57 protein-coding genes (2 of these 57 only partly in view) are annotated in these 57,671 nt (G+C 40.2%); 27 read left to right on the forward strand and 30 right to left on the reverse strand.

Annotation, left to right across the window (positions count from 1 at the left end):
* Positions 1-267, reverse strand: partial view of an ATP-binding cassette domain-containing protein gene (locus KNQ97_RS05925; protein ID WP_000323470.1) — the 5' portion only. Its footprint begins 1,644 nt before the window's first position; the window shows 267 of its 1,911 coding nt (coding positions 1-267); it begins with the start codon at positions 265-267; its stop codon lies beyond the left edge, outside the window.
* Positions 268-299: 32 nt separating this feature from the next.
* Between KNQ97_RS05925 and KNQ97_RS05930 the strand changes: the two genes are divergently transcribed.
* A complete protein-coding gene (locus tag KNQ97_RS05930) occupies positions 300-545 on the forward strand; it encodes a SlyX family protein (RefSeq protein WP_000165735.1) in 246 nt (81 codons plus the stop codon).
* A gap of 47 nt (positions 546-592) precedes the next feature.
* Here the strand turns inward: KNQ97_RS05930 and KNQ97_RS05935 are convergent, their stop codons facing one another.
* On the reverse strand, positions 593-1,603 hold the full coding sequence (locus KNQ97_RS05935) for a zinc-binding alcohol dehydrogenase family protein (protein ID WP_253611974.1): 1,011 nt from the start codon (positions 1,601-1,603) through the stop codon (positions 593-595).
* Between the two features lie 99 nt (positions 1,604-1,702).
* Here KNQ97_RS05935 and KNQ97_RS05940 point away from each other — a divergent pair, with 99 nt between their 5' ends.
* The 10 genes from KNQ97_RS05940 (at position 1,703) to KNQ97_RS05985 (ending at position 10,657) form a co-directional block, all read left to right on the forward strand.
* On the forward strand, positions 1,703-2,080 hold the full coding sequence (locus KNQ97_RS05940) for a helix-turn-helix domain-containing protein (protein ID WP_253611975.1): 378 nt from the start codon (positions 1,703-1,705) through the stop codon (positions 2,078-2,080).
* A 147-nt stretch (positions 2,081-2,227) separates the two neighbouring features.
* Complete coding sequence (locus tag KNQ97_RS05945; RefSeq protein ID WP_000368721.1) at positions 2,228-2,677, forward strand: hypothetical protein; 450 nt, start codon at positions 2,228-2,230, stop codon at positions 2,675-2,677.
* A 35-nt stretch (positions 2,678-2,712) separates the two neighbouring features.
* Positions 2,713-5,349 (forward strand): type I DNA topoisomerase, encoded by a 2,637-nt coding sequence (topA, locus tag KNQ97_RS05950; RefSeq protein WP_000024260.1) that lies wholly within the window; start codon positions 2,713-2,715, stop codon positions 5,347-5,349.
* An 88-nt stretch (positions 5,350-5,437) separates the two neighbouring features.
* Positions 5,438-6,196 carry a hypothetical protein gene (locus KNQ97_RS05955; protein ID WP_000265766.1) on the forward strand — a complete coding sequence of 253 codons (759 nt, stop codon included), beginning with the start codon at positions 5,438-5,440 and terminating at the stop codon, positions 6,194-6,196.
* 137 nt (positions 6,197-6,333) lie between these two features.
* Positions 6,334-6,906: an HdeD family acid-resistance protein gene (locus tag KNQ97_RS05960; protein WP_000859452.1), complete on the forward strand. Its 573-nt coding sequence runs from the start codon at positions 6,334-6,336 to the stop codon at positions 6,904-6,906.
* Between the two features lie 116 nt (positions 6,907-7,022).
* Positions 7,023-9,002, forward strand: a complete 1,980-nt coding sequence (locus KNQ97_RS05965; RefSeq protein WP_253611976.1) for an ATP-dependent helicase — start codon at positions 7,023-7,025, stop codon at positions 9,000-9,002.
* A gap of 73 nt (positions 9,003-9,075) precedes the next feature.
* Positions 9,076-9,315, forward strand: a complete 240-nt coding sequence (locus KNQ97_RS05970; RefSeq protein ID WP_000699342.1) for an RNA-binding protein — start codon at positions 9,076-9,078, stop codon at positions 9,313-9,315.
* Between the two features lie 7 nt (positions 9,316-9,322).
* Positions 9,323-9,682, forward strand: coding sequence for an ASCH domain-containing protein (locus KNQ97_RS05975; RefSeq protein ID WP_001183874.1), 360 nt, complete (start codon positions 9,323-9,325; stop codon positions 9,680-9,682).
* Between the two features lie 80 nt (positions 9,683-9,762).
* Positions 9,763-10,266, forward strand: a complete 504-nt coding sequence (locus tag KNQ97_RS05980; protein WP_002027464.1) for a DUF6586 family protein — start codon at positions 9,763-9,765, stop codon at positions 10,264-10,266.
* A gap of 112 nt (positions 10,267-10,378) precedes the next feature.
* Positions 10,379-10,657, forward strand: a complete 279-nt coding sequence (locus KNQ97_RS05985; RefSeq protein ID WP_000027403.1) for a hypothetical protein — start codon at positions 10,379-10,381, stop codon at positions 10,655-10,657.
* 37 nt (positions 10,658-10,694) lie between these two features.
* Here KNQ97_RS05985 and KNQ97_RS05990 read toward each other — a convergent pair whose 3' ends face one another.
* The 4 genes from KNQ97_RS05990 to KNQ97_RS06005 all read right to left on the reverse strand — a co-directional run bounded on the left by KNQ97_RS05990 (position 10,695) and on the right by KNQ97_RS06005 (position 14,574).
* Positions 10,695-12,404 carry a cation:proton antiporter gene (locus KNQ97_RS05990; protein ID WP_253611977.1) on the reverse strand — a complete coding sequence of 570 codons (1,710 nt, stop codon included), beginning with the start codon at positions 12,402-12,404 and terminating at the stop codon, positions 10,695-10,697.
* Positions 12,405-12,553: 149 nt separating this feature from the next.
* The gene (gene rpmG, locus KNQ97_RS05995) at positions 12,554-12,709 is read right to left on the reverse strand and encodes a 50S ribosomal protein L33 (RefSeq protein ID WP_001205031.1); all 156 of its coding nucleotides are present in this window, start codon (positions 12,707-12,709) and stop codon (positions 12,554-12,556) included.
* Positions 12,710-12,721: 12 nt separating this feature from the next.
* Positions 12,722-12,958, reverse strand: a complete 237-nt coding sequence (rpmB, locus tag KNQ97_RS06000) for a 50S ribosomal protein L28 (protein ID WP_000048256.1) — start codon at positions 12,956-12,958, stop codon at positions 12,722-12,724.
* A gap of 167 nt (positions 12,959-13,125) precedes the next feature.
* Positions 13,126-14,574 (reverse strand): coniferyl aldehyde dehydrogenase, encoded by a 1,449-nt coding sequence (locus tag KNQ97_RS06005; RefSeq protein ID WP_001088254.1) that lies wholly within the window; start codon positions 14,572-14,574, stop codon positions 13,126-13,128.
* Positions 14,575-14,686: 112 nt separating this feature from the next.
* Between KNQ97_RS06005 and KNQ97_RS06010 the strand changes: the two genes are divergently transcribed.
* The 5 genes from KNQ97_RS06010 to KNQ97_RS06030 all read left to right on the forward strand — a co-directional run bounded on the left by KNQ97_RS06010 (position 14,687) and on the right by KNQ97_RS06030 (position 18,532).
* Entirely contained in the window at positions 14,687-15,379 is a 693-nt protein-coding gene (locus KNQ97_RS06010; protein WP_000056618.1) for a TetR/AcrR family transcriptional regulator, read from the forward strand.
* A gap of 74 nt (positions 15,380-15,453) precedes the next feature.
* Complete coding sequence (gene purU / locus KNQ97_RS06015; RefSeq protein WP_001057506.1) at positions 15,454-16,317, forward strand: formyltetrahydrofolate deformylase; 864 nt, start codon at positions 15,454-15,456, stop codon at positions 16,315-16,317.
* A 390-nt stretch (positions 16,318-16,707) separates the two neighbouring features.
* Positions 16,708-17,463: an energy transducer TonB gene (locus KNQ97_RS06020; RefSeq protein WP_001978864.1), complete on the forward strand. Its 756-nt coding sequence runs from the start codon at positions 16,708-16,710 to the stop codon at positions 17,461-17,463.
* Between the two features lie 44 nt (positions 17,464-17,507).
* Positions 17,508-18,128, forward strand: coding sequence for a MotA/TolQ/ExbB proton channel family protein (locus tag KNQ97_RS06025; RefSeq protein ID WP_001011664.1), 621 nt, complete (start codon positions 17,508-17,510; stop codon positions 18,126-18,128).
* Positions 18,128-18,532 carry a biopolymer transporter ExbD gene (locus KNQ97_RS06030; protein ID WP_000885431.1) on the forward strand — a complete coding sequence of 135 codons (405 nt, stop codon included), beginning with the start codon at positions 18,128-18,130 and terminating at the stop codon, positions 18,530-18,532. The genes KNQ97_RS06025 and KNQ97_RS06030 overlap by 1 nt, the downstream gene beginning before the upstream one ends.
* Positions 18,533-18,592: 60 nt before the next feature.
* Here the strand turns inward: KNQ97_RS06030 and msrA are convergent, their stop codons facing one another.
* From msrA to lgt, 7 genes are all read right to left on the reverse strand, one after another.
* Entirely contained in the window at positions 18,593-19,114 is a 522-nt protein-coding gene (msrA, locus tag KNQ97_RS06035) for a peptide-methionine (S)-S-oxide reductase MsrA (protein ID WP_001183413.1), read from the reverse strand.
* 100 nt (positions 19,115-19,214) lie between these two features.
* Positions 19,215-20,270, reverse strand: coding sequence for a DUF4105 domain-containing protein (locus tag KNQ97_RS06040; RefSeq protein ID WP_174756824.1), 1,056 nt, complete (start codon positions 20,268-20,270; stop codon positions 19,215-19,217).
* 14 nt (positions 20,271-20,284) lie between these two features.
* On the reverse strand, positions 20,285-20,794 hold the full coding sequence (locus tag KNQ97_RS06045; protein ID WP_000312548.1) for a dihydrofolate reductase: 510 nt from the start codon (positions 20,792-20,794) through the stop codon (positions 20,285-20,287).
* A 44-nt stretch (positions 20,795-20,838) separates the two neighbouring features.
* On the reverse strand, positions 20,839-21,681 hold the full coding sequence (thyA, locus tag KNQ97_RS06050) for a thymidylate synthase (RefSeq protein ID WP_001203170.1): 843 nt from the start codon (positions 21,679-21,681) through the stop codon (positions 20,839-20,841).
* A 122-nt stretch (positions 21,682-21,803) separates the two neighbouring features.
* Positions 21,804-22,166, reverse strand: a complete 363-nt coding sequence (locus KNQ97_RS06055; RefSeq protein WP_049081884.1) for a hypothetical protein — start codon at positions 22,164-22,166, stop codon at positions 21,804-21,806.
* A 10-nt stretch (positions 22,167-22,176) separates the two neighbouring features.
* On the reverse strand, positions 22,177-22,536 hold the full coding sequence (locus tag KNQ97_RS06060; RefSeq protein WP_000889270.1) for a hypothetical protein: 360 nt from the start codon (positions 22,534-22,536) through the stop codon (positions 22,177-22,179).
* 73 nt (positions 22,537-22,609) lie between these two features.
* Positions 22,610-23,428 (reverse strand): prolipoprotein diacylglyceryl transferase, encoded by an 819-nt coding sequence (gene lgt, locus KNQ97_RS06065; protein WP_000959085.1) that lies wholly within the window; start codon positions 23,426-23,428, stop codon positions 22,610-22,612.
* 93 nt (positions 23,429-23,521) lie between these two features.
* Between lgt and KNQ97_RS06070 the strand changes: the two genes are divergently transcribed.
* Positions 23,522-24,301 carry an NRDE family protein gene (locus tag KNQ97_RS06070; protein ID WP_000335019.1) on the forward strand — a complete coding sequence of 260 codons (780 nt, stop codon included), beginning with the start codon at positions 23,522-23,524 and terminating at the stop codon, positions 24,299-24,301.
* A 48-nt stretch (positions 24,302-24,349) separates the two neighbouring features.
* On the opposite strand, the gene KNQ97_RS06075 is transcribed toward KNQ97_RS06070, so the two are convergent.
* From KNQ97_RS06075 to KNQ97_RS06095, 5 genes are all read right to left on the reverse strand, one after another.
* Positions 24,350-26,683 (reverse strand): PhoX family phosphatase, encoded by a 2,334-nt coding sequence (locus KNQ97_RS06075; RefSeq protein WP_058062151.1) that lies wholly within the window; start codon positions 26,681-26,683, stop codon positions 24,350-24,352.
* Positions 26,684-26,891: 208 nt separating this feature from the next.
* Positions 26,892-29,072, reverse strand: a complete 2,181-nt coding sequence (locus tag KNQ97_RS06080) for a PhoX family phosphatase (protein ID WP_253611978.1) — start codon at positions 29,070-29,072, stop codon at positions 26,892-26,894.
* Positions 29,073-29,245: 173 nt separating this feature from the next.
* Positions 29,246-30,016, reverse strand: coding sequence for a twin-arginine translocase subunit TatC (gene tatC / locus KNQ97_RS06085; RefSeq protein WP_253611979.1), 771 nt, complete (start codon positions 30,014-30,016; stop codon positions 29,246-29,248).
* Positions 30,013-30,450, reverse strand: coding sequence for a Sec-independent protein translocase protein TatB (tatB, locus tag KNQ97_RS06090; RefSeq protein WP_000887763.1), 438 nt, complete (start codon positions 30,448-30,450; stop codon positions 30,013-30,015). The genes tatC and tatB overlap by 4 nt, the downstream gene beginning before the upstream one ends.
* 11 nt (positions 30,451-30,461) lie before the next feature.
* Entirely contained in the window at positions 30,462-30,680 is a 219-nt protein-coding gene (locus KNQ97_RS06095; RefSeq protein WP_000908081.1) for a Sec-independent protein translocase subunit TatA, read from the reverse strand.
* Positions 30,681-30,907: 227 nt separating this feature from the next.
* On the opposite strand from KNQ97_RS06095, the gene KNQ97_RS06100 reads away from it, so the two are divergent.
* Positions 30,908-31,783, forward strand: coding sequence for an AEC family transporter (locus tag KNQ97_RS06100; RefSeq protein WP_023897339.1), 876 nt, complete (start codon positions 30,908-30,910; stop codon positions 31,781-31,783).
* Positions 31,784-31,978: 195 nt separating this feature from the next.
* Here KNQ97_RS06100 and rdgB read toward each other — a convergent pair whose 3' ends face one another.
* The 8 genes from rdgB to KNQ97_RS06140 form a co-directional block, all read right to left on the reverse strand.
* Positions 31,979-32,605, reverse strand: coding sequence for an RdgB/HAM1 family non-canonical purine NTP pyrophosphatase (gene rdgB / locus KNQ97_RS06105; protein ID WP_199939312.1), 627 nt, complete (start codon positions 32,603-32,605; stop codon positions 31,979-31,981).
* Between the two features lie 59 nt (positions 32,606-32,664).
* Positions 32,665-33,039 (reverse strand): hypothetical protein, encoded by a 375-nt coding sequence (locus KNQ97_RS06110; RefSeq protein ID WP_223151255.1) that lies wholly within the window; start codon positions 33,037-33,039, stop codon positions 32,665-32,667.
* Between the two features lie 313 nt (positions 33,040-33,352).
* On the reverse strand, positions 33,353-33,940 hold the full coding sequence (locus KNQ97_RS06115) for a tetratricopeptide repeat protein (RefSeq protein ID WP_000751692.1): 588 nt from the start codon (positions 33,938-33,940) through the stop codon (positions 33,353-33,355).
* Positions 33,937-34,530, reverse strand: a complete 594-nt coding sequence (gene metW, locus KNQ97_RS06120; protein WP_001217230.1) for a methionine biosynthesis protein MetW — start codon at positions 34,528-34,530, stop codon at positions 33,937-33,939. The genes KNQ97_RS06115 and metW overlap by 4 nt, the downstream gene beginning before the upstream one ends.
* Positions 34,530-35,690 carry a homoserine O-acetyltransferase gene (locus KNQ97_RS06125; RefSeq protein ID WP_000009640.1) on the reverse strand — a complete coding sequence of 387 codons (1,161 nt, stop codon included), beginning with the start codon at positions 35,688-35,690 and terminating at the stop codon, positions 34,530-34,532. Before KNQ97_RS06125 ends, metW begins: the two co-directional genes overlap by 1 nt.
* A gap of 83 nt (positions 35,691-35,773) precedes the next feature.
* The gene (gene leuA, locus KNQ97_RS06130; RefSeq protein WP_000978841.1) at positions 35,774-37,471 is read right to left on the reverse strand and encodes a 2-isopropylmalate synthase; all 1,698 of its coding nucleotides are present in this window, start codon (positions 37,469-37,471) and stop codon (positions 35,774-35,776) included.
* A 458-nt stretch (positions 37,472-37,929) separates the two neighbouring features.
* The gene (locus KNQ97_RS06135) at positions 37,930-38,613 is read right to left on the reverse strand and encodes a Fe2+-dependent dioxygenase (protein WP_000581251.1); all 684 of its coding nucleotides are present in this window, start codon (positions 38,611-38,613) and stop codon (positions 37,930-37,932) included.
* A 105-nt stretch (positions 38,614-38,718) separates the two neighbouring features.
* The gene (locus tag KNQ97_RS06140) at positions 38,719-41,007 is read right to left on the reverse strand and encodes a TonB-dependent siderophore receptor (protein WP_253611980.1); all 2,289 of its coding nucleotides are present in this window, start codon (positions 41,005-41,007) and stop codon (positions 38,719-38,721) included.
* 414 nt (positions 41,008-41,421) lie between these two features.
* On the opposite strand from KNQ97_RS06140, the gene tig reads away from it, so the two are divergent.
* The 4 genes from tig (at position 41,422) to KNQ97_RS06160 (ending at position 45,833) form a co-directional block, all read left to right on the forward strand.
* Complete coding sequence (gene tig / locus KNQ97_RS06145; protein WP_001198432.1) at positions 41,422-42,756, forward strand: trigger factor; 1,335 nt, start codon at positions 41,422-41,424, stop codon at positions 42,754-42,756.
* Positions 42,757-42,948: 192 nt separating this feature from the next.
* Complete coding sequence (gene clpP / locus KNQ97_RS06150) at positions 42,949-43,554, forward strand: ATP-dependent Clp endopeptidase proteolytic subunit ClpP (RefSeq protein WP_000289452.1); 606 nt, start codon at positions 42,949-42,951, stop codon at positions 43,552-43,554.
* Between the two features lie 101 nt (positions 43,555-43,655).
* Positions 43,656-44,969: an ATP-dependent Clp protease ATP-binding subunit ClpX gene (gene clpX / locus KNQ97_RS06155; RefSeq protein ID WP_001289250.1), complete on the forward strand. Its 1,314-nt coding sequence runs from the start codon at positions 43,656-43,658 to the stop codon at positions 44,967-44,969.
* 147 nt (positions 44,970-45,116) lie between these two features.
* Positions 45,117-45,833, forward strand: coding sequence for a DUF2846 domain-containing protein (locus KNQ97_RS06160; protein WP_001269745.1), 717 nt, complete (start codon positions 45,117-45,119; stop codon positions 45,831-45,833).
* 24 nt (positions 45,834-45,857) lie between these two features.
* On the opposite strand, the gene KNQ97_RS06165 is transcribed toward KNQ97_RS06160, so the two are convergent.
* The 4 genes from KNQ97_RS06165 to KNQ97_RS06180 form a co-directional block, all read right to left on the reverse strand.
* Entirely contained in the window at positions 45,858-46,412 is a 555-nt protein-coding gene (locus tag KNQ97_RS06165) for a DUF2059 domain-containing protein (protein WP_000155519.1), read from the reverse strand.
* A gap of 141 nt (positions 46,413-46,553) precedes the next feature.
* On the reverse strand, positions 46,554-48,080 hold the full coding sequence (locus tag KNQ97_RS06170) for a fumarate hydratase (protein WP_000207467.1): 1,527 nt from the start codon (positions 48,078-48,080) through the stop codon (positions 46,554-46,556).
* A gap of 227 nt (positions 48,081-48,307) precedes the next feature.
* The gene (pta, locus tag KNQ97_RS06175; RefSeq protein ID WP_001092295.1) at positions 48,308-50,452 is read right to left on the reverse strand and encodes a phosphate acetyltransferase; all 2,145 of its coding nucleotides are present in this window, start codon (positions 50,450-50,452) and stop codon (positions 48,308-48,310) included.
* Positions 50,453-50,494: 42 nt separating this feature from the next.
* Positions 50,495-51,697, reverse strand: coding sequence for an acetate/propionate family kinase (locus tag KNQ97_RS06180; RefSeq protein ID WP_031987238.1), 1,203 nt, complete (start codon positions 51,695-51,697; stop codon positions 50,495-50,497).
* Between the two features lie 762 nt (positions 51,698-52,459).
* On the opposite strand from KNQ97_RS06180, the gene edd reads away from it, so the two are divergent.
* From edd to KNQ97_RS06205, 5 genes are all read left to right on the forward strand, one after another.
* Complete coding sequence (gene edd, locus KNQ97_RS06185; protein WP_253611981.1) at positions 52,460-54,313, forward strand: phosphogluconate dehydratase; 1,854 nt, start codon at positions 52,460-52,462, stop codon at positions 54,311-54,313.
* A gap of 20 nt (positions 54,314-54,333) precedes the next feature.
* Complete coding sequence (eda, locus tag KNQ97_RS06190; protein ID WP_000034283.1) at positions 54,334-54,954, forward strand: bifunctional 4-hydroxy-2-oxoglutarate aldolase/2-dehydro-3-deoxy-phosphogluconate aldolase; 621 nt, start codon at positions 54,334-54,336, stop codon at positions 54,952-54,954.
* A gap of 195 nt (positions 54,955-55,149) precedes the next feature.
* Positions 55,150-56,508 (forward strand): gluconate:H+ symporter, encoded by a 1,359-nt coding sequence (locus KNQ97_RS06195; protein WP_000450961.1) that lies wholly within the window; start codon positions 55,150-55,152, stop codon positions 56,506-56,508.
* A gap of 17 nt (positions 56,509-56,525) precedes the next feature.
* Entirely contained in the window at positions 56,526-57,038 is a 513-nt protein-coding gene (locus tag KNQ97_RS06200; RefSeq protein ID WP_001978744.1) for a gluconokinase, read from the forward strand.
* 173 nt (positions 57,039-57,211) lie between these two features.
* A protein-coding gene (locus KNQ97_RS06205; protein WP_001072702.1) for an NADP-dependent glyceraldehyde-3-phosphate dehydrogenase crosses the window boundary here: on the forward strand, positions 57,212-57,671 show its 5' end (the start). The gene runs 1,169 nt beyond the window's last position; 460 of the gene's 1,629 nt are visible here — the first part of the coding sequence; its start codon is at positions 57,212-57,214; its stop codon lies off the right edge, out of view.

The following is a 57,671-nucleotide window of genomic DNA, read 5'->3' on the forward strand; positions in this document are numbered from 1 at the left end:
ACCTTCTGCTACAATATCTGCAACTTTGCCCGATGACATTGGAACATCTTGGGCTAACATAGAAACAGTTAAACCATTTTGGACAGAAACTTCACCAGAATCTGGTAGTAGGCTTCCCTCAATGAGTTTAAGTAAAGTAGACTTACCTTCACCATTACGACCAATTAAACAGACTCGTTCGCCACGTTCTAGGTTGAAGTTCGCGCCATCGAGCAGGGCAGGTCCGCCAAAAGCAAGTTGGACATCCCTTAAAGTAATATAGGCCATAATGTTTTCCAAAATCTCAAATGAGGACTTAAATGACTAAACCACCATATCATGATGATCAAGCGTCATTTTCCGCACCCATTGAAGATTTGCAAGTGCGAATTGCATTTTTAGATGATTTAGTTGAGGAATTAAATCAGCAACTCGCGATTCAAACTTTAGAAATAGCTGATTTAAAAAAACAAATGCAATTACTTTATCAACGTGTGGAATCTGCAGATTTATCAGAGGGTGTTGCACCTTTTGATCCATTAACGAATAAACCACCGCATTACTAATTAAAATGGCAAGCGTTACGCTTGCCATTTATTTTCAAAAGTGCAACTTAAAATCCGTGTAAAACGATTTTTCCTTTGGTTGAACCACTTTCAATTTGCTCATGAACCCGTGTTAAGTTTTCAGCATTAATTGGGCTTAAAACCTGAGTCACAGTTGTTTTGATTTTACCTTCATCCACCAGTTTACTGACTTCATTTAGTAGCTCACTTTGTTTTTCCATATCTTCAGTCTGGAACATAGAGCGCGTAAACATAAATTCCCAGTGAACTGAGACAGACTTAGATTTAAACGGTTTAATATCTAACTGATCAGGGTCATCAATAAGTCCAAAATGACCTTGTGGAGCAATTAACTCTACAATATCTGATAAATGTTGATCTGTTTCAGTGGTTGAGAATACATATAAAGGTGCACTTAAACCTAATTGTTTAATTTGTGCAGCTAAAGGCTGACGGTGGTTTAATACATAGTCAGCACCTAGTTGTTCTACCCATTCTTTTGTTTCGGGGCGTGAAGCTGTAGCAATAATCGTGAGGCTAGTTAATTGCTTAAGAAGCTGAATGGTAATTGAACCTACCCCACCAGCTCCACCAACCACTAAAATAGTCGTATTAGCAGGCGCAGTCTTTGGAACTTGTAGGCGATCAAATAACATTTCCCAAGCTGTGATTGCCGTTAAAGGGAGGGCCGCAGCCTCGGTCACTTCTAAAGTCTTTGGTTTATGCCCGACAATACGTTCATCAACCAATTGCAACTCACTATTACTGCCTTGGCGATTTAAAGCACCTGCATACCAAACCACATCACCAATTTTAAATTGGGTAACTTTATCGCCAATCGCTTCTACCGTGCCTACAGCATCCCATCCAAGTACTTTCCAACCAGATTGTTCAGCACTTACATTTTTACGTATTTTGGTATCGACTGGATTTACTGATACAGCTTGAACACGAACAAGTAAATCATGTCCTTTAGCTACTGGAGTGTCGAGTTCAATATCTACGAGTGCCTCTGGCAATGTAATAGGCCCCGCTTTTTGATATGCCACAGCTTTCATAATCATCATTCCTCTTGTGGAGAGTTTGATCATAACGTAAGCTTAAAAATAGTGACTACAGACAAATAACGCTCATAGTGTCAAAAAGGATACTGTAAAATGGCAAAAGCTCGACATTCAAGTTTTGACTGCTCACCAGGTTGTTCAGTTGAGGCAGCGATCAGTTTGATTGATGGCAAATGGAAATGTGTCATTCTTTGGCATTTATTAAATGAAGGAACTTTACGATTTAGTGAAATTCGTAAACGAGTTCCAAGCATTACACAAAGAATGCTGACCAATCAGCTTCGGGAATTAGAACAAGATGGCATTATTCATCGTGAGGTTTATCCTCAAGTGCCTCCTAAAGTGGAATATTGTCTAACTGATTTAGGGCGCGGGCTTGAGCAGATACTTCTTGCTTTAAAAACTTGGGGAGATGCGCATCTGGATCAGTTTGGTAAGTTAACTACTCTTGAAACTGAAAAGAGCGCCTAAATATTCTGCCTAGATTGTTAAAAATATCTATGAGGAAATGTTGTAGTTTTTAGCCTTGTCGGTTAATTGGACATTATTTTTATGATGTAACTTGCGTTTTCTGGTCAGCTTATGCAACTCTAATAAAAGAGATTAATAGGTTTTGCTATGGACAATATCGGAATTTGGGTTACCGTTATCATTGTTCTTTTCGTGCTAGGCTCCATTTTTGGTTTAAGAGTGAGTCCACGTGAAAAGGCGCTGGGAATTATGCGAGACAAAGCCCGCAAAATGGGGCTACATCCACGCGTAATTGCTGCACCTGAATGGACACATGTCCCGATGGCAACTGAAAAGCGTGCCAGCATGGTTGCTTACTATAGTGTATTGATCCCCGATGCTCGTTTACCGCTCATGCGTGCTCGCGTTATAGACGGAAAATTAAAAGTTGTGCAAGGCGATGAGAAATTTAATGATTCTCCCATTGCATTAAAAGGGATTTATGCTATTGATATGCAGGCAAACTGTGTAGGCCTTTATTGGGATGAGGAATCGGACCTGAAAGCTACGCAATTAGATGAGATGAAGGCTTATCTGTTGGCCTTGGCTGAAGCCTGATTTTTAAATTTATTGGTATAGGAATAACATTTTATATGGCGAATACCTCGCGCTCTGCATCTCAAAGCACAGCATCTTCTGCCTCTGCTGCACATAAACGTGCCTTAGTGATTGTGGAGTCGCCTGCCAAAGCGAAAACCATCAACAAATATTTAGGTTCGCAGTACATTGTTAAGTCTTCTGTAGGTCACGTACGTGACTTGCCAACAGGCGGCAGTAAAGCAACAGAGAAAAAGCCGGCTGCCCGGACCAAACTCACTGAGGCTGAAAAAGAACAAAAAGCGAATCAGGCTTTAATCAATCGTATGGGAGTCGATCCGGAACATGGATGGCAAGCGCATTACGAAGTTCTGCCTGGCAAAGAAAATGTTGTTGCTGAACTCAAGAAACTTGCTAAAGATGCAGATGCAATCTATCTCGCAACGGACTTGGATAGAGAAGGGGAAGCAATCGCTTGGCACTTACGCGAAGTGATTGGTGGTGACGATAGCCGTTATCATCGTGTGGTATTTAACGAAATTACTAAAAATGCCATTCAAGAAGCATTTAAACAGCCAACACGTCTCGACTTAAACCGTGTTAATGCACAACAAGCACGTCGTTTCTTGGACCGTGTAGTAGGCTTCATGGTTTCGCCATTACTGTGGGAAAAGATTGCCCGTGGTTTATCGGCAGGTCGTGTACAGTCTGTAGCGGTAAAGCTTGTTGTTGAACGTGAACGTGAAATTCGTGCTTTTATTCCAGAAGAATATTGGCAAGTCTTTGCAGACACTAAAGCTAAAAAAGATGACATTCGTCTTGAGGCTGTTAAACAGGCGGGTAAAACGCTTAAATTAAAAAATAAAGCTGAAACAGATGCCCTGTTAGATGTATTAAAAGGTGCTGAATATAAAGTTGCCCAGCGTGAAGATAAACCAACTAAGGTGAATCCAAGCGCCCCATACATCACTTCGACTTTGCAACAAGCTGCAAGTACACGTTTAGGTTTCTCTGTAAAGAAAACCATGATGTTGGCGCAGCGCTTGTATGAAGCTGGTTTCATTACTTATATGCGTACTGACTCAACGTTTTTGAGTGATGATGCTGTAAGTATGGTACGTGCGCATATTGAAAGCCAATATGGCGAAAAATATTTACCAGCTAAGCCAAATCGCTATGGTAATAAAGCAGGTGCTCAAGAAGCCCACGAAGCTATTCGTCCATCAAATGTTGCGCTGACTGGTGATCAACTTGCTGGTGTAGAGCGTGATGCACAGCGTTTGTATGATTTAATTTGGCGTCAATTCGTAGCTTGCCAAATGACTCCGGCAGAATATTTATCTTCAACTTTAACAGTTGAAGCTGGCAATGTGGAGTTAAAGGCAAAAGGCCGTACGCTTGTATTTGATGGCTTTACTAAAGTTCGTGGTGCCAATAAATCTGATGACGATATCATTTTACCTGCAATTAAAGTGGGTGAAATTTTAAAGCTCGAAAAGCTAGATCCAAGTCAGCATTTTACCAAACCGCCAGCTCGTTTTACTGAAGCATCTTTAGTAAAAGAACTTGAAAAACGTGGTATTGGTCGTCCGTCGACTTATGCTGCCATTATTTCTACGATTCAAGAACGTGGTTACGTTAAGTTAGAAAATCGCCGTCTCTTTGCTGAGAAAATGGGTGAGATCGTAACGGATCGTCTTGATGAAAGTTTTAATAACCTGATGAACTATGCATTTACAGCAGACCTTGAAGGTCAGCTCGATAAAGTTGCAACAGGTGAGCGTAACTGGAAGGAATTGCTAGACACATTCTATGGTGATTTTAAAAAGCGTTTGACCAATGCTCAAGGTGAGCAGGGAATGCGTCGTAACCAGCCAGTTGAAGTACCAGCAGTACATTGCCCTGAATGTTCACGTCCAATGCAGATTCGTACGGGCACTACAGGCGTATTCTTAGGGTGTTCTGGCTATAACTTGCCGCCTAAGGAACGCTGTAAAGGGACCTTGAACTTAACGCCAGTTGAGTCTCTAGCAGCGTTATCTGATGATGATAGTGCTGAAACAGCAGACTTGATGTCAAAACATCGTTGTCCGAAATGTGGTACAGCAATGGACAGCTACGTCATTGATGGTGGCCGTAAGTTACATGTTTGTGGTAACAACCCGGATTGCGATGGCTATGAGCTTGAAGAAGGCGAGTTCAAGATCAAAGGTTATGATGGCCCAACCATTCCTTGTGATAAATGTGATGGTGAAATGCAGCTTAAGACTGGTCGCTTCGGCCCATATTTCGCTTGTACAAGCTGTGACAATACTCGTAAAGTCTTGAAAAATGGTCAACCTGCACCACCACGTGTAGAACCAATCAAGATGGAACATTTGCGTTCAACCAAGCATGATGATTATTTTGTGTTACGTGATGGCGCGGCTGGTCTGTTCTTGGCTGCAAGTAAGTTCCCGAAAATTCGTGAAACACGTGCACCAAAAGTTGCTGAGCTTCGTAGCGTAGCTGATCAACTTGATCCAAAATACCAGTTTATTTTACAAGCTCCAGATGTAGACCCTGAAGGTAATCCAACCATTGTGAAGTTTAGTCGTAAGAACCAATCACAATATGTGGGTTCTGAAACACCAGAAGGTAAACAAACCAAATGGAGCCTAATTTATCAAGACGGTAAATGGATTGAAGGCTAAATAAGACAGATAAAAAAATGCTAGCTCAGCTAGCATTTTTTTCATCTACAACAATAAAAGAAAATATTAATTTTTATGGGGAAAAAGAATGTGGAAAAACATTCGGATTTTATGTCTATTAATTGTTTTATTAATCGTTGCAGTTCAAGCGTGGCGTGACCAAAACCAAGACTGGAATCAGCCTATTGTGGTGGTATTGCACCCAATAAATGCAGATGGCTTACAAACCACACAAGCTTATATTCATCAGTTACAAAACACTGATTTCCAGGCGCTTAAAAGCTATTTAAGTGAATGGTCGCAACATTATCGGGGGCAATCAGCAAACTTTGAAATACGCTTAGGGCAACAGTTACAGCAGCGTCCACCTGAGGTGCCACAAAATGCTGGTATTTTTCATGTGGTTTGGTGGAGTTTAAAGTTTCGTTTTTATGCATGGCGACAACAACAGCCTGAAGATAATGGAGCATCGCTCAAACTTTATTTAAATTATTACGATCCCAATTATCAAAAAGTTTTGGTGCATTCGACTGCTTTAGAAAAGGGCCGTATTGGTAGTGTTAATTTGTTTGCTACACGTGGGCAAGCATCACAAAATCAGGTTGTAATCGTTCATGAGCTATTACATGGCTTTGGGGCAAAAGATAAATATGATTTAAAAACAGGTCAGCCCATATATCCATTAGGATATGCACAACCTGAAAAAGTACCCCTTTATCCACAAAAGCGAGCAGAAATCATGGGTGGTCGAACACCATTATCTGAGCAGACCAGCAAAATGCCAAGTGATTTACAAGAAACCGTCATAGGTTTACCAACAGCTCAAGAAGTGGGGTGGCTGAAATAAAATTGTGGATAAATACTGTTTTATCCACATCAATTGTTAATAAACGATGCACATCTTATACAGACAATAAATGTGAAGTGCATCACTATAATGACATTATATAAACTTCCTAATACCTGATAATAAGAGTCGCCGTCATGAAAACTGTAGGTAATGATTTGGTTCGTAATCAGCTACATGCTGATCGTAAATGGTATCTAATATTAGGCTTTGTGCTCATTATTTTTGGTTTGGTGTTATTTAGCTCACTGCCATTTGCCACATTTTCGGTTGTTTTTCTGTTTGGTATTTTAATGATGGTGGGTGGTGTACTGCATTTAATTGCTGCCTTAAGTGTATTTAAAGGCGGTAGCCGATGGCTGTGGGCACTTTTTGGAGTGCTGTATTTAATGGCAGGCTATTATGCATTTTCTACGCCTGTTACTACGGCTGTGGTTTTAACAAGCTTATTATCAATTGCTCTGATTATTGCGGGTGTAATCCGCACTATAAATGCATTTTTACTAAGACCAATTGCAGGGTGGGGCTGGACTTTATTTTCAGGATTATTAACCCTCGCTACAGGTATTTTAATTTTAGTTTCTAAAGATTCTCCGTTTTGGGTGTTAGGAATGTTTTTGGCAGTAGATATTTTATTTCAGGGTATTAACTTTTTAGGACTCGCTTCTGCGATTAAGCATTTACCTTCTAGCTCAAAAACAGTTTCTTAAAATAAATAACGAACAAAAGAGCACTTAGGGTGCTCTTTTTTGTTTTTAGTGAGCGAAGGTCCATCTCATGGCATGGGTCTGTTAAACTAAGCCTTGGTGTTTTAGCGATATGTGTTATGAGTCTTGCAAAGTTAATTAATGAATTAAATGCTCAGCAAAAAAAAGCAGCGACGACTACGGCTCAAAACTGTCTGGTTTTGGCTGGAGCGGGTTGTGGCAAGACAAAAACTATTGTTGCTCGCGCAGCTTATTTAATTGATCAAGGTTTACCTGCAAATCAAATTCAGATTTTAACGTTCACGCGCCGAGCTGCGAGTGAAATTGTTGCAAGGGTTGAACAGCATGTTGGGGCACAAGCCAAAGGTCTTCGTGCATCCACTTTCCATACCTTTTGCATGTATTTATTGCGTCGTAATCCGCAAGCGTTTGGTTTAACCCAATTTAGTATTATTGATCGTGATGATCAGTTACTCATGTTTCGCTTATTGAGAGGCAAAGACAAAGATAATGTTTTGCCTAAAGCGGCAGAGCTGTGTGATTTATATTCTTATGCCCGAAATACGCAATCTAAGCTTTCTGAAGCGTTACTCAAGCAATTACCTGAAGCATATGAATATAAATCACAAATTGCTGAGTTAATGAAAACCTATGAACAGCGTAAAAGAGAGCGTAATTTTTTAGACTATGATGACATTTTGTCGATCGTCGCTGTTCATTTACAAAACTCCGAAGCATTGACGAACTGGGTTGCTGGTTTCTGCCAAGCTTTGTTGGTTGATGAGATGCAAGATACCAACCCTTTACAGTGGGCACTTTTGCAGCCACTGATTGGTAAGGTGAAATTATTTTGTGTGGGAGATGATGCCCAGTCGATTTACGGTTTCCGTGGGGCCGATTTTGAAAACATTTATTCTTTTAAAGAACGTATTCCAGATGCAGTGATTCATACCTTAGATCTGAATTATCGCTCGACTCAAGAAATATTAGATTTATCAAATTGGTTACTCGCTCACAGTCCAATCGATTACCAAAAACAGTTACAGGCACATCGTGGCAAAGGACAAAAGCCACAACTCCATTTGTTTGGTAATGAATTTGAAGAAGCCAACTGGATTGCACAAGACTTAATAGAGCGACACCAACAGGGCGCAAATTGGTACGACCATATGGTGTTAGTCCGCTCTGGTTACAGCGCACGCTATTTAGAAGGTGCATTTATTGCCGCTGAAATTCCGTATCGTTTTATTGGTGGCGTAAAGTTACTTGAATCAGCGCATGTAAAGGATGTGCTCAGTTTATTGCGTATTGTGAGTAACCCGCAGGATGACTTGGCTTGGATGCGCTTTTTAACCTTATGGGATGGAATTGGAGATGTGGGTGCCAGCAAGCTAGCGCAAGAGTTAATGAGCATTAGTGAGGTCGAAGAGCGTTGTCAGCGTTTGGAGCGTCATGGAAAAGTTCCTTTACAGGCCATTTTGATTTTGAAACAGCTTGATGTGCTACAGCAGCATGTTGAGGCAAGCATTGGTCTAGCACTTGATGCATTAAGTGAACAGTTAGAGCAAAACTATAAAACTAAAGACTGGTCACGTCGTGCTAGGGATTTCGACCTAGTTAAACAACTTGCGCGTAAACATGCATCTCTTGGTGAGTTTCTTGAAGAATATGTGCTTGAACCAATTTCAATTTCTGAAATTGAAAAAGCGGGTGATGATGATTTAGTGACCTTAATTACAATTCACTCCGCTAAAGGTGCAGAACAGAAAGTGTGTTATGTGCCACATGTCTCACCAAACCAATATCCCTATGCGCGTGCACAGGGCGATTTTGATGAAGTCGAAGAAGAGCGCAGAGTATTGTATGTTGCATTAACGCGTGCGGAAAATGAATTGATTTTGACGAAGCAAAATCTCAATACATGGTCACAAGACACGTATGACGAACAAGGCCGCAAAATCGAAAGCTATTTTCTAAATGATTTACCTGCCCATTTGGTTCAGGCCAAAATTCATCGTCAGGTACCACAGCCATTCGCCAAAAAACAATGGAATACTTCACGAACAGTAAACTTAGGTTTTGGTATCGATCTTGACTAAATTACTGTATAAGACACTGTGAATACTCAAATGTATATTGGCCTTTCTTTTGATGGTCAATGAAGGTTGGAAAATGAAAATATTAGTTCGTAATTTAGATCGTTCAGTGACTGAAGCTGAAGTTTTAGAGCTGTTTAAAGCTTATGGTAAAGTTGAGTCTTGTGTCGTTGTAACCGATAAAGATACGGGTAAATCAAAGGGCTTTGGCTTTGTCGAAATGCCGAATCCGCGTGAAGCCATTAAAGCAATCAAAGGACTAAATACACTTAAAGTAAAAGGTTACGGTATTCGGGTTAAGGCAGCTGAAGAGTAAGGCTTTTATGCAACAATTTTTAGCTCTTTCTGTGGTTGCTCCAAATGGAACACGTATAGCTCAGGGAATAAAAACACTTGAAGTTCGTTCATGGGTCCCTGCACAGCTGCCTCTTAAAGATCTATTCATTGTTGAGAACCAAAATTTTTTAATAAATGATGGTGATGAAGAAGAGGGAGTCGCGGTCGCTTTGGTTGATGTTGATTCTATTCATGTTTGGCGAAACGATGAGATTGAACTTGCCTGTGCCTCTGGTTGGAGTGAAGGATATTTTGCTTGGGTTCTAAGTAATGTGCGTCCTATGAAGCGACAGTTGAAAGTTCCGGCTAAACGTAAAATTTATCAAGTCTCTCTGGATTTACCATAAATAACGTTGATTTTATCAATGGAGTCGTTAAGCTAAGAATAGCCATATAGATGGCAATTTTAGAACAGGAAAGTTTAGTTATGTCACGTGTTGCTCGTTATCATGCCGATCGTACCAATCAAAAACTCTATTTTGCACGCTTAGCGTGTCAACAAGCAGAGCAAACTGATCATGTACAGCAGGTACAAGCGTATCGTGAAGCAGCTGTATTTCATTTACATGGCGCGATGTTGGCATTTTTGCAAGAATTAGTACGTTATTATCGTTTAAATGACTTGCAACCGACATTAAAATCTATTGAAGAGCATATGGCGGCAAAAGGACAAGTTTCTCCGGAAGTTTCTGTTTTGCAGCAATTGGCAAAAGATGGCTTCGTTGCAGAATTAAAACGTGCTTACCGTATGTGCCAATATGCACCGGAACCAACTGAACCGACACCGGAAGAAGAAACTTCTTCTAATTTGATCATTAAAGTGACTCAGGGACCACAATCATGGTTACCTGATGTGAAAATTTTGCGTGAATGGCATAGAGAGTTAAGTCATTTAATTGATGGTTTTCGTAACGAAATGGTCGAGTTCTAAAATTAAACTATCTGAGCGCTTGAAATTTAGTCCCAGTGCGCCTATATAAATAAGACGAGAGATGCAAAGTGCAAGGGTGCTTTGCCACCATGTTGAAACATGGAGGAAGTATATGTCTATACAGCAATTGAAAGAGTTATTTGGAAATCAAGAAGCAGTGTTGGAATTAGTCCAACTAGAAGGTGGTGAGCTCGCCTTGCGTAATGCTGGTTCTGAAAAAGAGCCCTTGGTTAAAATTCAGTTTAGTGATGAACTAAAAGCAATATTAGGTGAACAGACGCCTATAGTTGCACAACATATGATTCAAGCTGCTTTGTTTGGGCTGTTAGAAAAGCAGGTCAATGAATGGCAGGCTGAAGTTGTGGATGAGCAGCCTAAATTCTTAAGTTAAAAAAAGCGTACTCTTGAGTACGCTTTTTTTGTATGCATTAATGATGTGTGGACTGATGCGCAAGTTCGATTTGATTTAAAATATGATGGCTCATATTCTTAGCCATTTCTTCTTTCGCATAGAATACTTCACCAATGTGTTCGTCTCTAATCACTGCGGCTTCTTCTTTACTTTCTGCACAAATTAAAACCTGAATTTGAGGGTTCAATTGCTTCGCAATATCTACAATCCGATGAATATCTAAAATATCCATAGGTGAAATTACCAAGAGTCGTGCGTGCATGATATGTGCTTGAATTAAAACGCCAGGTTCGGTTGCTACACCACTTACAGCTGCAATATTTGCCTGACGTAGTTTTTCTACGATTTCACGATTCTCTTCTGCAATTACGACTTTAATATTTTGATTAATTAAATTTTCAGTAATACGTCGTCCAACGCCACCATACCCTACAATCACCACTTGATCGCGTAGATAAGATTGATCGACTTCATCGGGCAGCATGGCTAATGGGTCGCCACTACGTTCAAGAAGTCGTGCTAAATGAGAGCGTTCACGAATCCAGCGTTGTATCGGTTCAATTGCCGAGAAGATGAAAGAGTTCAGTGTAATTGAGAATAATGCGCCTGCTAAAATCAGGTTTTGAGCTTCTAAAGTTAATAGACCTAAAGAGACACCAAGGGTAGCCAAAATAAATGAAAACTCACCAATTTGAGCAAGGCTGGCCCCGACTGTTAAAGCAGTATTGATTGGATAGCGGAAGAATAAAACCAAGGCCATTGCAGCAAGTGTTTTACCCACCATAATAATTGCGATAACAGCCAAGATATGTAGTGGACGTTCAATAAGAATATGTGGATCAAACAACATCCCTACTGAAACGAAAAATAAAATCGAGAAAATTTCACGTAGTGGTAGCGTTTCTTCTTCTGCGCGATGGCTAAAATCTGATTCTTTAACGACCATTCCGGCAAAGAATGCCCCTAATGCCATTGAAACTCCAAAGATGGCATAAGAACCATAGGCAATCGATACAGCAGCAGCGACTACAGTAAGCGTAAATAGCTCTCTTGAACCTAAGCGAGCAACAAACTGCATAATAATAGGCACAACGCGCTTACCGACAATCAGCATAAAGGCGATAAAGCCAATAACCTTTAATAGGGTGATTCCAAGTGTTAGCCAGATGTTACCTTCTGCGCCTGCTGGGGCTTTTCCGCCAAGTAAAACAGCTGTAGCTGGAAGAAGTACCAAAACAAGTACCATGACTAAATCTTCAACTAATAGCCAGCCCACAGCAATTTTGCCGTTTACAGAATCTAGAAGACCACGGTCTCCCAAAGCTTTTAATAATACAACTGTACTCGCACATGACAGGCTTAAGCCAAAAACGAGTGCGGAGCCAAAGCTCCAGCCCCATAACATTGAAACGCCAATACCCAGTAAAGTTGCAACAGCAATTTGTAAGATTGCACCTGGCAAGGCAATGCGGCGAACAAGTAAAAGATCATTTAAGGAAAAATGCATACCAACGCCAAACATGAGGAACATTACACCAAGTTCAGCAAGTTGGTTTGCAAGATGAATATCTGCTTCAACACCAGGAGTATTAGGACTAATAATAATTCCGGCAATGAGATAGCCAATAAGAGGGGGAAGTCGTAGTCGGGCGGCAATATAGCCAAAAAACAGGGCAACGCCGAAACCAACAGCAAGTAAAATAATTAAATCTACGTCATGCGGCACTAAAAACTCCTTTTACGTGAGTTAGGCTAAAGACAAGCATAAAAAATGCCAAGGCGGAATATGTGGAAAGTTTAACAAAAAGGCTGGTATAAAAAAAATGCAAAAAAAAAACGACTTCATAAAGAAGTCGTTTTTTTTCGAGGCTAAAATTATTTGATTTTAGCTTCTTTGAAAATCACGTGTTGACGGATTTTTGGATCAAATTTTTTGATTTCCATTTTTTCCGGCATAGTACGTTTGTTTTTAGTCGTGGTATAGAAGTAACCTGTACCAGCTGAAGAAACGAGGCGAATCTTATCACGCATTGCTCAGACTCCTTAGATCTTTTGACCTTGAGCACGAAGGTCTGCAACAACCTTTTCGATACCCAATTTGTCAATAATACGCATACCTTTAGTGGTTAAACGAAGACGTACAAAACGTTTTTCGCTTTCTAACCAGAAACGGTGGTGGTGCAGGTTCGGCTCGAACCGGCGCTTGGTTTTGTTGTTGGCGTGTGAGACGTTGTTACCAACGACTGGACGCTTGCCGGTAACTTGGCAAACCTTAGACATGGTGTAACTCCATTGATTTAGCCAACAGCAAATCTGTGGCCAGTCATACTAAATGTAAACGGATGAATTCATTCAAGGGGCGTTTTATACCAAAAATACGATTAAAAGACAAGCGAAATTGGTAAAAACGAGGCATGATCTAGTATAACAGATCATGCCTTGATCAGTTAACGCAACAAGGTTTTCGAAATGAAGCGATGAATCGGTTTATTGAACGGCGGAAGAATATATTTCAAGCTATAAAGTTTTGGATTTGACATGACCGAACGTTCATGTGAAAGCCCAAAAAAGCCCTCCGGTCCGTGATATTTACCCATACCTGACGCACCAATACCGCCAAAAGGTAAATCATCTTGTGCTACATGGGTAATCACCATGTTAATTCCGAAATGCCCTGAATGAGTATGCTGAGAGATATAATCGGCGCGTGCCTGATCATAGTCAAAATAATACATCGCCAAAGGACGTGGTCGACTATTAATAAATTCGATGACTTCTTCGATTTGGTCATATTCTAAAATTGGTAGAACAGGACCAAAAATTTCATTTTGCATAATATCCATTGCAGTCGTTACACCAGTAACCAGAGTCGGTGCAATTTTGCGGACATCATCTAAAATTTCATTTTGAGGATTAATTTCAATAATACGAGCACCCTGATCACGGGCATTTTCTAGATAGCCCTGAATACGGTTGTACTGCTTATCATTAATAATAGATGTGTAGTCTTGATTGTTACGGAAATGAGGATACATTCCAGCCACAATCAATTTAAAGTTTTCAATGAACTCGGCAGTTTTACCACGCGGCAAGAAAATATGGTCTGGCGCAACGCAAGTTTGGCCTGCATTCCATAATTTACCCACAGCAATACGCTGTGCGACATCTTTCATGTCTACGGAAGCATGTACAAGCGCAGGGGATTTACCACCCAACTCAAGAATGACTGGCACAAGGTTTTGAGCTGCAGCCGCCATGACTGTTTTACCGACAGAAGTCGAGCCTGTGAAAATCATTTTGTCAAAAGGCAGGTGACTAAACGCATCAGAGATCACACCACCGCCATTAACCACAGCAACCAATTCTTGTGGAAAAGCTTCAGAAAGTGCATTTTCAAGAACTTGTCCAAAATTTGGAGAAGCACTCGAAATTTTGATCATGGCATGATTACCGGCTGCCAAAGCACAGATGAGTGGGCCAACGGAAAGTAGTAATGGATAGTTCCAAGGTGTAATAATGCCAATAACACCCATTGGTTGATATTGTACCCAACCTTTTGCTGGCTGATGTAATACACTGATATGGCGTTTTGATGGTTTCATCCATCCGGTCAGGTTCTTACTGTAATACTTGATTTGTTCAAGACAGGTAAGTAACTCACCAATTTTGGTTTCCATAATGGCACGATTGCCATAATCAAGGTTAATTGCTTCGGCAATCTGATCTTGATATTTTACCAAGACTCTTTTAAGACGAGCTAAACGATCAATACGCTCTTTAGCAGTGGGTACCGGATGACGTAAGTAGGCAATCTTTTGCTGCTCAAGCAAATCATGTAAATGCTTAACATCATAAGGAACCTGAGTCTCTGGATTTGTTTTTGTTTGACTGTTCATCGGTACTTACCAAATATACTGATATACTTATTTTTTAGAGTAAATACTCTAAAGAGTCAAGTTGGTTTCTGTGTGCAAGTCTTAACCATATGAATTAACGAAGGTTATTAAAATGTCTCTACCTAAAGCTCTGAAGACAAAAGACCGGATTTTACAAATCAGTTTGCAGCTTTTTAATGAGCGTGGCGAACGGTCTGTCACTACCAATCATATTGCTGCAGAGTTGGGGATTAGTCCTGGAAACTTGTATTACCACTTTCGAAACAAGCATGAAATCATTAAGGAGTTAATGCACCAATATCAGGTTGAGACTTTAGAAATGCTCTCTTTACCTGAGGACAGACCATTAACGACCAATGACAAAATTAATTATTTTCAGGTGCTCAGTGGTCAGCTATGGAACTATCGTTTTATTCACCGTGATGTTTATCACTTAGTTGAAAGTAACGAAGACTTTAAAAAGATCTATCCTCGATTCGCAGGGCAGGTCATGCAGCAAGGGCAAAGAATTTATCAGGCCTTTGTTGATGCTGGGCTTATGAAAATGACACCTTCGGAAATTGAAGCGCTCATTATTAACCTCTGGATTGTCTTAACGAACTGGACCAACTTTCTATATATGTCCGGACACATTAGTGACAATAACCACCTTGAAGAAAAATGGGTTTGGCAAGCTTTACGGCAAATGGTTTTTTTAGAAGGCCCTTATTTAATGGGGGAAAGCCGCGCGACTTATGAGCAATTATTGGAGTCGCTTGGACCTTCGGATCTTTTTGCCAGCTTATCGTCCCTAAAAGATGAATAGTTGTGCTTGTTTATTTAGAGCGCTAGAATACTCGGCTTATCAAAATTTTGTCTCAATTAAGTGATATTAACCAAATGAATATGACCACTGCCAATACAGCCCGTTTACTGATTACTTGTGAAGACAAGCCTGGGATCGTACAGGCTGTATCGAGCTTTTTGTACCATCAGGGTGCAAACATTACCGCGCTTGATCAGTATGCGACGGAAGCTCAAGGCGGACGTTATTTCATGCGTGTTGAATTTGAACTTGATCATTTACAGTCTCGTAAAGATGCTTTAATTCAGACTTTCGCAGCAAATGTAGCGGAACGTTATGGCATGCAATGGCGTCTTGCTTTTGTTAATGATATTAAAAAGGTTGGTATTTTAGTTTCTAAAGTTGACCATGCTTTGCTTGAGCTATTGTGGCGTCATGCACGTGGTTCTTTACCGTGTGAAATTACCCACGTAATTTCTAACCACGAAGATTTACGTGAAGCGGTTGAAAACTTTGGTATTCCATTTACAGTCATTAAAGTAACTAAAGACAATAAAGCAGAAGCTTATGCTCAAATTCATGAAATGATGCAAGGCAATGACTTGTTAGTTCTAGCGCGTTACATGCAGATTTTAAGTGAAGATTTCGTTTCTAAATGGGAAATGAAAATTATCAATATTCACCATTCATTCTTACCTGCTTTTGTGGGCGCAAACCCATACAAGCAAGCATATGAAAAAGGTGTAAAGTTGATTGGTGCAACAGCTCACTATGTGACTGCTGACCTAGACCAAGGCCCAATTATTGAGCAAGACGTTGAACGTGTGAGCCATGATTATAATGTTGAGCAGTTGCGTGAGCTTGGCGAAGATGTTGAACGTAATGTATTAGCTCGTGCTGTTAAATGGCATTTAGAAGACCGAATTATTGTAGATGGCAATAAGACTGTTGTTTTCTAACAACTTATATTCCTTTAAAAGCATGCTTTTGAGCGTGCTTTTTTATGGCTAAAATAAATTTAAAATGTTATAACATAACTAGAGTCTGTTGCTCTATAGATTACTTTTAATATCTAGCTACTTAATTATTTTTTAAGCTGAGCGCGATCTGATAAGTGAAAATAGGGAACTTACAAATTTTAGTGCGTTGTCTAAGCATGAGAAAACTAAGGTGATATCACTTTATCAAGTTAGACCTCGCGATAATGAGGAATGTTTTCATAAAAAAGTAGTTGCAAATGAAAACACTTCTCATTTATTATTGTGGCACTTTATTGTTCTATCCGATGTTTGAAATCGTTTCTATAAATTGAAAGCCGAAATCATCATCCATTAGGTAATTAGATTCTTATGAGTCAATCTTCCGCAGCCTTAAACTCTCCCAATCCGATGAAAAAGAAAGTCATCACGGCACTAATTGCGGTTGCAATTGGTCATATCGGGGTCTTATGGGCAGTCAGCCACATTAAGCCTGCTGAACTAAAGCCAATTGAAAAGAAACCTTTACAAGTCCGCTTTGTAAAAATTCAAGAGCAACCAAAACCTTTACCACCAAAACCAAAAGAACCGCCTAAAAAGCCGGAACCTAAAAAAGAAGTGAAAGAGGTTAAAGTTGTCGAGAAACCTGTAACTCCACCTAAGAAAGTGGAAAAAATTCAGCAGGTCAAAAAGGCTGAAACACCTAAAGAAACAGTAAAAACAGAACCTAAAGTTGAACCGAAAATAGTAACGCCAACGACTACTGTGACTGAAAAAGTTGTTGAAAAGCCAAAGCCAGTGGTTCAAGAAGCACCTAAAGCTCAACCTGCTCCAGATCCATCGCCAAAACGCGTTTCAATTGGCGGTTCGGGTGTACAGTGGAGCCGCTCACCACGTTTGACTGTTTCACCAAAAGATTTACAGGGCGAAGCACGCTCGGTTGTTGTACTTATTGAAGCCGATGAGAAAGGCAAGATTACTAACGTGCGCGTAACCCGTAGCAGCGGTATTCCAAGTCTAGATGACAAGGTAGTCCGTGCTGTACGTGGTGCAAAATTTAAACCTTATATGGAAAACGGTGTTGCTTATCCAATTAAAGCAGAGCAACCGTTTGACTTAACCCCTTAAATGAATTTGAGTCCCAACGGCTAACCTTAATCAGGAGTTCGAATATGAACTTTTCAATCTATTGGCAACATGCAGATGCAGTGAGTAAAACCCTGTATTTCATCTTATTGGCAATGTCGATTGCTACCTGGACAGTTTTCATCTTACGTTTGATGGGGACTCGCCAACTAAAACAACAAGCTTATGCTCAACTCTCTCAGGCTATTACTTCGCTCAAAGCAAAGTTACAACCTTTGAGTTTTGAACAACGTAAAGCAGTTGCAGAGCAAGCATTATTGCGTCAGATTTCTGCTGAGAAAGCCAATGCTGATAAAGGTATTTCAGTTTTAGGAACAATTGCTTCAATTGCACCATTCGTTGGTTTGTTTGGTACAGTATGGGGTATTTTCCACGCGTTAGTTGCTGTTGGTAAGAGCGGACAGGCAGGTTTAGCTCAAGTGGCTACACCAGTAGGTGAAGCACTTATTATGACTGGTCTTGGTCTTGCCGTTGCGATTCCAGCGGTATTGGCTTATAACATCTGTGTACGTGCGAATCGTGGCCTTGCTCATGATTTACAAGATCAAGCACACAGTTTGTTAATCGACACCATGTTGCAGCAAGACTCAACTGTAAAGTCTGATGTTAAAACTGCACAGCAAAGTTATGTTGGAGGTCAAGCTTAATGGCTTTTCAATTGGGTGAAGACCACGATAGTGGCATGAATGAGATGAATCTCATTCCGCTAATCGACATTATGTTGGTGTTAATGATCATCTTTTTGGTCACAGCAACAGTTGCCAACCCATCGATTCCATTAACGCTTCCTAAAACAACTGCTGAAATTATTGATCCACCACCAAAAGCAATTACGATTAGTATCAATGCAAATGGTGAAGTGGCTTGGGATACTCAAGTAATTAGCCTTGATGAGCTTCAAAAACGTTTCCAAGAAGCAGGTCAAGGTGCGGTTAAACCGACAGTTCAACTTCGCGCTGATAAAGAGTCGAAGTACGATACTGTTGCTCAGGTAATGTCTCGCGCCAGTGAAGCCGGACTGAGCGATATTGCCTTTGTAAGTGAAAATTAAAATCTAGTTTCACGTAATAAAAAAGCAACCAATTCGGTTGCTTTTTTATTTTCTCATTTATTAATTTTTCATGAGATGTTGGAATTTACTATGTAACTTTAACAGTTTAGGTGGGATTGCAAAGTTGCAGTAACCTTGTGAAGGGTTCTTTTCATAGTAATTTTGATGATAGTCTTCTGCTGGATAGAACGTAGGAGCAGGAGATAATTCAGTCACAATATCAAGATCGTCATCTTTTAATGTCTGAATGGTGTGTTCTGCTGCCTGCTTTTGCTCTTCATTAAAATAGTAAATAACAGAGCGATATTGAGTACCAATATCATTACCTTGGCGGTTTAAAGTCGTTGGATCATGCGTTGCAAAGAACACATCAAGTAACTGAGAATATGTAACTTGTTGTTCATCAAAGTCGATAAGAACCACTTCAGCATGCTGAGTGTCACCTTGACATACTTGCTCATAAGTTGGGTGAGTTGTATGCCCACCAGCATAACCACTTGTTACTTTTTCTACACCACGTATTTGTAAAAATACGGCTTCGACGCACCAAAAACAGCCGCCGCCAAATAATGCCTGTTGCATTGTTTTTTCCTCTATTTCCTGCCTATTACAATAGGGTTTATCTAGTTAGATTACAAAGTAAAGCGTGTATAAAAAAGTAAAGAAAATTGCATTACTTATTTCATTTTACTTTAGGTAGATCCTGTCGAACAATTTGAGAGAAATGCTCACTGCTTTGGTCTGCAAATTGTTCAAAATGTTCAGTACGTGGGTTAATGTGTGCAATTTGATACCACTGTTTCAAGCTAATCTTTTGATCGAGTGCTTTAAGATCATATAAATAATTAGGTAAGTAACCAGAGGCAATTAACCGATAATCTTTAGGAAGCTGATATGGGTTAATGGCTTGAACCATATCAAAAATTAAAGTTGTACAATTACTTGTGAGGGTATTGTACCACTTTGGTTCTGCGCGTAGTTCATCTGCTTTTTTAAGATATTCTAAAAATAGCGCTTTTTGCTCAGAGCGAGGCATATTGACCGGGAAATTATAAACTTGCTCTTTACGGATATTGCTACGCGTGTAGACAATATCTTTTTCATCAGATGCAATTAAGCTCAGTTCATATTTTCTAAAGAAGCCGCCAATTGCTGAAAACTCTTCCGTCTTTTCTTTTCGAATTTCGATCGAAAAAACTAAAGGTTGTTGATTTTTAAATTCGAAACTGACTAGCGTATGGGCAATTTGTGGCCCCATCCAGTAAGAGGTAATGATATTTATGCCATTTAACTGGTTCAGGTCAAAAGTACGGGTTTCCCAGCGGACATCATAGGTTCCATCAGGATGCCAGTTGAAGTTACGGACATTATGCAAAGTAATAACATCGCCGTGTTTTTCGTAACTTAGCATATTGGCAACTTCAGGGTTCCAGTCACGGTCTTGACGTGCAGTAATCGAAAAGTACCAAACTAAAGAGCAGGCAAAAGCTAATAGGTAGATTAAAACGTCTGTACGACGGCTAATAATATGCCCATTAAAATATAAACCCGCCATACTTAAAGCAAAGGCAATCCATATGCCAATAATAATACGGCTGCCTAACCAGCCAAAAGGTTGTTGGACCCATAGGGCTAAGCATACCCAAATGCTGGAAAGCACAATAAACAACGTGAATAAACTATGTAAAGCGCCGAAGAGGAGGGCGATAATAAATTCACGTGTTCCGATATTGTGCATAGGCGACCAGAAAATTATTTTTTATAAGTGGCAAATTCGAATGAAGTTCCTGATTTTTCATCTACTTGCTGTTCGCTTGCAGTTTTGTGAAATTCACTCGGTATTGTTGGATAATGTGCATCACCTTGTACATCTAAGTCAACATGAGTGAGCTCAAGACGGTCTGCAATTGACAAGGTTTGCTTAAAGATTTCACCGCCACCAATAATAAACAAAGCTTGCTTTTCGGTATTTTTGGCATCTTCTAAAGCAGCATTTAAAGCATCTTCAATTGAATACGCAATTTTTACGCCGTCAAAATGCCAGTTAATGTCACGGGTAATCACCCAGTTCACACGGTTCGGTAGAGCACGGCCCATAGACTCAAGCGTTTTGCGGCCCATGATCACCACACCACCTTGTGTGATTTCTTTAAAGTGTTTTAAGTCGGCAGAGATATGCCATGGCAACGCATTGCCTTTACCAATACAGTGATTTTTGTCCATTGCGACAACGTGGACAACTTCTACATTTTGCCATGCCATAATCTTATTCTCTAAACCGTAATCTAATGAAATTTAAGCCGTCGTTATACTGCAACTGGTGCTTTAATTGCCGGATGTGACTCGTAACCTACAATCTCGATATCTTCAAATTTGAAGTCGAAAATATCTTTAACTTCTGGATTAAGTTTTAATTGGCAAAGTGGTAATGGCTCACGCGTCAATTGTAGTTTTGCCTGCTCAAAATGGTTGGCATAAAGATGCGTATCGCCACCTGTCCAAACAAAATCACCAACACCTAAGCCACACACTTGAGCAATCATATGGGTGAGTAGGGCATAGCTGGCAATATTAAATGGTACGCCTAAGAATACGTCAGCACTACGTTGATAAAGCTGGCATGACAACTTGTTGTCTTGTACGAAGAATTGGAAGAGCGTATGGCAAGGCGGTAAAGCAACTTGTCCAGCCTCATTTGGGTTCCAGCCAGAGACAATTAAACGGCGTGAATTTGGGTTGGTTTTAATTTCATTAATTAACCATTTAATTTGGTCAAAACCATCTTGGTTATAAGTACCATCGGCATTTTTAGTTGCGCCGAAATTACGCCATTGATGGCCATAAACTGGGCCAAGCTCATGTTCTGGGCGGCCGAAACGGGCAGTTTGTTCTGCTGTTGCCCATTCATCCCAAATGGTGACTTTATTGTCTTGTAAGTACTTAACGTTAGTATCGCCTTTTAAGAACCAAAGTAACTCAATCACGATAGAACGAAAGTGAACTTTTTTTGTGGTGAGTAAAGGAAAACCCTTAGAGAGATCAAAACGCATTTGATGACCAAATACAGAACGGGTTCCTGTGCCTGTACGGTCGCCTTTGTCACCGCCATTATCAAGGATATGTTGTAGAAGGTCTAAATATGCACGCATAACACTCTCGAGTTCGGATTAATTTCCATAAAATAAAAGGGGAGACGGTTCATGGATTAATAAACCGTGGAAGATAATAGCATGCTTTAACGATAGGTAGGAAAGAGAGCTACATTTACTGTTTAAAAACGTTTGGCCCGATTTTGATAAATCGAAACAAGAAAAAATCCAACCAGTACAAAGCCTAAAGCTTGTATTGTTGCAATCCAATTGTGTTGAGGGGGCAGTAACCACATTATAATAGCAACAATAATGAGAGGGTAAATTCTAAGCAGAAACTGGAGCTTAAGTTTATGTGAACTGTGCTCTGGAATTTTTGTTTGTAAATATTGCCCGAAGTGAAGCCCGGACCCTAACACGAGGCTAAGAACAGTGTAAGTCGGCGATAAAGGCTGTACTTGATTGGCTGCATAAATTGCAGCACAAACGACAATAATGAAGATGAGTTTGATGTGACGCGGTGCGTTATACCAATAAGCCAACATAAAAATGAGCCTATTTGTTAAATAACGATTGAGGTGAAAAAATAAAAGCAGCAAGCGCCATAAATGCGATTCCTTGAACACCCCAGATCAGCAAGTTAGGCATGGTTTTTACAAAGATAAGTGCAAATAAAAGAGCGATAGGAACCCACGTAAATAGGCGGTAAAGTAAGCCAGTCGGGTTACTTTGAGCAAAATGCAATTTAAAGTAACGGCAGATTAAAAAAATAACCCCAGTTCCTGTAAACATTAAAATGGTATCTAAAGGCAATGGTTGATATTGATATAACCCAATACAGATTAAGAGGGTAATAATTAAAATGATTAATTTTTTAAAAGTCGGGACTTGCGTATTAAACCAGAATTCCAGCATGGCGAATCTTCTTTCTTGGGAGATAAAAACTGTAGCATAAAAAAGAGGAGCCGAAACTCCTCTGATTTAGATGTTAACTGTTCTTTTGAGGGCCCCAGTCATAAATTTTCTTTTGGTAGGCATACCACATCATCCAAAGGCCTATCAGTAGCATTGGAACGGTGAGGATTTGTCCTTTCGTCATCCAGCCAAACAAGATGAAACCTTGGTCAGCATCCGGCTGACGGAAGAATTCCATCACAAAGCGTGCAACACCATAACCCATTAAAAATAGGGCAGATACAGCCATACGTGGGCGTGGTTTTGAGCTAAACCACCACAAAATAATAAAGAGTAATAGCCCTTCGCAAAGCGCTTGGTAGATTTGAGAAGGGTGACGAACCAGATGTAATGGATCGGTTGGGAAAATCATTCCGAATGGATAATTCGGATCTGTGACCGCACGACCATATAACTCTCCGCCAATAAAGTTACCAATACGTCCGAACATTAAGCCTGTCGGTACACAAGGGGCAACAAAGTCGAGTGTCTGGAACCATGTTTTTTGATATTTTTTACACCAGAATAGCATTGCGATCATGACGCCTAAGAAGCCGCCGTGGAAGCTCATACCACCTGTCCAGACTTGGAATAACCAGATTGGGTTTTCAAGGAATTTATCAAACTCATAGAAAAGCACATAGCCGATACGTCCGCCGAGTACAACACCTAAGGCGCCGTAAAACACCAGATCGGAAACCATGTCCGATGTCCAGCCATCACGCTGTTTGGCACGGTAGGAAGCAAGCCCCCAAGCACATAAAAATGCCAATAAATACATGAGTCCATACCAATGGACTTGAAGAGGTCCTAGATGTATTGCGACCGGATCGATATTAGGATAGGTCAGCATTGCTGCTCCTTGATCTTACGTTTTGACAGATTGTAGCGGAATGATGTGAAAAATGTTGTACATTCAATGTGTAAACATAGGGAACAAGAATCAATGTGTATTGTGGCTTTAGCATGGCATGTTCTGGATGATATGCCCTTGTGTCTGATTTCAAATCGTGATGAATTTTATCATCGACCAACCGCATTATTGCATCAATGGGAACATACGCCAATCATTGCAGGGCAAGACTTACAGTCGGGTGGTACTTGGATGGGTGTTACGCCGCAGGGCCGATGGGCTGTGTTAACCAATTTCCGTGATGGACGTGATAAAAAACAATATGAGACCTCTCGTGGTCATTTGGTTCAGGCTTTTTTAGAGTCTGATTTGTTACCGATTCGCTTTGCTCAGCAATTAGAACAACAGCAACAGAACTTTGCTGGTTTTAACCTGTTTATGGGAACTGCTGATCAGGCGGTCTATATGAGTAACCGCGGTGAGGCTCCTCAAGTATTAGCCAACGGCGTATATGTGGTTTCGAATGGTTTAATGTCCGATCACTGGGAAAAAACCAGACATTTACGTACACGTTTTACGCAAGAGTTCTTGCCTATGCATCAGCACAAAACAGAAGAGTTAAGTTTGCAGCATGCAGCGTGGGATATTTTAGAAGATGAGCGTAAGGTCACCACAGCATTGTTGCCAAACACGGGCATTCAGCCGGAAATGGAAGAGTTATTATCATCGACTTTTATTCAAAGCCCCGTATATGGAACACGGTGTTCGAATTTTTTAAGAATGACCAATAATGAATGGATATGGTTGGAAAAGACCCAGCAAGGTGAACATAGTGGTCAAATTGTGCAGCAACAGGTTCTCTTAAATCGATAGAAATAAAAAATGCCGATCAAGTGATCGGCATTTTTCTGGGTAAATCAATTAACCGGCAATAACGCCGCCATCTTTACGGGTAATCACAACAGTTGCTGAGCGTGGGCGCGCAGTTTTATTGCTTGGGTCTTTTTGTGTGGCAGGCCAGTTACTTTCTGGTTTCGCGTAACTTGGTGAATCTTCACCAGGGTGCTGAACATTAATGAAAATTGCTTTGTAGTCAGGAGTCATGGCAATACCAGTAATTTCACATTGCTTTGGTCCGACTAAGAAACGACGTAATGTTGCGTCTGTAACTTTGGCACCTGTTATGGTCTGCTGACCATTTGAAGTTGTTGCTGTACTACCATCACCGATTTGACCCGGCAGAGCTGCAAGCATCATACAGTTAGTAACATCAGTGTAAGCGCCGTCATCGGTTTCAATCCAGAGAACGCCACGTGGGTCAAACCACATACCATCCGGAGATGAAAAATCATTGTTATCTGTTAAGCCGGATAAGTTGATGTTTGAAGCCATTGATGCTTCTGCGCCAAATAGGTAGATATCCCATTTGAAGGTTTCAGCAGTCGTTTTGTCATCCGTTTCTTTAAAACGGATAATATGACCGTTTACGTTTCCTTTTTGTTCTTTTGTGCCTGCATATAGGTCTGTATAGTTGCGTGGGTTAGCTGCATCAGTTGCATAGTCTTTACCACGATTTGAGTTATTGGTGAGTGTGACATAAATTTCACCATTTAATGGATTGATCGTACACCATTCTGGGCGGTCCATTTTTGTAGCGCCTACAGAATCTGCTGCTAAGCGTGCAAATGTAACAACGTCTGCCTGTGACTTAAACGGGTAGGTGGTGTTGCTTTCATTTAAGCCATTTTTGCCATAAGCAAGTTCAATCCATTGACCTGAGCCATCGTTATTAAACTTAGCAACATACAATTTGCCTGCATTCATGTATTTGTCGCCAGCTGTATAACCACCGTTTATATCTTTGGTGTCCCACACAGCGGTTGAAACGAATTTATAGATGTATTCACCACGAGAGTCATCACCCATATAAAATGCTAATGGTTGACCTACTACGGCACGGCAAGCACTGTCTTCATGTGCGAAACGGCCTAATGAAGTACGCTTAACCGGATTTTGGCGTCCATCAAATGGATCAATCTCAACCATCCAGCCAAATGTATTTGGCCCATTTCGGTAATCTTGGGTAGCTTGAGCTGCTTTTACATCGGCATTCCAGCGATCATACAAGTCTTGTGACTCTACTTGACCAATTGCTGTTTCCCAGCCGTAACGCGAACTTGTGCCTAAATAAATTTGTCGCCCTTGTTCATCAACGTTAGGGATTAACTCACCATTTTTATCTTTTAAGTAAATGATCTTGCCATCTTTATCTTTTTTAGGTGCACCTTTTTCATCTTTCTCATACAGATAAGGTTCATCTTTTTTAACGCCTAAACCATAACGTTTTAATGCAATTTTTTCTGCATCTGTACGTGCATATTCATCGCTACCCGAACGTTGGAAATAACCAATAAAGTTTTCTTCAGTGGTTAAATAAGTGCCCCAAGGTGTATAACCGTTACCGCAGTTATTATGAGTGCCACGTGTTTGACGTCCAGCAGGTGAGAAGCGAGTTGCAAGCAGGCTTGAACCCGCTGCAGCACCTGCAAACTCCATAACTGTAGAAGCTGTAATACGACGATTAAAAATAGAGTTTTTAACAATCTCTACTTTTTGAGTGGTTGGATCTTTTTTAATATGAATTACAGAAACCCCATGTGCATTGGTTTCACGAATGACTTCATCTTCAGGGCGACGTCCATCCACTTTTGTAGGACCTTTGGGATGAAGGAAGGTCTGATTAATATATTCGTGATTCATCACCAACAAACCTTGTGCTGACACAGTCTCGTCAAAGCGGTTTGTTGATGTGTTTAAGCCAAAATAATGCATGCCGTCATGGCAGTCGCCAGAGCGAAACTGGAAGCTTGGGCCAGATGGAATATTATTGTCGTCCCAATCTCCAACTCTTGGATTGATTGAGTCACCTAAAGCGTAGATGACATTAGCTTCATAACCTTCAGGTACAGTCACAATATCATTTAAATTTTTAGCTACGGGCGTAAATGTGAGTTTTTCCGGTTTTTTATTTGGATCTACAGGTGTGGTTCCACCATTATTAGAGCCGGAGTCATCATCGTTATCATTACAGCCAGTTAAAGTAGAAGCTAAAGTCAGTGCTACTGCACCGCTTGCTGCTTTGGTGATTAAACTACGACGACTGATGTGTTGTTCTAAAATGTCACGAAAGTGGATATTGTCAGAAGTATTATTATCCAATTCTTGGTCTTCATGATATGGCGTCAGCTCTGTCATGGGAAATTCCTAAGTAAATAAAGAGATTGTTCTAAAAGTCTTCATGAGCTTAGTTTGTGAATGTGACGAGGCTTTGACGTTTTGATGATAAGTTAATGAAATATTTGACCGTTTAGTGAAAGGTTGAAGGAATTTTATTTTTTTAATGAGACTTTAAAAATAAAAGAAACCTGCATAAAGCAGGCCTCTTTTATAGTGTTGAAAGAAATTATTTCTTCACAACAGATGGTGCAATTGGGTCGGCAGTGATATAGCCAACTGCTGCTGCAAATTTATTACTGTAGTTTGTATTAATTGCAGTATCAATTTGAGCGAGTAAATCTGCGCTAATACCAGTACGAACACCATCTTTTTCTTTGTAGAAACGGTTCCATTCATCACCAGGATGCTGGAAGTTGCTCATGATGTAAGTCCAACCATTTACCTCGTCGACTGCATGTAGACCCGTCGATTCAGCACCTGCCGGTGTAGATAAAATACGGATGAGCTGTTTGGTATCAACGTTATAAGCCCATAAGAAGTTATTTAAGTGGTTACCAGAGTCTTCACCGATAAATAAAGTGCGAAGTTTTTCTGAGAACTTCAAGTTATCAGGGCTAGCAATTTGCTCTGGGTCAGCGGTGTTCCCTAAGCTGTCAAAGCTAATATCTTTACCTTTAATAAGAAGGTTAGATTGACTAGGTACCCACTCACTATTGATTGCAATATTTGAGCTGTCTTTCTGGCCACCAGTTAATGTGTGCTCCAAAATACCACCAGCAGTGATTTTCGGGAATTTAACGTTGTGCTCAGCAAGATAACCGCTACCACCTTCGACCATTGAATCGACAATATTAGCTAAAGCCGAATAAGCTTTTTTATCTGCAATATTGACTGTTGTGCCTTCATTTTTGGTCAATGCCATTGAAGCACCCATGTAAGCAGCATAACGGTGTGTTTCAAGGAAAGCCGCTGCAAGTTTAGTTCTGTCGCTATTATCTTTAAGCTTGAGATATACGCCAGTTTTACTTAAATAAGTAAATTTAAAACCTTGAGCGTCCAATTCTGCTTTTTGGGCAGCTTGTTGTAGTTTTAAACGCTCTTTTGCAGCTTTGGCTAAAGCTTGTTGTTCAGGAGTACCTTTGTCGCCTGCATCAATAGCCTCTTTCTCTGCTGTTGTTGCATCGCTTGGATATTTAGCAATTTGTAGAACTGACTCAAAAATATCAGTTCCTTTAATGCCGCTCTTGATGAGGTTTTCAATCTCGGCACTTGTTGCATGACCAAGTCTGATCCAAGAAATCTGACCAGTCGTTGTATCACTAAGTACTGTTGTATATTTTGCAACGTAGAGTGTACCTGCAGATAAATCTTTCTCCTTATCTGCAACGAACATAAATAGTCCGCCGTTGGTATAGTCATCGCCCATTAACACAGTGCGGTTATCCGGGAAAACCTGTACAAGTTCGTGTGAAATACGACCTAAACAATAGTGCTTTGTAACGCGACCAGTACCATCTGCATTTACGGTAATTTCTGGCAAGTGGCCATAGTTATATGGATTGGCAATGTTTTCATCGCCATATATATTTTTACTGAAGGCTTTAAGTGTTGAAAGTGATTGACCTAATTTTTGGTCAAAAGCATCTGGTTCGTATTCTTCACTAGAAAGATGAGTTCCCCATGGAGATAAACTTGCACCACAAGTAATCCATAGTCCATGTGCACTTGAAGTATCAACGTTATGGTATTTAATTAAAGTTAAGTGACCTGTCTTTGGATCTTGATCTAAAGTTAAGACAGCAATCGGAGATGATAATTTACCGTAAGTATCACCACCATTTTGGTCTTTTGATAGATATTCAAATTGGACCACATGGAATACTGGGTTACCGGTTACACCTAATGCTTTTTTGTCAGCATCTGTGAAATCTTTGCCTGTTGCTTGTTTGAAACTAATGAGAGAACTACCATCTGGGCAGTCAGAGAAGAATTGACGTTCTTTACCTGCAACTGATTTATCAATAATTGGCTTATTATTAATATCGTAATAACCACCCGCGATGACTTTTCCTCCTTTACCATCAGGCACTTCTGTACCTGTTAAGAAGAATGGTTTGTAAGCGAGTTGGTATTCTGTTTTGCTGCCGTCTTCCCATGAAATAGCAAGTTTTGATGCACATGCTGTTGTGGCAATATCTGCTACCGTTGAAGGAGCTGGCATTGAAGTGAACGTTGCATTCTTAAAGTTAATTGGCTTTGACGGCGTGACAATAGATGAGTCGTTATCGCTATCGTTACAACCTGCTAACGTTGCTGCCGTAGCCATCGCACCTAATGGAAGAAAAGGGATCCCCGTAAACCATTTTAAAATATCGCGACGTGTTGGGTGGTTAGAAGCAGTGGTCATAATAAATCCGTAACTTTTGTGTGTATATTTGTTGAGTCGATTCTATGGATTGAAAATGACACTTTTCTTACATTTTTAAGTCACTTTGAAGACAGTTTATTGCTTTGTAGATTAAAAAGCGTTCTACATAAAAAAAGCCTGAACTTAGAAGTTCAGGCTTTTATATATTATTTTTATTCAGCAGAATAGGTTTTTCTCTTTTCAAGAATTTTGCCGAAGAGTAAACCTATTTCGAAAAGTAGCCACATTGGAATTGCTAGCATCACCATCGAAATCGCATCGGGTGGGGTAATAAACATCGCTACAAAGAAGCATCCTACAATAATAAAACGTCGTTTTTCAGCAAGGCTTTGCGTATTTACCACACCAATCAAAATAAGTAGCAAGGTCGCGATAGGAATTTCAAAAGTGACACCAAACACCAAAAATAGCTTTAAGCAGAAGCTTAAATAACTATTAATGTCGGTCATTGGTGCTACCGTTTCAGGTGAAACGCTAATAAAGAAATGTAATATGGCAGGCAGGGTAATGTAATAAGCAAAAGCGACACCCGCATAAAATAAAATAATACTACCGATCAGTAACGGCAGCGCTAAATGACGCTCTTTTTGATAAAGCGCCGGGCGAACAAAAGACCATATTTCATAAAGAATAAATGGCATTGCCAGCATGAGCGCAACAAATAAATTAAGTTTAAATGGCGCCATAAAGGTTGCTGTAACATCCGTTGCAATCATGGAAGATGAGGCAGGAAGTTGTAACCTTAGAGGCTCAGATAATAATTGATAAGTATGATTTCGAAAGGGCAGTAAACAAAAAAATAAGAATAATGTTACCCCTACAATCCTAAATAAATGACGTCTTAAAACCACCAAATGATTCATGATTGGCATTTGGTCTAGGTTTTCTTGACTATTTACAGCGGTTGAAGGCAGTTGGTTCATACGGCAATCTTCAATTCAACAGGAGATGTTTCTGAAATATCAGTTTGAGGAGCCAAAGGCTTAACTTTAGTCAGATACGGCACTTTGTAATGGCCCGATATAGGAGTACATTTCCAAATAGGCTTTTGTGTTGTTTTAGCTGTTTCAGTTGCTTCTAAAGATTCTGAAACCTGCTGTTTTTGTATTTCTTCAAGCTGTTGTTGTACTTTACGTTCCAATGCTTCAATGCGGTTAAGTTCCTCTTGCATTTCTTTGCGGAACTCAGACAGACGTAGCTCCTGATCAATCTCGTTTTGCAGATTCGTAATATAGCGTTTTAGTCGAACATACCAGCGACCTGCAAAGCGTGCAGCTTCCGGAAGCTTCTCTGGACCTAAAACTAAAATTGCAATAATTGCAAAACAGAGTAACTCTGTCATTCCTACATCAAGCATGGGTCAAACCTTTAGCTTTTCACTGATGTGCTTTCAGATGTTTTAACTTGTGCATCAATTGTACGAGGGCTATTTAAAGATGCAGCTTCATCTTCTTCACGAACTGACTTTTTAAAATCTCTTACTGCACCGCCTACATCTTTACCGATATTTTTTAGCTTAGATGTACCGAACAATAAAATAACGACAATTGCGAAAATAACGACATGCCAAATAGATAAACCAGCCATGATTTTATACCTCTTTTTAGTTCGCTTTATATCAACAGGTTGCCATGACAGGAATGTGACATTTATATTTCATTTTTAAGACAATATTTATAAGTAGACACTTACGATCAGATTTTTAAATTTTATCGAGCTTCGTTCTTAGACGAATTTACTTGAAATAGATCATACATTTCAAAATCAAAAGGTGTAGCATAACAAGCTGATTTTGACGAGCGAGAGGAGAGAGCGTGGCATTATTACTGCCTGTATTGGCATTTATCACAGGACTTCTACTTGCTCAGACCTCCATTTCAGAAACCGTAAAACCTATTCTCTCAGCTTGGCTTGCACGACTCCTGATACCGATTGTGATTATTTACAACATGGTCTTTTATCAATCGGGAAGCTTGAGCTTAATGCTCTTTAGTTTTGGTTCGGCGTTCATTATTTTCTTTGCTTATCTGGCTTTATTTAAAGACCGCTTATTGGCACTTTGCGTAAGTTATACCAACATGGGATGGCTTGGTTTTCCTTTTGCTATGGCTTTATTCGGTCCTGAAGCAACTGCTCCAATTGTTGCTTTATATATTGGAATGTCGCTTTTTGGCAATGCTTGGGCTGTGACTGCCGTTACTACGGCACCGCAAAGTAAGCTCAATATATTAAAAAAGGTTTTAACTTCTCCGCCTTGTATATCGATATTCTGTGCTGTTGTGCTCAGACTTTTAGGGGCCCAACATATCGAAAGCCCTGCTATACATTGGGTTTATGAGGTTGCTAAATTTGCAATGACTTTTGCAGGTATGTGTGTGCTTGGAATGTGGCTGCGCCGTACCAGAGTTTATGCAAAAGATTTAATTTACAGTACAAAAGCTCAAGCATTTAAAGTGGCCTGTGGATTTGTACTTTGTGGATTAAGTTATAGATTTTTACCGATTCCAAATATAAATCAGCACATCGGTGTAATGTTTTTAATGTTTTGCTTGCCGCCAGCAGCCAATATTGTTGCGTTAGAGACACATTATCAAGGGACAGGGAGATCTGCGGCTTATATCGCTTCAGGGACGATTGTGAGTTGTGTGTGTATTGCGATTTATGCAGTGTTTTTACACTTGTTCGTCTAATTAATTATTTAATTATAAGTTTCCTGCACTTGCTGGTGCGAAGGCGGCATGGATGCCGCCAGTTAGACTGTGGCACAGGGAAGTGCCATCAGTCTAACAAAAGATTTTTGCTTACTTTTCATCTTTGAAAAGTAAGGTTCGCCTATACAAAGTTTAATCTGTTTTAACGCTGTATAGTTTGGCCGTGTGATCAGCCTACTTCTGCAAGCTCTCTCTAAATAACTGCATCGCTTGCCCACGATGACTAATCTTATTTTTTTCTTCTTTAGACAACTCAGCGCTAGAAACTTGTAGCTCTGGCAACCAGAACAGTGGGTCATAGCCAAAACCATTTTCACCACGTGGCGCTTCTAAAATTTCACCATGCCAGATGCCTTGGAAAATTTGTGGCAATGGATCTTCCGCATGCGTTACTAGAGCAAGTACGCACACAAACATACCTTCAATCGCTTCACCATTTTTACGAAATGGCAAAAGGTCATTTAATAATTTGGCATTATTCGCTGTATCGTCGCCATGTTCTCCAGCATAACGTGCTGAATAAATACCAGGTGCGCCCCCTAAAACCGGAACACAAATACCTGAGTCATCAGCCATAGCAGGTTTACCTGAAATTTTAGAGGCATGACGCGCTTTAATAATGGCATTTTCAATAAAGCTTAAGCCGTCTTCAATGGCGTCGGGAATATTAAGGCGACCTTGAGGAATAATTTCTACAGGTAACTTGAGCTGTTCAAAAAGTTTTTCAAACTCTGCGACTTTACCTTTGTTATTACTTGCAAGGACTAAAGAGCCCTGATCAAACCAATGTGGGGTAGACATAAGATAAACCGATCTAAATTTTGCGTATTTTAACCCATTTTAAAAATTATATAGCTGAATTATGAATATGGTTGAATAGAACATTTTTTCCTATTAAAAATGATTCGGGCTGTATAGTTTTCTGTCTCGATCAAAGATGTTTGTTGTGGGAGCTTACTTTTGCAATCAAAAGTTACACCTCCAAAAATTGAAGGGAGATTGAAGTCAATATAAGAGATAGGGTAAAAATGCTCTTGGGAATAAAGAGGGAGTTGAAAATGAAATTTATTGTTTGACTTTATTTGTATATCACTGATTTCGGTATCTGTATTCTTTCTGAGTGTTGGTAGCATCAAGATCGTTTCACGTTGTAGATGGGTTGTGATAAACGGGAAAAAGTAATCAGACTCATACATCCCATAAGCTGCTGAATTTATTTGTTCTAACTCTTTCATGAAATCCTTTTGTGTATAGCCATTTTTATAAGAAGTAATTTGAATCGTGAAATTTAACATTTGAGAATGATCGAAAAAGAATGGCTTTAGTATCTGAAATATAATAAGACCACTAACTATAATAAAAATACTGATATAAATTGACAGTTTAAATTCATTCTTATTAAACATTAATTTTCTATTCTCTATAAGTACTGATTTAACAGCAAAATTAGCCTTACGGTTTTTTATATGATACAGAAAAGAACTATCGCAATAAAAAAACCGACTCTCACAAGTCGGTTTTTAGATCTTTCAATAGATCTAAGCAAGATTATTGTGCTTGAATCCATTTATCCGCGCGGTCACGTGCCATACGGATTTGCTCTTGAGTTAAGTTTGCAGCAAGAGCCGTCTTTTTACCTTCAGATAAGCTAATCACTTTATTGTCGAGCATGCCATCACGAGTTGAAAGTTCATACCACTGGTAAGCACCTACGTAGTTTTTCTTTTGCTCTTCCATCATCGCAAGGTTATAGCTTGCACGGTTATCGCCGTTACTTGCCGCTTTTTCGAAATACTTACGAGCCATAGCTTCGTCTTTCTTAACGCCAATACCATCAGCATACATACGGCCAACATTTAATTGCGCAGGTGAAAGACCTTGATCAGCAGCAGCTTTAAACCATGCAAATGCTTGTTTATCGTCTTTTGCTACATCTTTGCCGTATTGATAACGTGTACCAAGATAAAACTGTGCTCCAGCTTGACCAGCTTGAGCCGCTTTTTGAAGGTCATGAATCCCCATTGTGGAGAAGCGCGCAGCTTGGCTCGCAACCGATTGTGGCTGGGCGATATAATCTGCATGAGCCTGCATACTTAGCAGTCCTGCAATTAGTGTGCTAAATAATGTCTTTTTCATAGTGCACTCACTCGATAAATAGCGACTTCACCAAACAAATTCGGAACATGTTTACTTAACAGGCTTCCCTGCTGGTTTCCATTGACGGCGAGTCGATTAATAATTTGTATTTGATTTTCCGCACATAGTGCTTCGAAATCTTTAAACGTACATAAATGAATGTTGGGGGTGTTATACCACATATATGGTAGAGCATCCGATACAGGCATCATCCCTTTTAATGCTAGAAAAGAGCGAGTCTTCCAGTGTGCAAAGTTTGGAAAAGTGATAATGGCCTGTTTACCCACACGCACCATGTCTCTTAATAAAACATCGGGTGCATCTACGGCTTGCAAAGCCTGTGCCATAACCACATAGTCAAAAGACTGGTCGGCAAAACGGCTTAAACCGAGATTCAAATCTTGTTGAATAATATTTAACCCGCGACTGACGGCAATTGCAATCTTTTCTTGATCAATTTCTAAACCATAAGCACGAATTTGATGCTTTTGGCTCATATGAGCGAGTAATTCACCGTCACCACACCCTAAATCGAGTACGCTAGAGCCGGGTTTAATCCACTTTTCTGCTAGTTGTTGATCAATACGCATTAGCTTGCCTCCAGTGATGTCGATTTTAAATGTTCTTCACCGCCTAAGAAAGCGCGCAGTGTTTTGACATACAGTGGAATCGGGAATAAGAACGAGTCATGACCTTGTTCAGCATCAATATCAAGATAACTTACCGGTTTATGATTGGTAATGAGTGCATCTACAATTTCTTGTGAGCGACTTGGTGCAAAACGCCAGTCAGTGGTGAATGAGACAATCAGGAACTGGCATTTGGTTTTACTCATCGCTTCTGTAAGCGAGTGTCCGTATTCACGCGATGGATCAAAATAATCCAAAGCTTTGGTCATAATGAGATAAGTATTGGCATCAAAGTTACGACTAAACTGTTCACCTTGGTAACGGAGATAACTTTCGACCTGAAACTCGACATCAAAACCGTACATAAACTTGCCGGATTTTAAATCACGACCAAATTTTTGTTTCATGGCTTCTTCAGAAAGATAGGTAATATGGCCAACCATACGAGCCAAAATTAGACCACGCTTCGGATAGCTATCATTTTCCAAATAACGACCATGATGGAAGTCCGGGTCAGACAGAATTGACTGACGTGCCACTTCGTTAAACGCAATATTTTGTGCTGAAAGCTTTGGCGCACTGGCAATAACGACACATTTTTGTAAACGATCAGGGTAGTCTACCGACCATTGTAATGCCTGCATGCCACCCAAAGAACCGCCGACCACCGCATACCAGACACTTATTCCTAAGCGGTCAGAAAGCATGGCTTGAGTTTTGACCCAGTCACGGACCGTTACTAATGGGAAATCTGGACCATAGGGACGATTGTCATTTTCAGGATTTGGTGAAGTTGGACCAGTCGACCCACTACATCCACCAATATTATTAAGCGCAACTACAAAAAATTTATTTGTGTCGATTGCCTTGCCCGGGCCAATACAGCTATCCCACCATCCAGCTTTTTTATCATCTTCATGGTGATAACCCGCTGCATGATGATGTCCGGAAAGGGCATGGCAGATTAAAATCGCATTTGATTTATCTGCATTTAAAGTGCCGTAAGTTTCAACCATTAACTCAAAGCGCGGTAAAACACGGCCACATTCAAGATGTAAGGGTTCTTCAAATTGGAACTTTTGCGGAGTGACTAACCCCACTGAGTCAGCTGGAAAAGACACGGGAACATTTCGCCTTTTAAATCTTTCAGGAATAAAAAGAAAGGATACCAAGCTAGGTATCCTTTCCAAAGTCTTTTTTTTAATTAAACAGCGGCGGCAACAACCTGATCTGTACTTAAAACACCTTGATCAATCAAACGGTTGGTACATGCAATAATAGCTTCAATAGATGAAGTGACTGTGTTGTCGTGGACCCCTGCACCAAATGAGCCTCTGCCTGTACCTTTCACTTGAAGTTCAATTAAGGTTAATGCTTTGGCATTTGCACCTGAACTAATACTGCGTTCTTCGTAGTTCAATACATCAATTGGTAATTGAAGTGCATTTAAGAATGCAGAGATAGGACCATTACCTTCGCCACGTAATTGTTGAGTTTCACCTTCAACATCAATCTCAAGTTCAATAATTTGAGTACCATTAATGTCAGATAACTTATAGTTTTTGACCGTGTAATGGTGGTTTTTCACTTCAACATACGTGTCTTTAAATAAGGTCCAGATTTGTTTAGCACTAATCTCTGTACCATTCTCATCAGTATACTGTTGAACAACCTGACTAAATTCGATTTGTAAGCGACGAGGCAATACAACGTTATAGTTTGATTCTAATAAGTAAGCGATACCGCCTTTACCAGACTGACTATTTACGCGAATGACAGCATCATAGTCGCGGCCCAAATCTTTCGGATCGATTGGTAAGTAAGGCATATCCCAGATTTCTTCGTTTTTCTGGTATTCAAAGCCTTTTTTGATTGCGTCCTGATGCGAACCAGAGAATGCAGTAAATACCAAGTCACCTGCATATGGATGACGGGGGTGTACAGGTAAACCAGTACATTCTTCAACCGTTGCAATGACTTCATTAATATTAGAGAAATCTAATTCTGGCGCTACACCTTGGGTGTACATGTTCAATGCAATTGCTGCAACGTCAACGTTACCGGTACGTTCGCCGTTACCAAATACGCAGCCTTCCACACGGTCGGCACCTGCCATAATGGCAAGTTCTGATGCAGCAATACCACAGCCACGGTCATTGTGACAGTGAACGGAAATAATCACGCCATCACGACGTGCCAAATTACGATGCATCCATTCGATTTGGTCTGCATAAACATTTGGTGTTGAAACTTCGACAGTCGCTGGTAAGTTCAAAATAACTTTATGATCTGGACGTGCATCCCAAATTTCTGTAACCGCATCACAGACTTCTTTTGCTACTTCTAATTCAGTTGCAGAGAAGCATTCTGGGCTATACTGGAAAATCCAGTCAGTTTCAGGATATTGCGCAGCATATTCTTTCACTTTCTGAGCTGCATTCACCGCCAACTGTTTTGCGCCATTAACATCTACATTCAACACTTTTTGACGGAAAGTTGGAGAGTTAGAGTTATAAATATGCACAATTGCACGCTTAGCACCTGCTAAAGCTTCGAAAGTACGCTCAATTAAATGGTCACGTGCCTGAACCAATACTTCAATGTATACATCATCAGGAATATGATTTTCTTCGATCAACATACGAGTAAAATCGAAGTCAATTTGAGACGCAGAAGGGAAGCCGATTTCAATATGTTTAAAACCGATTTTTACAAGCATTTTGAACATTTTGAACTTTTGTTCCATGTTCATCGGTTCAAAAATTGCTTGGTTACCATCACGTAAATCCGTGCTCATCCAGATTGGCGCTTTTGTAATTTCATTATTTGGCCATTGGCGATCTGGTAAATCGACTCGCTGGTACATACGGCGGTATTTTTTGCTAGGGTCAGCCAACATCATGAGAAAACTCCTTATCTCGTAGCACGGTTGCGTCAAGTATCGTGTGAAAGGCAACGTCTACAGTTATATATGGTATCTAATACAGAAAAATTAAAGGGAATTTGAAAAGGTCTGCTCTAAAATACAGACAAAAATTTATACGCGCGCGAGGCGCAGCATCAGGAGTTCGAGATGATGTCTTGCTTGAGTAGGCTGGGCAAACAAGTAATTCGTTTTCATCTATAGACCATGAAATAGTAAGTTTGGTGGTTTGCAAATATGCTTATTGTTTAGATATACCACATCTAAACGATGATTACACGTTGTGCAAAAGTCTTATAGAGATTTTAATTTCAGTGTTTAGAAAATAATTTTCTAATTTTGCATTGTTTTATATTTTATCGAAAATAATTTTCATTATTTTGCCTTATTGAGATAAAAATAATTAATTAGCTCAAATAAGGCAAAAATAAATAGTGTTACAGTTCTGACCACATACGGATTAGGTTGTGATAAATATTAGTTAATTTCATGACTTCAGAATAGCTATCACCATGTGATTTACGGAGTTCACGAATACTTTCATCTAAACTAAATAAAAGATGCCGTTTACTATCGTCACGTACTAAACTTTGAACCCAGAAAAAGGAAGCAAAACGAGTACCTGCTGTAATACTACTCACTTCATGTAGACTGGTAGATGGGTAGAGAACTACGTCACCAGCAGGTAATTTAACTTCGTGATAACCATAGGTATCTTCAATAACCAGATCACCACCTTCATATTCATCTGGCTCACTTAAAAATAATGTACATGATAAATCTGTACGAATTTGTTCCGCTGTACCACGAATAAGGCGAATTGAGTTGTCTACATGAAAACCAAAACTTTCATGTTCATCATAACGATTAAAAAGCGGTGGAATAATTTTGTGAGGCAGGGCCGCGGCCTGAAACAAAGGATTTTGCCAAATTGCTTTGATGACTATATCACTTAAATGATGGGTAAGGGGGTCTTGTTCTGAGAGTTGCTGATTTCTTTTCACCGAAGCAGACAAGGTGCCAGCAGTCACTTTTCCACCTACCCAATTGGCTTCTTCCATGAGCTTACGAAACTCGGCAACTTGCTCTTTGTTTAAAACATTGGGGATATGATGAATCACGGCAAACACCTTTTAATAGATACTTCATTTGTAAAAATAGCCTCATGACGAGGCTATTTTATATGAACTTTAATTAATTCCATAAATAAATTATGGAATTTATTCTTAGTATTTAAAGTTAATCGCTAAGACAGCATTACGACCATTACCTTCAAATGCGTAGTGAGCTGCATGCGCACTAGTGAAATAGCGCTTATCAGAGATATTGTTGATGTTAAGCTGCAAATTCACATTCTTATTAACATCATATTTAGCCATAGCATTGTAAATGGTGTAGGTTGGCAGATATTTCGGAGCAGTTGTGTTCACAAAAACTTGATCGCGATATTCAACACCAGCACCTAGAGTCAATTGAGGCATTACTCGGTAAGTAGACCATAGGGTAGCGCTGTTTTTCGCTACAAATGGGAGAGGTTTACCTTCTTGAGCAACTGCATTATAGGCAGCTTCGGTAATTTCACTATCTAAATAGCTATAGCCTGTAGAAACATCCCATTTGTCGGTAATTTTTCCGTTCAGACTAATTTCAAATCCATCAACTTTACTTTTACCTGCATTGGCAGTCGTAGTAGGGTCAATTTGGATACGTGTATTTTGCTTTTCAGTACGGAAAACTGCTGCTGTTAAGTTCGCACGGTTATTAAATAAGTCCCATTTTGTACCTAACTCGAAAGTACGTGCTTCTTCTGGCTTGAGAGCATTTGCACTCGCACTTGCAGTACCTGAGTCGCTAATAGAATCTGAACCTGTGTCACCCTCAGCAAGCACACCTACTGGGTTTGCTGACGTAGCATAGCTTAAATAAATACTACCATCTTCTGTTGGTTTAAAAACTAAACCAGCTTGGTAAGAGAAGTAGTCTGTATCGCTTTCTAATTTATCACCAGCTTTATGAGGAGTACGTCCATCTACATCCTTATTATATTTTTTCTCAGTTTCAAATTTATCCCAACGCACACCTAAGTTAAGTAACCATTGGGGATTAAATTCAATACTGTCTAAAGCATAAATGCCTACATTGTGACTACGAGTGGTCGATTGTGCTGTGATAGATCCACGCTTATCTGTGAAGGTACCATTGCCTGGATTATTTAAACTTGTACACCAGCCATTTGCCACAGCAGCAGCTGAAGTACAGTTTTGAATATTGCTGTCTAAAATGGTCGATGTGGTTTCACCAGCAGCATTAGTAAAAGTATGTACACCTTGATCTGTTTCTTGGAAACTCCATTCAGTACCGACATTAAAAGAATGCTTTAATGAACCAGTATTAAATTTGCCTCTTAGGGAAAGTTGATCACTATATGCATCGGTATCGAGAATACGACTTAAAGCACGACGAGCAACCGTACCTCTATAAATGTTACCTTTTGAGTCATCTGCGTTGGTATAAACATAATCTGATTTAGATTTGTTGTAAGTCGCTATATTCGATAACGTCAGGTTTTCATTAAAGTCATGTTCTAATTTAAAGGTACCGATATGGTTTTCACGTTTGTCAAAATCACGTGCTTTCCAACCATAATAAGTTCCAGCTTTTACATCAACAGGTTTACCATCACCAGGTGTTACTGTAACCCCAACAGGAGGCTTTGCTGGGTTTGCATTGTTAAAAGGAATGCCTGCATCAGGTTCATCATTGCTACGTAAATAATAGTAGCTTAGTGTTCCGCGTGTTGCTGTATCTAAGCCAAAAGTAATACTTGGAGCAATACCTACACGTTTATATTCAGCACCATTACTTTGGCCGGCTTTCTCATTTTCGTGGCCCATAATTACTACACGGCCAGCAATACCGTTACCAAAATCTTTGTTCGCATCTAATTGAATATGACGATAGTTGTCGGTACCGCTTTGAACACTACCTTGATATACATCACCTTCATGAGCAACTTTAGGGATGAGGTTAATACTGCCCCCAACGCTACCACCACCACCAAGAGCAGAAGAAGATCCTTTAATGACTTCAACTTGCTCAATAGCAAACATATCTCGATTCTGAGAAGTTGTATTACGAACACCATCTACATAAATAGAAGATTGACCGCTATAACCACGAATGTAAGGCATATCTGTAAACGGGGTACCGCCTTCACCAGCACCTAATGTAATACCAGGTTCATAGCGTAACGCTTCGAGTAGGGTATTAGAGTTTGTATCTTTAATTAATTTTTGAGAAAGAATAGAGACTGATTTTGGTGTGTCTTTGAGAGGAGCTACGAATTTAGAGTTTGCAGACTGATCGACCTTTAAAGATTCTTCTTGAGTCGCTTTAGTATGGATAGTTGGTAATTGCGAAACTGCTTCTTGTGCCATTGCAGTTGTTGCTATCATCGAGAGAGATGAGGCGATTGCAGAGGAAACAATTTTTTTACGTGTTCTAATCAATGACATGACTTTCAGGACTTAAATATAAACGTTATGCGAATAATAATAATTCTTATTTATATGTACAGTTTGTGTTAATTGGATTTGCCGATAGAATTGTGAAGGAAATGTGAAAGTTTTAATCACTTTTAGTTACAAATTGGCCCTAATTAATTGATTAAACTTAACTGTTTGGAAAAACGATAACTTTATTAAAATTAATTGTAATTTTAGATTTGTAAAGAATAGTTAAAAAATTACTTTTGATTAACGTTGCATTAAAAAAAATTAAAAAATCATAAAATTACTGTGAAATTTCCTAAAAATACGTCCTTCAATTTTATGATCTGATCGGTTAATTTTGTATATCTTGAAAGTTGTCATATAATACAGCACTTTTTTAAAAACTGTTCCTACTAACTAATTTTTATCGAGGAAGCCATGCAAGTAACGACTGAAGCGGTTTCGGGCGTTGCCCGTCGTTTAAATGTTTCTGTACCGACGAGCCGTATTAACGAGCAATTTGAAGCTCGTTTGAAGCGCACTGCCAAAACTGTGAAGATCAACGGCTTCCGTCCGGGCAAAGTACCTGCAAACGTTGTTCGCCGCGAATACGGTGCAAGTATTTATCAAGAAGTTGTGAATGACATCATTCGTGACAGCGTATTTGAAGCAATTCAACAAGAAAAAATCAATGCGGTAGGTATGCCGAACATTGAGAAAGTTGAACATAAAGAAGATGCTTTAGTTTTTGAAGCAACTGTAGAAGTTTATCCTGAAGTTGAAGTAAAAGCATTTGACGGTTTGGAAGTTGAACGTAAAACAGCTGAAATTAAAGACGCTGACGTTGACACCATGATCGAAAACTTGCAAAAGCAACGTCAAACTTGGGCTGTAACCAAGGGTATGGCGAAAAAAGACATGCAAGTGACTTTTGACTTCGAAGGTTCTATCGACGGTGAGAAGTTCGAAGGCGGTTCTGCTGAAGACTTTAAACTTGTGTTAGGTTCAGGCCGTATGATTCCTGGCTTCGAAGACGGCATCATTGGCATGAAAGCTGGTGAAGAGAAAGTTATTGATGTAACTTTCCCTGAAGATTACCAAGCTGAAAACTTAGCGGGTAAAGCAGCTCAGTTCAAAATCACTGTGAAGCAAGTTGAAAAGCCTAAACTTCCAGAGATTGATGCTGAATTCTTAAAAATCTTCGGTGTTTCTGAAGAAGAAGGCATTGAAAAATTAAAAGCTGACGTTCGTAAAAACATGGAACGTGAAGTTCGCAATGGTTTACGTAACCAAGTTAAACAAGCTGCATTTGATGCTCTTGTTGCTGCTAACGAAATTGAAGTTCCAGCTGCAATGGTTGCTCAAGAAATTGACCGTCAACGTCAACAAATGGTTCAACAGTTCACTCAACAATTTGGTGGTGCAGGCGCGCAATCTTTTGACAAGAGCATGCTTCCTGACGAATTGTTCAAAGAACAAGCAGAACGTTCTGTTAAGCTTGGCGTATTGGTAAGCAAAGTATTAGCTGATGCTAAACTTGAAGTTGACCAAGCACGTGTTGATGCTTACATCGACGACATGGCTTCTTCTTATGAAGATCCAACTGAAGTGATTGAATACTTCAAAAATGATGCTCAACAACGCGCTCAAATTGAAGCTGTTGTGTTAGAAGATCAAGTTGTTGATCACATCTTAGCTTCTGCTAAAGTGACTGACAAAGCAGTATCTTACGAAGATTTATTGAAAGAACAACAAGCTCGCCGTATGGGCTAATCTTTTGAGAAGTCAGGAAAAGGCGCTTTAGGCGCCTTTTTCATTTTTAGGTATATGGTTAATTTGAGTACGTCTTAAGTACTTAGGTATAAATAATATAATATTTCAGTGCGAACCTTTTGCAATTTGAGAAATTATCCCGCATATTGTTGCCATAGGTTAAGTCACAAAAAATTTAGGAATAAATAACGTATGTATGTTCCAACAATTGAAAATGCTTTAGTTCCTGTTGTGGTTGAACAATCTTCTCGCGGCGAACGTTCTTTTGATATTTATTCACGACTTTTACGTGAGCGCGTCATTTTTCTAACTGGTGAAGTTGAAGACAACATGGCAAATTTGATTGTTGCCCAAATGTTGTTCTTGGAAGCTGAAAACCCAGATAAAGATATCCATCTTTATATTAACTCGCCAGGCGGTTCGGTCACTGCTGGTATGGCGATTTATGACACGATGCAATTTATTAAACCTGATGTAGTGACATACTGTATGGGGCAGGCTGCATCTATGGGCGCATTCTTATTAAATGCTGGTGCTAAAGGTAAACGCTATTGCCTTGAAAATGCACGTGTAATGATTCACCAACCATTAGGTGGATTCCGTGGTCAAGCATCAGATATTGAAATTCATGCTCGTGAAATTCTATTTATTAAAGAGCGCTTGAACCGTTTGATGGCAGAACACAGTGGTCAAGACTATGACACGATTGCTCGTGATACCGATCGTGATAACTTTATGACTGCACAAGCAGCAAAAGAATATGGCTTGGTCGATCAGGTATTAAGTAAGCGTCCATAAGGGAAAATATTAAGTGGCTTGAGTTATTGGAAAACGCCTCCATATAGTCATTTAACCCTATCGCTTGCCCTCATATTTAAGATTCTATTTGTGGAGAGAATATGTCCGAACATCCTCAAGGACAAAAACATTGTTCATTTTGCGGTAAAACGCAGTCTGAAGTCGGGAAACTGATTGCGGGCGAGGACGCATATATTTGTAATGAGTGTGTAGATGTCTGCTTAGACCTTGTACAAACCAGCCAACAGGTTGAAGCAGGTGACTGGGCGAGCAAGGCATTGCCAAAACCACATGAAATACGTGCTGCGCTTGATCAATATGTAATTGGTCAGGATCTTGCCAAAAAGACATTATCTGTTGCCGTTTATAACCATTATAAGCGTTTGAAAGTCGGGCAATCTGGTCATGTGTCTAAAGATGTGGAAATTGCTAAAAGTAACATTCTACTGATTGGGCCTACCGGTTCAGGTAAAACATTACTTGCTCAAACATTGGCTCGTTTGTTAGATGTGCCGTTTGCAATGGCAGATGCGACTACTTTGACTGAAGCGGGTTATGTTGGCGAAGACGTTGAAAATATCGTACAAAAACTTTTGCAAAAAGCAGATTACGATGTAGAAAAAGCTCAAAAGGGCATTATCTACATTGATGAAATCGACAAGATTACACGTAAATCTGAAAATCCATCGATTACTCGTGATGTGTCTGGTGAAGGTGTACAACAAGCTTTGCTTAAGATGATTGAAGGTACTGTAGCTTCAATTCCACCACAAGGTGGACGTAAGCATCCGCAGCAAGAGTTCATTCAAATTGATACCTCAAATATCCTATTTATTTGTGGTGGTGCATTTGCTGGACTGGAAAAAATTGTACAACAGCGTCAAGAGAAAGGTGGAATTGGCTTTACGGCTGATGTTAAAAACAAAGATGAAACCAAAAAACTTGCTGAATTATTCCGTCAAGTTGAGCCAACTGATTTAGTTAAATTTGGTTTAATTCCAGAATTCATTGGCCGTTTACCAGTGATTGCAACGCTTGAAGAGCTTGATGAAGAAGCGTTAATGCAAATTCTAACTGAACCGAAAAATGCATTAACTCGTCAGTATCAATACCTGTTCAATATGGAAAATGTTGACCTCGTATTTGAAGATTCAGCTTTACGTGCAGTGGCTAAGCGAGCGCTTGAGCGTAATACCGGAGCTCGTGGCCTACGTTCGATTTTGGAAAATGTTTTACTTGAAACGATGTATGACTTGCCAAGCCGTACAGATGTAGGAACAGTTTTCATTAATGAAGCAGTCATTAATGGTGAAGCTGAACCTGTTTATAAGTCAGAACGTCAGCCTAAAGAAGCAGTAACACATGAAAGTGTTGCTAAGGCAGATTTAAAAGTAATTGATTCGAAGTCTGCTTAGATTTCATTCATCTAAAAAGCATGAATTGCCTCGGTGATTCATGCTTTTTTTGTTTTCAATTCATGTAGGTGATGTTAATCTAAAAAAACAAAATACGCATAGTTTTGCGGTATAGAAAAATCAAAAGAAAACGCTTTGAGGGATGTCATGCGTTATTTAATTATTGCTTTAAGTTGTGCCACATTACTTGCAGGTTGCCAAAGTTCATCACACTTAGAAAAGAATTCAGGTGAGCTGACTGCCACTTTACCTAAAGTTGATGTTGATAAAGAACCCGGTTTATTGGATCAATATCGTTTAGGCGGCTTCACTGTAGGGGGTTGGGTAAATCAAAAGTTAGGTCAGACATTTGCCCCAGTTAAACCCCAAAATGAGCAGGCAGCAGTTGTCTATCTTTACCGTCCAGACACGAAATGGAATCGTCAAGAAATTGCAGCCATCAATTTATTTGTAAATGGCAAACGAATTCCAAGTTTATTGCATAACCATTATTACTGGATTGAACTGCCAGCAGGAACTTACCGTATTTCAGCGAGCCGCCCTTTGTTGGGGATTCATTTTCAAGAACCTAAATATATCGATATTACGGTAGATGCAGGAGCATCTTATTATTTGAAGTATGATGAAGAAAATAAAATGGACCGTAGTGAGCACACGGGTCCATTTATGTTAATGCAAGATAATATTGGTCGTAGAGAAATTGCATTTACCGAGCTTAAATCTTCTAGCTACAATTTTGTTGCTGAAGATGCTTCAGGGAAAATACGTCATAAACCCCAAGAATTAAAACCTGCTAAATATAATGAAAAGTCAGATGTACATCTGATAAAACCATTTAAATTGTGGAACCCCTTAACGTGGTAACAATTTGAGGTCGATAAAGAAAAGTTAAGACTTTTCTTTATCTTTCATTAAGGGTGCAATAATTTTTAGCATTTCTTCTTGCATATGATCTCGTGCTTTAGGGTCATTAAAAGTTTGCTGTCCCAATTCCATCATATATTCTGAAATTTGCCCCATAATCTGTACGTTTTTACGGGTAATTGATTGGCCTTCTGGGGTTTTCAAAAACTTTAAATTTGCTTGGATTTCTTCTTCGGTATACGTTTTTAAATAAATATCTTGTAAGGCTTGAGTCGTTTTAGGGCTGCTAATCAGCTGGTTACTCGAATCTTTTAAAAGTAAGCCTAACTTTTTCGCTGCCTCTTTTTCTTTCGGGCCTAAAGTTTTGATGCCCGTAATATTGCTAATGATCTGTTCTGCTTGTTGATCATAGTAAGGCGTTAACTCATTGATTGACTCTTTCAATAGATAATCAATTTGGCTCATTTGCATGAGTTCTTTCACTGAACTTAACTTGGCAGGAGAAGCAAATAAGCTTGTGGTAATACAGCTTAGGCAGAGACTGATTGAAAGATTTTTAAGAATAGGGCGAATAGTCATGAAATGACCTATATGCAGTGTAGGGCGGGTGGGTATATTCATTAATAGCACAGATTGGCGAACCAATTGTTACAATTCTTTTCAATTTCAAAAAAATATTAAAAGGCATAAAAAAAGCACCGAATCCGGTGCTTTTCTTGATTAGCCAGCTGCGGCATCGATTACTGGAATTTTACCAATTTTCGCTTGCCAGATTTTTGGAGCTACTGCGTGAATTGATGTACCGTTTACATCAACTGCAACAGATACAGGCATATCTTCCACTACAAATTTGTAGATTGCTTCCATACCCAAGTCTGCAAATGCAACCACTTCAGCTTCGCGAACAGCTTTAGATACGAGGTAAGCTGCACCGCCCACTGCCATAAGGTAAGTTGCTTTGTTGTCCTTGATTGCTTCAATTGCTGTAGGACCACGATCAGCTTTACCGATCATACCGAATAGACCAGTATGCTCGAGTACTTTACGTGTGAATTTGTCCATACGTGTAGCCGTTGTAGGACCGGCAGGACCAACCACTTCATCACGTACCGGATCAACAGGGCCAACGTAGTAAATAAACTTACCTTTAAGATCAACCGGTAATTCTTCACCATTGTCGATCATTTCAACCATACGTTTGTGTGCAGCATCACGACCTGTGTACATTGTGCCGCTAAGAAGTAATGTGTCGCCCGGTTTCCAAGAGTCCATTTCTTCTTGAGTAATGGTATCAAGGTTTACACGTTTAGATTGTGAAGCATCCCAAGTTACAGATGGGTAGTCTTCAAGTTTTGGTGCTTGAATATGAGCTACACCTGAACCATCAAGCTGGAAGTGGGCGTGACGAGTCGCAGCACAGTTAGGAATCATACCTACTGGTTTGCCAGCAGCGTGACATGGGTAGTCTTTGATTTTAATGTCAAGAACAGTCGTTAAACCGCCAAGACCTTGTGCACCAATACCAAGAGCGTTTACTTTTTCAAAGATTTCGATACGAAGTTCTTCGATTTTGTTCTCTGGTCCACGGCGAAGTAATTCGTCCATGTTGATTTCTTCCATGAGTGCTTCTTTCGCAAGCATCATGGCTTTTTCAGCAGTACCACCAATACCGATACCGAGCATACCAGGAGGACACCAGCCTGCACCCATAGTTGGAACGGTTTTAAGAACCCAGTCAACAATCGAGTCAGATGGGTTAAGCATCGCAAGTTTAGATTTGTTTTCTGAACCGCCACCTTTAGCAGCAACAGTAATATCTACTTTGTTACCTGGTACGAGTTTGTAGTGAATAACGGCAGGGGTGTTGTCTTTTGTATTTTTACGACCAAATGCAGGGTCAGCAAGAACAGATGCACGAAGAACGTTGCTGTTTTCAAGATAACCTTGGCGAACACCTTCATTTACTGCATCGTCTAAGCTCATTGTTAAATCAAATTTAACATCTAAGCCCACTTCAAGGAAAACGTTAACAATACCAGTATCTTGGCAAATTGGACGATGACCTTCCGCACACATGCGAGAGTTAATTAAAATCTGTGCAATTGCATCCTTTGCAGCTTTGTTTTCTTCGCGATCATAAGCACGGCTCATCGCTTGGATAAAGTCTTGCGGGTGATAGTACGAAATAAACTGTAGGGCGTCCTTGATTGATGTAATCAAGTCATCTTGTTTGATAATCGTTGTCATACCAAAAAATCTCTTGAGCGGGCTGTTAGCTAGCGGGCTAAATTATATGACAAAAAGACAATCTTGTGGGGGATTGGTTGATCTTTTGACCGAAAGTCGAATAACACAAAGGCTAAGTTATTTAAAATTAAGAACAACCTAGAATCAGGCTTATTCTTTAAAAAATAAAAAAAGCCATTTGAGCGGATATCAAATGGCGAGAGGTAGAAAAGATTAAATGATATTAATTATTTGGCAGCAGCTTGCTGCTCGGCCTGAATGGCTGTTAATGCAATAGTAAAGACGATGTCATCTACTAAAGCACCACGAGACAAGTCATTGACTGGCTTATTTAGGCCTTGCAGCATTGGGCCAACGCTAACTACATTTGCTGCACGTTGTACTGCTTTGTAAGTCGTGTTACCCGTATTTAAGTCTGGGAAAATAAATACATTGGCACGGCCAGCAACGCGTGAGTCTGGCGCCTTTTGGCGTCCTACACTTTCAACTGAAGCCGCATCGTATTGTAGTGGACCGTCAATCAGTAAATCAGGGCGACGTTGCTGTGCAATTTGAGTCGCTTGCTGTACTTTCTCAACATCAGCACCTGTTCCAGATGTACCAGTTGAGTAGCTGATCATGGCAATACGTGGATCAATTCCAAACGCTTTTGCAGAGTCAGCAGACTGAATCGCAATTTCGGCAAGCTGTTCGGCTGTAGGGTCTGGGTTAATTGCACAGTCACCGTAGACATAGACTTCATCCGGTAAAAGCATAAAGAAAATGGATGAAACCAGTGAGTATGCTGGAGCGGTTTTAATCAATTGGAAAGCTGGACGCACTGTATTGGCGGTTGTATGAACTGCCCCTGAAACTAATCCATCCACATGATCTAGAGCTAGCATCATGGTGCCGAGAACTACAGTATCTTGTAATTGCTCTTTAGCTTGTAGGTCGTTGAGTTTGCCTTTGCGGAGTTCAACCATTGGTGCAATATATTGGTCACGGATCTGATCTGGATCAATAATTTCTAACCCGGCCGGTAACTCGATACCACGTGCTTTTGCTACGTCATGTACAGCTTCTGGTTTTGCTAACAAAATACAATGCGCAATACCACGAGCCTGACATATAGTAGCAGCTTCAATAGTGCGTGGCTCATCACCTTCTGGAAGGACAATCCGTTTTTTAGCTGCAATCGATTTTTGTACCAGTTCATGACGGAATGCAGAAGGGGAAAGGCGTGGTGTAGCACCGTTATTACTATGCTGTTTAAGCCATTCGACATCTATGTGACTGGAAACAAATCGGGTCACTTGTTCGGCACGTTCAGTGTCATCGGTTGGAATTTCATTACCAAAATCGGATAAACGCTGCGCAGTTTCTAGTGTATTTAAATGGGTATGTAAAATTGGCAACCCTTGTTTGATAGCACTTTGGCAAAACTCTAAAAGCTTGGGAGCAGGAGCTTCACGCTCAGTCAGCACCAAGCCTGCCAGTGGAATACCATTACTGGTGGCGAGACTACTTGCCAGTAATACATCGGTACGTTCAGAGGCGCTAATGATCAGTTCACCAGCAATGAATTTATTCAGTTCATATTCAATGCTTGATGCAATTAAACTTGAGTGCAAAATACGACGTGTTTTTGCTTCGCCTTGATTTACCCATTGGCCATCAATCACGCTGGCGATGTCTAATGTTCTAGGTACACTTAAGGTATTACTAAACGGAACTAGACCAATAATTGGTAAATCGCTTGATCCAAAGTAGCGGTTATATTTTTGCAATTCTGCCGTAAATTTTGCGATGTCTTCAGTTGGACGTAACGACGGGTCAAATGCGACAGGTATTTGAGCTGTCTCTTCAGACAACCCGCGTGTACGCATAAAGAGTACGCCCGCTGTTCGGTTAGAGGTTGCACCACCAAACTGCCGTAAGTGAGCTTCAACTTTCTCTGCTGTTTTACGTGGGTTTTGAATATCTGCTGTACTGACTAAAACCACTTCAGCATCAAGCGCTTGTGCAAGGCTTGCATTAAGTTCACTGGCAAAATGGTCTTGCCCATTTGGTAATAAGCCTTCAACAATAATCACATTATTATCTGCTGCGATACTGCGATGAAGACTTACTGCTTCTTCAAGTAACTCATCGACTTCACCAGCCGCAATGCGTTGGGTTAGTTTTTCATGAGAAATGGATTGGACAGTTTTGCTTTGAAATAAATGACCAAATAAAGATGTAGTTCGGTCTAAATTTTCTTGATCTACCTGAGAGAACGGTTTTAAAAAGCCTGCTTTAATCCCATTACAATCAAGTGCATAAATCATACCTAAGCAGGCAGAGGTTAAACCAACCCCTTCACCTGTAGGAATTAATAAAATTGTATTCATATAAACCTATAAATAAATGAATAGCGTTTTTGACTTCTGTAATTAAGCAAGGCTAACTTCAGGAGATGTATTTTGTGAAACCTCTACAACCTGACGAGTTTCTTTGGCAATACGGCCTTCTTCATCGGTTGGAATCACCCAGATTTGTGGACCTGTGCCGCTATCAATACGGCCTTCTGTACCACGTTTTAAATTATTGTTCTGGTCTTTATCGAGCTGTAAACCGAAATGAGGTAAATAAGCTAGAGTTTTTTCACGTATATAAGCTGAGTTCTCACCAATACCGCCTGTAAAGATCAAGCCATCAATAGTTGGTAAACCACAGCTTAGGGCAGCAAGTGATTTTGCAAGGCGATAGCTAAATACTTCAATCGCAAGGCAAGCATCTTCATTGCCATTTTCAGCAGCTTCAATCACTGTACGCATATCGTTAGAGAGTTGTGATAAGCCAAGTAATCCACTTTCGTTATTTAAAACTTTATCGATTTTTGCTAAGTCCCAGCCAAGATTTTTAGCAAGGAAGCTGTGTAAGCTTGGATCGACATCACCACTACGTGTTCCCATTACAACACCTTCAAGTGGAGTAAGGCCCATAGAAGTATCAACACTTTGTCCATTCCACACTGCACAAGTCGAGCTACCATTGCCCAAGTGTGCTGTTAACCAACCGCCTTTTTGGAATTTTCCTGCCAGTTCACTGCCGCGGTCAGACACATAAGCATGGCTTGTACCGTGGAAACCATAGCGACGAACATTATGTTCTGTATATAAAAACTTAGGGATTGCATAACGGTATGCATGTGCAGGCATAGTTTGATGAAATGCGGTGTCAAATACGGCAACTTGAGGTAATTCAGGGAAGAGGCGCATCGTTGCTTCAATCCCGATTAAGTGAGCAGGATTATGAAGCGGTGCAAGCGGAGTGGCTGCACGAATACGTTCTACAATTTCAGGGGTGAGTAATTCAGCTTTGGTAAGGCTTCCACCATGTACGACACGGTGACCGATTGCTTGAGGTTTATAGTTTGCAAGACGTGCAAGTAAAGTTTCTAAAGCTTTGGCGTGGTCAGCATAAGGAATTGAAAGCTCTAGCGGTTCTCCCCCGACGGTAATCCCTTTAATACGAGCATCAGCTGCCCCTAAGTTTTCTGCTAAACCGTAAATACGATCTTCACGACGCTCTGAAACCAGTGCGTATTTAATAGATGAAGAACCGCAATTAATAACTAATACTGATGTAGCCACGTTGAAATACCCAAGTCCTGATATAAAAATAGTTTTCCTAACTTCCTGATCAAAAGGCATTAATTGTGTGATGCATTAAGAGCAGGTTGTGATGTTTTAACATGTGTTGTTTTTCTGTCCAAGATAGACTTTAGCCCATTAGACTTAAGCACTATCGACCATTAAATTTTTTATAACTAATATTCGCTCAGTATAAAGCTTAACCACTGTATTTATTGTTTTTTTGTAGAAGAATTAAACAGTTTTTTGTATATATTTATGAAAGCTAGATTTCTATTTAATGTATTTTTCAAATATTTGGGATAAATTTTTTAAGAAAAAAGAAGTGCTGTTATTTTAATCAAACTAGAGGGGAGTATTACAAATAATATACGTAAATGAAATTAAATTTTAATCGTTTATATATAGGTTAAAATGAATAAATCATAAACATTTTTAATATAAAACTTAGTATAAAAAAGTCGGTATTAATACATTTATAAGAATAATTTATTGCTTTGATATTATGAGAATTTTCTCATAGTTAATAGAGGCAGATTTACCAATAAATATAGTCAAAAATAAAACCAGCTTCTCGTTTAAAACTTAAACATAATTTGTATTTAATACCGATGCTCGAGTATTACCGTAAAGTTGACTAGGGCTTGCATGTCGCTTTTTGCCTTAATAATATTGTTCCTCCCCCTTATCAAATGATGATGAAATATATCATTTGGTCTATTTTTATGTTCCGGCTTATCCGGTTGTACAGGAGCGTCCAGCATGGACTTGCCGAATCCAGTATTGGCAAAAGTTACTGAACGTGTAATTGCGCGTAGCCAAAAAACTCGTTCTGCATATTTACAACGTATTGAACATGCCCAAGGCAAATTCCCAGCTCGTGGTGCACTCTCATGTGCCAACCTGGCTCATGGTTTTGCTGGCATGGAAGATAATGAAAAATTAATTATTAAAGTTGGCCGTGAACCAAATATTGGCATTGTGTCTTCATATAATGAAATGCTTTCAGCACATGCCCCATATAAAACATTCCCTGACATTATAAAAACAGCTGCACGTGAAAATGGTGGTGTTGCACAGTTTGCGGGCGGTGTGCCGGCAATGTGTGATGGTATTACTCAAGGTAATGCCGGTATGGAATTATCACTATTTTCACGTGAAACCATTGCGATGGGGACTGCGATTGCACTTTCCCATAACATGTTCGATGCCGCATTGTGTCTCGGGGTATGCGATAAGATTGTTCCGGGCTTGCTGATTGGTGCTTTGCAGTTTGGTTATCTACCAGCCATTTTTGTACCTGCGGGGCCAATGAGTAGCGGTTTGTCGAATGATGATAAAGCTAAAATCCGCCAGCAATTCGCCACAGGTCAAGTGGGCCGCGATGCCTTACTTGAAGCTGAATCGGCTGCCTATCATGGTCAGGGCACATGTACATTCTATGGTACTGCGAACAGTAACCAAATGTTGATGGAAGTGATGGGCTTACATTTGCCAAGTGCGGCATTTGTTCATCCTCATACACCATTACGTGATGCGCTCACTGCCGAAGCTGCTAAACGTGTACTTGACTTAACTGCCGAGCGAGGCAACTACACGCCGATTGGCCATGTTATTGATGAAAAAGCCATTATCAATGGTATTGTGGCTTTACTGGCTACAGGTGGTTCAACCAACCATACGTTGCATCTTATTGCGATTGCACGTGCGGCTGGCATCTTAATTGACTGGGATGACTTTGATGAGTTGTCTGCTGTTATTCCATTGCTCGCAAAAATCTATCCAAATGGTAAGGCCGATGTAAACCATTTCCAAGCTGCGGGTGGGGTAGCCTTCCTTATCCGTAACTTACTTGAGGCTGGTTTGTTACATAACGATGTGACGACCATCGCTGGTAAAGGTTTACAGCATTACACCAAAGAACCGAAATTGATTGACGGTAAGCTTACTTGGGTTGACGGGGTAGTTCAAAGCCTTGATGACAAAGTACTCCGTAGCATTGATGCGCCGTTTCAGCCAGATGGCGGCTTGCGCTTAATGCAAGGTCGCCTTGGCCGTGGTGTTATCAAGATTTCTGCGGTTGCACCAGAGCACCGTAAAGTGAAAGCACCGGCAATTGTTTTTGACTCGCAAGAAGCGGTACAGGCAGCGTTTGATCGTGGTGAATTACACCGAGACTTTATTGCGGTTGTCCGTTTCCAAGGTGCGCGTGCTAATGGTATGCCTGAGTTGCACCGCTTGACTCCTGTGTTGGGTGTTTTACAAGATCAAGGCTTCCATGTTGCATTAGTAACCGATGGCCGTATGTCTGGTGCTTCAGGCAAAGTGCCGGCAGTCATTCATTTGTCTCCAGAAGCGTTATTGAACGGCCCGATTGGCAAAGTTCAAACTGGGGATATGTTAATTATTGATGCTGAAGCTGGTGTACTCGATATTGAGTTAGATGAGCAGACTTGGCAGTCACGTCCTGTTGCTCAACCAGAACATCAGGCAGAAAACGAAGTTGGTTTTGGCCGTGAATTATTTGGTGTGTTCCGTGCGGCAGCAGCGCCTGCTGAACATGGCGCATCTGTGTTTGGTGCACTTGTTGGCGAAGAGCCACAAGGGCAGATTTAAGACAAAGGAATTACAAAGTAATGAGCAAGATTGAAGATGTTGTCAAATTAGGTCCAGTAATTCCGGTGTTGGCTTTTGACTCTGCCGAACAAGGTGAACATGTATCACGTGCGTTGCATGCTGGTGGTGTAAAGGTACTGGAAATTACTTTACGTACAGCAGCTGGGCTTGCTGCCATTGAACGTGCATCTCAGTTAGCAGATGACATTGTGGTGGGTGTGGGAACAATTACCAAGCCTGAGCATTGTGCGCAAGCTAAAAAAGCTGGTGCTAAATTTGGGGTATCACCTGGTTTGACCAAAGACTTACATTTGGCTGCACAAGATGCAGGTTTACCTCTTTTACCAGGCGTAATGACACCGAGTGATCTCATTCAAGCGATTGAGTTGGGCTACGACATTGTGAAGTTTTTCCCTGCTCAACAGGCAGGTGGGGTTGAGATGCTAAAAGCATTTTATGGTCCATTTCCAAACTTACGTTTCTGCCCAACAGGTGGAATTACAGCAGAGACAGCTCCAGATTTCTTAAAGCAACCTAATGTGGTGTGTGTAGGTGGGTCATGGTTAACGCCTAAACCTGTTGTCGCTGCACAAGATTGGGCTGAAATTACCCGTTTAGCCCAAATTGCAAGTCAGTTGTGAGTTTTACGAAAGTAATTGTGGTTTAAAAATCTAAAGTGTCTTTTAGGTGCTTTAGATTTTTTGTGATGCTGTGACTGGCGGTTGCCAGTCATACTAAATATAAAAAATGAGTGCTTCAACAATGAGTATATCTCTGGTTGAAGGCTTTTATTTAGGCAGTGCCTAGATAACATTATTCCAAGGAGAAAGTGTCACATGGAGACGGTTCAGGGTGGCATGTTGCTTGTCTATACTTTAATTGCGATCGTTGCTTTGATTGTCATGATCGCGAAGTTTAGAATTTACCCCTTTTTAGTTCTTATTATTGTTTCTCTTGGTTTAGCTCTTGCAGTTGGCATGCCAATGGACGGGATTGTTAAATCATATGAAGCAGGTACCGGTAAAACACTAGGTCACCTTGCGATTGTGATTGCGTTAGGAACCATGCTTGGCAAGATGATGGCCGAGTCAGGTGGTGCAGAGCGAATAGCAATTACTTTAATTAAATGGTTTGGTGAAAAACATATTCACTGGGCCATGATGTTCATTGCGTTAATTGTAGGGCTTCCGGTATTTTTTGAAGTTGGTTTTGTACTTCTTATTCCAATTGCATTCAATATTGCCAAACGTACAGGTAAATCATTATTAATTGTTGGTTTACCTATGGTTGCGGGTCTATCGGTCGTACATGGGTTGATTCCACCGCATCCAGCCGCTTTGCTTGCGGTACAGGCTTACCATGCCGACATCGGTAAAACCATTATGTACAGTTTGTTGGTTGGCGTCCCGACGGCGGTTGTTGCAGGTCCATTGTATGCATTATGGATTAACAAATATGTCAAATTGCCTGAAAATAATCCTTTAGCAAAGCAGTTTGTTGAAGCAGATGCTAACAACACACGTGAATTGCCGAGCTTTGGGATAACCTTATTTACGATCATGCTACCGGTTGCATTGATGTTAGTTGGTAGTTGGGCAGATGTTTTCTTTGCACCAAAAACGTTCCCAAATGAGTTATTACGCTTTATTGGTACTTCTGATATTGCATTGCTTATTGCTGTTTTGGTCAGCTTTATTACTTTTGGCACCATGCAGGGTTTTAACCGTGAACAAATTGAAAAATTCTGTGGTGGATGTCTAGCTTCAATTGCCGGTATTTTGCTGATTGTTGGTGCTGGTGGCGGTTTCGGCGGTATTCTAAGAGACAGTGGAATTTCTAATGAAATCGTCTCTACTGCTTTAAAAGCAAACCTTTCACCATTGTTATTAGGATGGCTTGTTGCTGCTCTCATACGTCTGGCAACAGGTTCGGCTACTGTTGCGATGGCCACGGCTTGTAGCATTGTTGCACCTATTGCGGCAGCAGCAGGTGTAGTCGTTAGACCTGAACTTTTAGTATTAGCGACAGGTTCTGGATCATTAATTTTCTCGCATGTAAACGATGCTGGTTTCTGGCTAATCAAAGAATATTTTGGAATGACAGTTGGGCAGACACTGAAGACTTGGTCTGTACTGGAAACAATTATTTCGGTACTTGGTTTGTCTTTCACATTGTTGCTTAGTGCTGTTTTGTAATTAGAGGTAGGTAATCCATGATAGTGATAGCAATGGGTGTTTGTGGCACAGGGAAAACCCTTATTGGTGAGTTGTTATCAGAGCGTTTGGCTTGTGAGTTTCTTGATGGTGATACGCTTCATTCAGCTGCAAATAAAAGTAAGATGAGCCAAGGTATCCCTTTAACCGATGAAGACCGCTTGCCGTGGTTGCAAGCTATTCGTCAGGCAATTGAAGCAAAACAAAGAGATGGTGAAACGGCTGTGTTTACATGCTCATCTTTAAAGCGGATGTATCGCGATATTTTAAGAGGGCAGGACCAGAATGTTAAGTTTGTATATCTAAAAGGTTCTTATGAACTATTACAGCAAAGACTTGCAGAAAGATCTGGTCATTTTTTTGATCCGGCATTGTTACAGACCCAACTAGATACATTAGAGGAACCTGATGTGAATGAAGCAATTGCTATTGATATTGCTCTCACACCAGAACAGATCATTGAACAAGTTATCCAGAAGCTAGGGGTAACTGATAGTGTGTGTCGGGGGTAAATTCATCTAGAAAATATCGAAACTATCCATGCTTTAAGAATTCACCTTGTGGTCTGCGGTTCAAGCAAGGTGAGTACTGATAATAATAGTGGTATTAATCCGAATAAAACCTGATTACAGGGGCGAGTTCGGGAATATATAAAAGACATACAAATAATAAGGTATTAAGAAGAATGAATCAGTTAAATAATTTACAGCATAAATTTCCAGTAGTGGACGGTATTCCTGAAAGTGTACGTTTGCCATCTCAAATTCATCAGCGTGTCTCACTCGTGGATGGTGAGTTGAAGTTATGGGCTGGTGCAACCAAGAAAACATTATCTCCGATCTGGATACAGCAGCCTGACGGTAGCCTACAGCAAGTTGAACTTGGTAGTTACCCAGTCATGGGCGAAAAAGAAAGCGATGAAGCATTAGAAGCAGCGGTACGAGCTTATAACAATGGTCGTGGCGAATGGCCAATGATGAAGGTTAGTGAGCGTATTGCATGTATGCAAAATTTCATTCAGCGCATGGTAGAGCAACGAGATTTGATTATTAAGCTGATCATGTGGGAAATTGGCAAGAGCTTGGCCGATTCAGAGAAAGAATTTGATCGTACTATTACCTACATGCGTCAAACCATTGATGCCC

Source organism: Acinetobacter sp. UC24323 (genome assembly GCF_024151445.1).
GTDB lineage: Bacteria > Pseudomonadota > Gammaproteobacteria > Pseudomonadales > Moraxellaceae > Acinetobacter > Acinetobacter baumannii.

Excerpts from the sequence above, each read along its gene's own strand:
- KNQ97_RS05930 (WP_000165735.1), top strand. The coding sequence starts at position 300 with ATGACTAAACCACCATATCATGATGATCAAGCGTCATTTTCCGCACCC.
- KNQ97_RS05935 (WP_253611974.1), bottom strand. The coding sequence starts at position 1,603 with ATGAAAGCTGTGGCATATCAAAAAGCGGGGCCTATTACATTGCCAGAG.
- KNQ97_RS05940 (WP_253611975.1), top strand. The coding sequence starts at position 1,703 with ATGGCAAAAGCTCGACATTCAAGTTTTGACTGCTCACCAGGTTGTTCA.
- KNQ97_RS05945 (WP_000368721.1), top strand. The coding sequence starts at position 2,228 with ATGGACAATATCGGAATTTGGGTTACCGTTATCATTGTTCTTTTCGTG.
- topA (WP_000024260.1), top strand. The coding sequence starts at position 2,713 with ATGGCGAATACCTCGCGCTCTGCATCTCAAAGCACAGCATCTTCTGCC.
- KNQ97_RS05955 (WP_000265766.1), top strand. The coding sequence starts at position 5,438 with ATGTGGAAAAACATTCGGATTTTATGTCTATTAATTGTTTTATTAATC.
- KNQ97_RS05960 (WP_000859452.1), top strand. The coding sequence starts at position 6,334 with ATGAAAACTGTAGGTAATGATTTGGTTCGTAATCAGCTACATGCTGAT.
- KNQ97_RS05965 (WP_253611976.1), top strand. The coding sequence starts at position 7,023 with ATGAGTCTTGCAAAGTTAATTAATGAATTAAATGCTCAGCAAAAAAAA.
- KNQ97_RS05970 (WP_000699342.1), top strand. The coding sequence starts at position 9,076 with ATGAAAATATTAGTTCGTAATTTAGATCGTTCAGTGACTGAAGCTGAA.
- KNQ97_RS05975 (WP_001183874.1), top strand. The coding sequence starts at position 9,323 with ATGCAACAATTTTTAGCTCTTTCTGTGGTTGCTCCAAATGGAACACGT.
- KNQ97_RS05980 (WP_002027464.1), top strand. The coding sequence starts at position 9,763 with ATGTCACGTGTTGCTCGTTATCATGCCGATCGTACCAATCAAAAACTC.
- KNQ97_RS05985 (WP_000027403.1), top strand. The coding sequence starts at position 10,379 with ATGTCTATACAGCAATTGAAAGAGTTATTTGGAAATCAAGAAGCAGTG.
- rpmG (WP_001205031.1), bottom strand. The coding sequence starts at position 12,709 with ATGCGTGATAAGATTCGCCTCGTTTCTTCAGCTGGTACAGGTTACTTC.
- rpmB (WP_000048256.1), bottom strand. The coding sequence starts at position 12,958 with ATGTCTAAGGTTTGCCAAGTTACCGGCAAGCGTCCAGTCGTTGGTAAC.
- KNQ97_RS06005 (WP_001088254.1), bottom strand. The coding sequence starts at position 14,574 with ATGAACAGTCAAACAAAAACAAATCCAGAGACTCAGGTTCCTTATGAT.
- KNQ97_RS06010 (WP_000056618.1), top strand. The coding sequence starts at position 14,687 with ATGTCTCTACCTAAAGCTCTGAAGACAAAAGACCGGATTTTACAAATC.
- purU (WP_001057506.1), top strand. The coding sequence starts at position 15,454 with ATGAATATGACCACTGCCAATACAGCCCGTTTACTGATTACTTGTGAA.
- KNQ97_RS06020 (WP_001978864.1), top strand. The coding sequence starts at position 16,708 with ATGAGTCAATCTTCCGCAGCCTTAAACTCTCCCAATCCGATGAAAAAG.
- KNQ97_RS06025 (WP_001011664.1), top strand. The coding sequence starts at position 17,508 with ATGAACTTTTCAATCTATTGGCAACATGCAGATGCAGTGAGTAAAACC.
- KNQ97_RS06030 (WP_000885431.1), top strand. The coding sequence starts at position 18,128 with ATGGCTTTTCAATTGGGTGAAGACCACGATAGTGGCATGAATGAGATG.
- msrA (WP_001183413.1), bottom strand. The coding sequence starts at position 19,114 with ATGCAACAGGCATTATTTGGCGGCGGCTGTTTTTGGTGCGTCGAAGCC.
- KNQ97_RS06040 (WP_174756824.1), bottom strand. The coding sequence starts at position 20,270 with ATGCACAATATCGGAACACGTGAATTTATTATCGCCCTCCTCTTCGGC.
- KNQ97_RS06045 (WP_000312548.1), bottom strand. The coding sequence starts at position 20,794 with ATGGCATGGCAAAATGTAGAAGTTGTCCACGTTGTCGCAATGGACAAA.
- thyA (WP_001203170.1), bottom strand. The coding sequence starts at position 21,681 with ATGCGTGCATATTTAGACCTTCTACAACATATCCTTGATAATGGCGGT.
- KNQ97_RS06055 (WP_049081884.1), bottom strand. The coding sequence starts at position 22,166 with ATGTTGGCTTATTGGTATAACGCACCGCGTCACATCAAACTCATCTTC.
- KNQ97_RS06060 (WP_000889270.1), bottom strand. The coding sequence starts at position 22,536 with ATGCTGGAATTCTGGTTTAATACGCAAGTCCCGACTTTTAAAAAATTA.
- lgt (WP_000959085.1), bottom strand. The coding sequence starts at position 23,428 with ATGCTGACCTATCCTAATATCGATCCGGTCGCAATACATCTAGGACCT.
- KNQ97_RS06070 (WP_000335019.1), top strand. The coding sequence starts at position 23,522 with ATGTGTATTGTGGCTTTAGCATGGCATGTTCTGGATGATATGCCCTTG.
- KNQ97_RS06075 (WP_058062151.1), bottom strand. The coding sequence starts at position 26,683 with ATGACAGAGCTGACGCCATATCATGAAGACCAAGAATTGGATAATAAT.
- KNQ97_RS06080 (WP_253611978.1), bottom strand. The coding sequence starts at position 29,072 with ATGACCACTGCTTCTAACCACCCAACACGTCGCGATATTTTAAAATGG.
- tatC (WP_253611979.1), bottom strand. The coding sequence starts at position 30,016 with ATGAACCAACTGCCTTCAACCGCTGTAAATAGTCAAGAAAACCTAGAC.
- tatB (WP_000887763.1), bottom strand. The coding sequence starts at position 30,450 with ATGCTTGATGTAGGAATGACAGAGTTACTCTGTTTTGCAATTATTGCA.
- KNQ97_RS06095 (WP_000908081.1), bottom strand. The coding sequence starts at position 30,680 with ATGGCTGGTTTATCTATTTGGCATGTCGTTATTTTCGCAATTGTCGTT.
- rdgB (WP_199939312.1), bottom strand. The coding sequence starts at position 32,605 with ATGTCTACCCCACATTGGTTTGATCAGGGCTCTTTAGTCCTTGCAAGT.
- KNQ97_RS06110 (WP_223151255.1), bottom strand. The coding sequence starts at position 33,039 with ATGAAAGAGTTAGAACAAATAAATTCAGCAGCTTATGGGATGTATGAG.
- KNQ97_RS06115 (WP_000751692.1), bottom strand. The coding sequence starts at position 33,940 with ATGAAAAAGACATTATTTAGCACACTAATTGCAGGACTGCTAAGTATG.
- metW (WP_001217230.1), bottom strand. The coding sequence starts at position 34,530 with ATGCGTATTGATCAACAACTAGCAGAAAAGTGGATTAAACCCGGCTCT.
- leuA (WP_000978841.1), bottom strand. The coding sequence starts at position 37,471 with ATGATGTTGGCTGACCCTAGCAAAAAATACCGCCGTATGTACCAGCGA.
- KNQ97_RS06140 (WP_253611980.1), bottom strand. The coding sequence starts at position 41,007 with ATGTCATTGATTAGAACACGTAAAAAAATTGTTTCCTCTGCAATCGCC.
- tig (WP_001198432.1), top strand. The coding sequence starts at position 41,422 with ATGCAAGTAACGACTGAAGCGGTTTCGGGCGTTGCCCGTCGTTTAAAT.
- clpP (WP_000289452.1), top strand. The coding sequence starts at position 42,949 with ATGTATGTTCCAACAATTGAAAATGCTTTAGTTCCTGTTGTGGTTGAA.
- clpX (WP_001289250.1), top strand. The coding sequence starts at position 43,656 with ATGTCCGAACATCCTCAAGGACAAAAACATTGTTCATTTTGCGGTAAA.
- KNQ97_RS06160 (WP_001269745.1), top strand. The coding sequence starts at position 45,117 with ATGCGTTATTTAATTATTGCTTTAAGTTGTGCCACATTACTTGCAGGT.
- KNQ97_RS06165 (WP_000155519.1), bottom strand. The coding sequence starts at position 46,412 with ATGACTATTCGCCCTATTCTTAAAAATCTTTCAATCAGTCTCTGCCTA.
- KNQ97_RS06170 (WP_000207467.1), bottom strand. The coding sequence starts at position 48,080 with ATGACAACGATTATCAAACAAGATGACTTGATTACATCAATCAAGGAC.
- pta (WP_001092295.1), bottom strand. The coding sequence starts at position 50,452 with ATGAATACAATTTTATTAATTCCTACAGGTGAAGGGGTTGGTTTAACC.
- edd (WP_253611981.1), top strand. The coding sequence starts at position 52,460 with ATGGACTTGCCGAATCCAGTATTGGCAAAAGTTACTGAACGTGTAATT.
- eda (WP_000034283.1), top strand. The coding sequence starts at position 54,334 with ATGAGCAAGATTGAAGATGTTGTCAAATTAGGTCCAGTAATTCCGGTG.
- KNQ97_RS06195 (WP_000450961.1), top strand. The coding sequence starts at position 55,150 with ATGGAGACGGTTCAGGGTGGCATGTTGCTTGTCTATACTTTAATTGCG.
- KNQ97_RS06200 (WP_001978744.1), top strand. The coding sequence starts at position 56,526 with ATGATAGTGATAGCAATGGGTGTTTGTGGCACAGGGAAAACCCTTATT.